This window comes from Parabacteroides sp. AF27-14, from assembly GCF_003635425.1.
Classification (GTDB): domain Bacteria; phylum Bacteroidota; class Bacteroidia; order Bacteroidales; family Tannerellaceae; genus Parabacteroides; species Parabacteroides distasonis.
Window position 1 is genome coordinate 1 of record NZ_QTLZ01000019.1, and the last position, 57,417, is coordinate 57,417.

At 45.5% G+C, this 57,417-nt stretch carries 43 protein-coding genes; 20 read left to right on the forward strand and 23 right to left on the reverse strand.

The genetic code is table 11. The features are described 5' to 3' along the window. The first annotated feature begins 152 nt into the window (after nt 1-152). The 5 genes from DWY79_RS16830 to DWY79_RS16850 all read left to right on the forward strand — a co-directional run bounded on the left by DWY79_RS16830 (nt 153) and on the right by DWY79_RS16850 (nt 5,380). A complete protein-coding gene (locus DWY79_RS16830) occupies nt 153-656 on the forward strand; it encodes a DUF4494 domain-containing protein (protein WP_005855722.1) in 504 nt (167 codons plus the stop codon). A 4-nt stretch (nt 657-660) separates the two neighbouring features. Next, on the forward strand, nt 661-1,329 hold the full coding sequence (locus DWY79_RS16835; protein ID WP_022193158.1) for a YggS family pyridoxal phosphate-dependent enzyme: 669 nt from the start codon (nt 661-663) through the stop codon (nt 1,327-1,329). Between the two features lie 29 nt (nt 1,330-1,358). Further along, nucleotides 1,359-2,336 (forward strand): dihydroorotate dehydrogenase-like protein, encoded by a 978-nt coding sequence (locus tag DWY79_RS16840; RefSeq protein ID WP_005855718.1) that lies wholly within the window; start codon nt 1,359-1,361, stop codon nt 2,334-2,336. 143 nt (nt 2,337-2,479) lie between these two features. Continuing rightward, complete coding sequence (locus DWY79_RS16845; RefSeq protein WP_005855716.1) at nt 2,480-2,845, forward strand: MarR family winged helix-turn-helix transcriptional regulator; 366 nt, start codon at nt 2,480-2,482, stop codon at nt 2,843-2,845. Nucleotides 2,846-2,911: 66 nt separating this feature from the next. Beyond that, complete coding sequence (locus DWY79_RS16850; RefSeq protein WP_122369862.1) at nt 2,912-5,380, forward strand: DsrE/DsrF/DrsH-like family protein; 2,469 nt, start codon at nt 2,912-2,914, stop codon at nt 5,378-5,380. A gap of 75 nt (nt 5,381-5,455) precedes the next feature. On the opposite strand, the gene serS is transcribed toward DWY79_RS16850, so the two are convergent. The 5 genes from serS to DWY79_RS16875 all read right to left on the reverse strand — a co-directional run bounded on the left by serS (nt 5,456) and on the right by DWY79_RS16875 (nt 11,265). After that, on the reverse strand, nt 5,456-6,730 hold the full coding sequence (serS, locus tag DWY79_RS16855; RefSeq protein ID WP_009276314.1) for a serine--tRNA ligase: 1,275 nt from the start codon (nt 6,728-6,730) through the stop codon (nt 5,456-5,458). 47 nt (nt 6,731-6,777) lie between these two features. Further along, complete coding sequence (locus DWY79_RS16860) at nt 6,778-7,317, reverse strand: NlpC/P60 family protein (protein ID WP_122369864.1); 540 nt, start codon at nt 7,315-7,317, stop codon at nt 6,778-6,780. Between the two features lie 129 nt (nt 7,318-7,446). Continuing rightward, a complete protein-coding gene (locus DWY79_RS16865; RefSeq protein WP_005865412.1) occupies nt 7,447-8,157 on the reverse strand; it encodes a LytTR family DNA-binding domain-containing protein in 711 nt (236 codons plus the stop codon). Beyond that, nucleotides 8,154-9,176 (reverse strand): sensor histidine kinase, encoded by a 1,023-nt coding sequence (locus tag DWY79_RS16870; RefSeq protein WP_122369866.1) that lies wholly within the window; start codon nt 9,174-9,176, stop codon nt 8,154-8,156. The genes DWY79_RS16865 and DWY79_RS16870 overlap by 4 nt, the downstream gene beginning before the upstream one ends. Nucleotides 9,177-9,273: 97 nt before the next feature. After that, on the reverse strand, nt 9,274-11,265 hold the full coding sequence (locus DWY79_RS16875; protein WP_122369868.1) for a glycoside hydrolase family 97 protein: 1,992 nt from the start codon (nt 11,263-11,265) through the stop codon (nt 9,274-9,276). 82 nt (nt 11,266-11,347) lie between these two features. Here DWY79_RS16875 and DWY79_RS16880 point away from each other — a divergent pair, with 82 nt between their 5' ends. Next, nucleotides 11,348-13,087, forward strand: a complete 1,740-nt coding sequence (locus DWY79_RS16880; protein WP_121961306.1) for an SGNH/GDSL hydrolase family protein — start codon at nt 11,348-11,350, stop codon at nt 13,085-13,087. 12 nt (nt 13,088-13,099) lie between these two features. Here the strand turns inward: DWY79_RS16880 and DWY79_RS16885 are convergent, their stop codons facing one another. Next, nucleotides 13,100-13,636, reverse strand: coding sequence for a CinA family protein (locus DWY79_RS16885; protein WP_005865405.1), 537 nt, complete (start codon nt 13,634-13,636; stop codon nt 13,100-13,102). 62 nt (nt 13,637-13,698) lie between these two features. Next, nucleotides 13,699-14,718: a tRNA (adenosine(37)-N6)-threonylcarbamoyltransferase complex transferase subunit TsaD gene (gene tsaD / locus DWY79_RS16890; RefSeq protein ID WP_005865403.1), complete on the reverse strand. Its 1,020-nt coding sequence runs from the start codon at nt 14,716-14,718 to the stop codon at nt 13,699-13,701. Between the two features lie 139 nt (nt 14,719-14,857). On the opposite strand from tsaD, the gene DWY79_RS16895 reads away from it, so the two are divergent. Further along, entirely contained in the window at nt 14,858-19,321 is a 4,464-nt protein-coding gene (locus DWY79_RS16895; protein WP_122369870.1) for a translocation/assembly module TamB domain-containing protein, read from the forward strand. Here DWY79_RS16895 and DWY79_RS16900 read toward each other — a convergent pair. From DWY79_RS16900 to mtgA, 3 genes are read right to left on the reverse strand one after another with little or no spacing between them, the layout of a single operon-like run. Then, nucleotides 19,278-20,210 carry a tRNA-dihydrouridine synthase family protein gene (locus DWY79_RS16900; protein WP_005865399.1) on the reverse strand — a complete coding sequence of 311 codons (933 nt, stop codon included), beginning with the start codon at nt 20,208-20,210 and terminating at the stop codon, nt 19,278-19,280. The two genes, DWY79_RS16895 and DWY79_RS16900, sit on opposite strands and share 44 nt — an antisense overlap. A gap of 1 nt (nt 20,211) precedes the next feature. After that, entirely contained in the window at nt 20,212-20,877 is a 666-nt protein-coding gene (gene lipB / locus DWY79_RS16905) for a lipoyl(octanoyl) transferase LipB (protein ID WP_121773443.1), read from the reverse strand. Then, a complete protein-coding gene (gene mtgA, locus DWY79_RS16910; protein WP_005865395.1) occupies nt 20,823-21,623 on the reverse strand; it encodes a monofunctional biosynthetic peptidoglycan transglycosylase in 801 nt (266 codons plus the stop codon). Before mtgA ends, lipB begins: the two co-directional genes overlap by 55 nt. Nucleotides 21,624-21,763: 140 nt before the next feature. Between mtgA and DWY79_RS16915 the strand changes: the two genes are divergently transcribed. After that, nucleotides 21,764-23,422: an AMP-binding protein gene (locus DWY79_RS16915; RefSeq protein ID WP_005855687.1), complete on the forward strand. Its 1,659-nt coding sequence runs from the start codon at nt 21,764-21,766 to the stop codon at nt 23,420-23,422. 50 nt (nt 23,423-23,472) lie between these two features. Here the strand turns inward: DWY79_RS16915 and DWY79_RS16920 are convergent, their stop codons facing one another. Then, nucleotides 23,473-23,982 (reverse strand): RNA polymerase sigma factor, encoded by a 510-nt coding sequence (locus DWY79_RS16920; protein ID WP_122369872.1) that lies wholly within the window; start codon nt 23,980-23,982, stop codon nt 23,473-23,475. A gap of 265 nt (nt 23,983-24,247) precedes the next feature. Here DWY79_RS16920 and DWY79_RS16925 point away from each other — a divergent pair, with 265 nt between their 5' ends. Further along, nucleotides 24,248-25,627 (forward strand): nodulation protein NfeD, encoded by a 1,380-nt coding sequence (locus DWY79_RS16925; RefSeq protein ID WP_122369874.1) that lies wholly within the window; start codon nt 24,248-24,250, stop codon nt 25,625-25,627. Nucleotides 25,628-25,633: 6 nt separating this feature from the next. Here the strand turns inward: DWY79_RS16925 and DWY79_RS16930 are convergent, their stop codons facing one another. Beyond that, a complete protein-coding gene (locus tag DWY79_RS16930) occupies nt 25,634-26,269 on the reverse strand; it encodes a helix-turn-helix domain-containing protein (RefSeq protein ID WP_005855682.1) in 636 nt (211 codons plus the stop codon). Nucleotides 26,270-26,339: 70 nt separating this feature from the next. On the opposite strand from DWY79_RS16930, the gene DWY79_RS16935 reads away from it, so the two are divergent. Both DWY79_RS16935 and kdsB read left to right on the forward strand, forming a co-directional pair. Next, nucleotides 26,340-28,610 (forward strand): cation:proton antiporter, encoded by a 2,271-nt coding sequence (locus DWY79_RS16935; RefSeq protein WP_044546197.1) that lies wholly within the window; start codon nt 26,340-26,342, stop codon nt 28,608-28,610. Nucleotides 28,611-28,627: 17 nt separating this feature from the next. Next, complete coding sequence (gene kdsB, locus DWY79_RS16940) at nt 28,628-29,380, forward strand: 3-deoxy-manno-octulosonate cytidylyltransferase (RefSeq protein ID WP_122369887.1); 753 nt, start codon at nt 28,628-28,630, stop codon at nt 29,378-29,380. A gap of 16 nt (nt 29,381-29,396) precedes the next feature. Here kdsB and DWY79_RS16945 read toward each other — a convergent pair whose 3' ends face one another. The 3 genes from DWY79_RS16945 to DWY79_RS16960 all read right to left on the reverse strand — a co-directional run bounded on the left by DWY79_RS16945 (nt 29,397) and on the right by DWY79_RS16960 (nt 34,889). Next, entirely contained in the window at nt 29,397-31,121 is a 1,725-nt protein-coding gene (locus tag DWY79_RS16945; RefSeq protein ID WP_036630262.1) for a DUF6057 family protein, read from the reverse strand. Between the two features lie 248 nt (nt 31,122-31,369). Then, a complete protein-coding gene (yidC, locus tag DWY79_RS16955) occupies nt 31,370-33,271 on the reverse strand; it encodes a membrane protein insertase YidC (protein ID WP_122369876.1) in 1,902 nt (633 codons plus the stop codon). A gap of 10 nt (nt 33,272-33,281) precedes the next feature. Further along, nucleotides 33,282-34,889, reverse strand: coding sequence for a CTP synthase (locus DWY79_RS16960; protein WP_005865380.1), 1,608 nt, complete (start codon nt 34,887-34,889; stop codon nt 33,282-33,284). A 417-nt stretch (nt 34,890-35,306) separates the two neighbouring features. Between DWY79_RS16960 and DWY79_RS16965 the strand changes: the two genes are divergently transcribed. The 9 genes from DWY79_RS16965 to galE all read left to right on the forward strand — a co-directional run bounded on the left by DWY79_RS16965 (nt 35,307) and on the right by galE (nt 43,506). Then, on the forward strand, nt 35,307-36,851 hold the full coding sequence (locus DWY79_RS16965; protein WP_011966039.1) for a DUF3078 domain-containing protein: 1,545 nt from the start codon (nt 35,307-35,309) through the stop codon (nt 36,849-36,851). A 101-nt stretch (nt 36,852-36,952) separates the two neighbouring features. Continuing rightward, nucleotides 36,953-37,369, forward strand: a complete 417-nt coding sequence (locus DWY79_RS16970; RefSeq protein ID WP_005855668.1) for a SoxR reducing system RseC family protein — start codon at nt 36,953-36,955, stop codon at nt 37,367-37,369. Nucleotides 37,370-37,378: 9 nt separating this feature from the next. Continuing rightward, a complete protein-coding gene (locus tag DWY79_RS16975) occupies nt 37,379-38,311 on the forward strand; it encodes a Fe-S cluster domain-containing protein (RefSeq protein WP_005855666.1) in 933 nt (310 codons plus the stop codon). Between the two features lie 11 nt (nt 38,312-38,322). After that, nucleotides 38,323-39,654 (forward strand): electron transport complex subunit RsxC, encoded by a 1,332-nt coding sequence (gene rsxC / locus DWY79_RS16980; protein ID WP_005855665.1) that lies wholly within the window; start codon nt 38,323-38,325, stop codon nt 39,652-39,654. 12 nt (nt 39,655-39,666) lie between these two features. Continuing rightward, nucleotides 39,667-40,635 carry an RnfABCDGE type electron transport complex subunit D gene (locus DWY79_RS16985; RefSeq protein ID WP_005855664.1) on the forward strand — a complete coding sequence of 323 codons (969 nt, stop codon included), beginning with the start codon at nt 39,667-39,669 and terminating at the stop codon, nt 40,633-40,635. 2 nt (nt 40,636-40,637) lie between these two features. Further along, the gene (locus DWY79_RS16990; RefSeq protein ID WP_008771710.1) at nt 40,638-41,252 is read left to right on the forward strand and encodes an RnfABCDGE type electron transport complex subunit G; all 615 of its coding nucleotides are present in this window, start codon (nt 40,638-40,640) and stop codon (nt 41,250-41,252) included. Between the two features lie 17 nt (nt 41,253-41,269). Further along, on the forward strand, nt 41,270-41,854 hold the full coding sequence (locus DWY79_RS16995) for an RnfABCDGE type electron transport complex subunit E (RefSeq protein WP_005865370.1): 585 nt from the start codon (nt 41,270-41,272) through the stop codon (nt 41,852-41,854). A 13-nt stretch (nt 41,855-41,867) separates the two neighbouring features. Further along, nucleotides 41,868-42,440, forward strand: a complete 573-nt coding sequence (gene rsxA / locus DWY79_RS17000) for an electron transport complex subunit RsxA (protein WP_005855659.1) — start codon at nt 41,868-41,870, stop codon at nt 42,438-42,440. A gap of 25 nt (nt 42,441-42,465) precedes the next feature. Continuing rightward, nucleotides 42,466-43,506 (forward strand): UDP-glucose 4-epimerase GalE, encoded by a 1,041-nt coding sequence (gene galE, locus DWY79_RS17005; RefSeq protein WP_005855657.1) that lies wholly within the window; start codon nt 42,466-42,468, stop codon nt 43,504-43,506. A 70-nt stretch (nt 43,507-43,576) separates the two neighbouring features. On the opposite strand, the gene DWY79_RS17010 is transcribed toward galE, so the two are convergent. From DWY79_RS17010 to DWY79_RS17045, 8 genes are all read right to left on the reverse strand, one after another. Beyond that, entirely contained in the window at nt 43,577-45,958 is a 2,382-nt protein-coding gene (locus tag DWY79_RS17010; RefSeq protein WP_122369878.1) for a hybrid sensor histidine kinase/response regulator, read from the reverse strand. 38 nt (nt 45,959-45,996) lie between these two features. Continuing rightward, nucleotides 45,997-46,629, reverse strand: coding sequence for an HAD family phosphatase (locus DWY79_RS17015; RefSeq protein ID WP_005865363.1), 633 nt, complete (start codon nt 46,627-46,629; stop codon nt 45,997-45,999). A 122-nt stretch (nt 46,630-46,751) separates the two neighbouring features. Next, the gene (locus tag DWY79_RS17020; protein ID WP_005855651.1) at nt 46,752-47,999 is read right to left on the reverse strand and encodes a DUF1015 domain-containing protein; all 1,248 of its coding nucleotides are present in this window, start codon (nt 47,997-47,999) and stop codon (nt 46,752-46,754) included. A gap of 71 nt (nt 48,000-48,070) precedes the next feature. After that, nucleotides 48,071-48,994, reverse strand: coding sequence for an NAD(P)-dependent oxidoreductase (locus DWY79_RS17025; protein WP_005855649.1), 924 nt, complete (start codon nt 48,992-48,994; stop codon nt 48,071-48,073). Between the two features lie 17 nt (nt 48,995-49,011). Then, on the reverse strand, nt 49,012-50,079 hold the full coding sequence (serC, locus tag DWY79_RS17030; RefSeq protein WP_005855647.1) for a 3-phosphoserine/phosphohydroxythreonine transaminase: 1,068 nt from the start codon (nt 50,077-50,079) through the stop codon (nt 49,012-49,014). A gap of 132 nt (nt 50,080-50,211) precedes the next feature. After that, complete coding sequence (locus DWY79_RS17035) at nt 50,212-51,483, reverse strand: replication-associated recombination protein A (protein WP_005855645.1); 1,272 nt, start codon at nt 51,481-51,483, stop codon at nt 50,212-50,214. A 481-nt stretch (nt 51,484-51,964) separates the two neighbouring features. Then, the gene (locus DWY79_RS17040) at nt 51,965-53,533 is read right to left on the reverse strand and encodes a SusD/RagB family nutrient-binding outer membrane lipoprotein (RefSeq protein WP_008771706.1); all 1,569 of its coding nucleotides are present in this window, start codon (nt 53,531-53,533) and stop codon (nt 51,965-51,967) included. A gap of 22 nt (nt 53,534-53,555) precedes the next feature. Continuing rightward, on the reverse strand, nt 53,556-56,753 hold the full coding sequence (locus DWY79_RS17045; protein WP_005855640.1) for a SusC/RagA family TonB-linked outer membrane protein: 3,198 nt from the start codon (nt 56,751-56,753) through the stop codon (nt 53,556-53,558). Between the last annotated feature and the right edge of the window lie 664 nt (nt 56,754-57,417).

Here is a 57,417-nt window from a genome sequence, read left to right on the forward strand (position 1 = left end):
TCTCTATTTTAAATTCCAACTGAAAACAAACACGCGAAATTAGACATCCTGACAAATTATATCTTTTGCGGCAAGTTGTTTTATTGACGAATAGCCACTATATTTGTACGTTGTTTTAAACAGAGTACAGACTAAATTAAAAAGTAAAGCATATGCACAATTGGTTTGAATGTAAGGTCTCTTACGAGAAAATGCTGGAAAATGGCATGCAGAAAAAAGTAACCGAGCCTTACTTGGTAGATGCCCTGTCTTTTACGGAAGCGGAAGCTCGCATCATCGAGGAGATCCGCCCCTTCATCACGGGTGAATTCACGGTAACAGACATCAAACGAGCTCGTTTATCCGAATTATTCTTCAACGAGAATGGTGATCGGTTCTATAAGATCAAGGTTTATTTTATCACGTTGGACGAGAAGAGCGGAGCGGAAAAGAAAACCGCCGCACAAATGCTTGCCCAAGCCACTACGCTGAAAGAGGCCATCGCCGTATTGGAAGATGGAATGAAGGGTACATTGGCGGATTATACCATCGCCTCGGTAACGGAAACCCAGTTGATGGATGTATTCCCATTCGACGCGAACAGTATTCCCGGCGAGAAGAAAAGTGGCGAGGAACTGATAGCGGAGCAAAAACAACAAGCTGAACAAAGAGGATAAAAACATGAGTATCGCTCAAAACATAGTACAACTGAAAACGTCGCTCCCGCAAGGGGTGACGTTGGTTGCCGTCTCTAAGTTTCACCCGGTGGAGGCTCTATGGGAGGCTTACAACGCCGGACAGCGGGTGTTTGGCGAAAGCAGGGCACAGGAACTGAGCGCCAAGCAAAAAGTACTACCTGAGGATATCGAATGGCATTTTATCGGCCCGTTACAAAGCAATAAGGTAAAAGATATCGCTCCTTTTATTCATTTGATCCATAGCATAGACTCCTTGAAGCTTTTGGCTGAGGTGAATAAACAAGCGAAAAAACACGACCGCACGATCCGGGTATTATTGGAGATCCATGTGGCGCAAGAGGAATCCAAGCACGGACTCAGTCCTGAGGAATGCAAGGAGTTGTTGCGTGACGAGTCCTTGGCCGAATTCCAGCATATTCGTATTTGCGGATTGATGGGCATGGCTACCAATACCGATGATACGGGGTTGATACGGGAAGAATTCCGCAAGATCCATGATTTATTTATCGAACTGAAAGAGACGCTCTGTAAAGATAATGTCGATTTCAAGGAGATATCCATGGGGATGAGCCACGATTACCCGATCGCTATCCAAGAAGGAAGCACCTTGATACGGGTGGGTACCAGTATCTTTGGCGAACGGGAATATTAAAGTAATTATTAAATCTAAATATAGGCAACATGATTGACATTAAAACCCAATACGCGGGGTTAACACTTCGCAATCCGATTATCGTAGGGAGCTCCGGACTCACCAATAAGGCGGAACGTAACAGGGATTTTGAGAAAGCAGGTGCTGGAGCTATCGTATTGAAATCTCTTTTCGAAGAGCAGATCGAGATGCAGAGCGAGGCTTTGATGCAAGACTCCGATTACCCCGAAGCGGCGGATTATATCCGTGGTTATGTAAAAGCGAATCAAGTAAATGATTATCTGGAACTGATCAAGAAGAGCAAGGAATTATGTACGATCCCCATTATCGCCAGCATCAATTGCTATAAGGCGGACGCTTGGATCGACTTTGCCCGCCAAATTGAGTTAGCGGGAGCGGACGCTTTGGAATTGAACGTGTTCTTCATGGAAACCGAACTGACCGAAGATTTCGAGAGTATCCGGGATACGTATGTCAGTATCATCCGCAAGGTAAAAGAGACCGTATCGATTCCGGTTATCATGAAGATCGGAAAGAATTACAGCAATATTCCTTCGCTGGTTAATTTGTTGAAAGTAAACGGTGCTGATGGTGTCGTGCTATTCAACCGTTTCTACCAGCCGGATATCGACATTAATAATATGCAGATCGTTTCGGGTAATGTATTTAGCAATCATTCCGATTTGAGTGACACGATTCGCTGGACGGCTATCGTATCCGGAAAGATCCCGGGAATCAGTATCGCTTCCTCTACCGGTGTGCATGATTGGGAAGATGTCGTTAAATGTCTATTGGCCGGCGCTTCCGCCGTACAGATGTGTAGCGCTGTCTATACACATGGAGCGGAAATCATCTCCCAAGTATTGACTTGCGTGGAAGAGTGGATGCATCAGGCACATTACCAATCCCTTTCCCAATTCCAAGGCAAATTGAATTACGCCAATATCCCGAACCCGGCGATGTATGAGCGTTCACAATTCATGAAATATTTCTCCAACAGAGATTAAAAGAAATACCTAGTAGTAGAGACGGGGCACGCCCTGTCTCTACTATAGGGTAATATACAATAGTCTTAATTATTTTCTACTAGAAAGTATTTTTATTGGAAAATAGTTATATCTTTGCATCATCAAACAAGTTATAAAGAAATATGGAACCAATTTGCGCCATAAAGGATATCTATAAGATACTGTACCAGTTCGAGAAAAATTTCTCGGAAGTACATGCTATCACCATCAACGAGGCCATGTTGCTTTGTTGCTTAAAGGATAATGAGGCAAAGTCGGCGGGAATGATTTGCGATTATATCGGTCTTTCAAACTCCCGGGTCTCAAAGGTGATCACCTCTGTCGAGAACAAGGGGTTTATCCGCAGGAACATCAATAAAGAGGATAAGCGGCAAATGTTTTTCTCGCTCACCCCAAAAGGGAAAGAGAAAATACAACAGATGATGCAGGCCGAGCTAAACATGGACAGCCTGTTCAATCAACTCAAAGAATACATACAAAAGGGATGAATCCCTTTTTTAACTAATTATTGTCTACTAACAAATATGTATAATACAAATTAAATAAAAATAGATATGAAGTATTTGATTATTGGAGGTGTAGCCGGTGGAGCTACCGTAGCAGCCCGGCTGCGTAGAATGGACGAGAAAGCGGAAATCATCCTTTTCGAACGTGGAAAATATGTTTCTTACGCAAACTGTGGATTACCTTATTATATAGGAGACACGATCAACGACCGGAATAAATTATTCGTACAAACCGTGAAAGGCTTCACGGATCGATTCCGCATCGATATCCGTACGGAGCAGGAAGCAACCCGACTCCTTCCCGAATCCAAGCAAGTGGAGGTAAAGAAACTCGGCACAGGAGAAACCTACACGGAGACTTACGATAAACTAGTGCTCTCTCCCGGTGCGGAGCCTTTGCGTCCACGCATCGAAGGAATCGAGAATAAAAAGATATTCACGTTACGTAACGTGCCGGATACGGACACGATCAAGAATTACGTGAACACGGAAAAGCCCCGTACCGCCGTTGTTGTAGGGGGTGGTTTCATCGGCTTGGAGATGGCGGAGAATTTGCATGAGCTGGGTATCCACGTCACCGTCGTGGAAATGGCTAACCAAGTGATGGCACCCCTCGACTATTCCATGGCCGCTATCGTACATCAGCAATTGATCGGCAAGCAGGTAGGCTTGATGCTGGAAGATGGCGTATCTCGTTTCGAGGAGATTTCCGGAGGCGTGACCGTTCATTTGAAAAGTGGGAAGCAGATCCCGGCGGATATGGTTTTATTGAGTATCGGTGTCCGTCCGGAAACCCGATTGGCCAAAGAAGCGGGACTTACGATCGGAGCACTCGGCGGTATCACTGTCAATGAATATATGCAGACCTCGAACCCGGATATTTATGCGTTGGGAGATGCCGTGGAAGTACGCCACCTCGTGACAGGCAAACCAGCCTTGATCCCATTGGCGGGTCCAGCGAATAAGCAAGGACGTATCGTAGCCGATAATATCGTATCCGGCAATAAGGAAACTTATGACGGGACGATGGGAACCTCTATCGCCAAGGTATTCGACTTGACGGTCGCCACGGCGGGAGCTAACGCTAAGCTGTTGAAACGGGAAGGAATCGCTTATCAATCCTCCTATACGCATGGAGCCTCGCATGCGGGATATTACCCGGGAGCCGTGCCTTTATCGATCAAGATATTGTTCGCACCGGAAGACGGACGACTGTTAGGGGCGCAAGTCGTAGGTTTCGGAGGCGTAGACAAACGGATCGAGATGTTAGCGCAAGTGATCCAGCGGAAAGGTACGGTCTATGACCTGACGGAGTTGGAACATGCGTATGCTCCTCCTTATTCAGCCGCTAAAGATCCTGTAAATATGGCCGGGTTCGTAGTGGAGAACCTGCTTACGGGAAAAGCGAAAGCGATCCAGTGGAGAGAGATCCAGAACTTATCGCCAGATACCGTACGTATCGATGTCCGTACCCGTGACGAGTACAGCTTAGGGACAATCCCCGGCTTCATCAATATCCCGGTTGATGAGTTAAGAGAACATTTGGCGGAACTGCCCAAGGATAAACTGATCGTAGTGACTTGCGCCGTTGGATTAAGGGGCTATTTGGCTTATCGCATCCTGACTCAAAATGGCTTCACGAATGTCCGAAACCTATCCGGTGGTTACAAGACTTGGAGTGTAGCGACAGCAAAGATCAAGAATGAGCCGGCCTGCGCACCTTGTTCGTCCGAAGCTGTTTCTGATAAGGCATCTGGTAAAAGTAGCTCTTGCAAATCGACTCCGGCAGCTACGGCGATTAAGGTAGACGCTTGCGGATTAATGTGTCCGGGACCGATCATGCAGTTGAAAAAGAACTATGAGAACTTGCGGGAAGATGAGTCATTGGAAATCACCGCAACAGATCAGGCTTTCGGAAAAGATGTCTCTTCATGGTGCAAGATAACCGGGGCAGAGTTAGTCTCTCTGGAAAATAAGGGAGGCACGATCGCCGCCACGGTACGAAAAAAAAAAGCTGAATGCAAAATAGCGACAGGTGGTAATAGTGCCGACAACAAGACATTGATCGTTTTCAGCGATGACCTCGATAAGGCGTTGGCCTCATTCGTCATAGCGAACGGGGCTGCCTCCACCGGAAAGAAGGTGACTATGTTCTTTACTTTCTGGGGACTTAACGTGATTAAGAAACGGGAAAAACCTGCCGTATCAAAAGATATCTTCGGCAAGATGTTTGGCTGGATGCTTCCGGCAAATAGCGAAAAGCTGAAACTATCTAAAATGAATATGGGTGGAGCCGGCAGTTGGATGATGCGCCTTATCATGAGGAAGAAACGGATCGACAGCTTGGAAAGCCTTATGGCACAAGCCGTAGAGAATGGTATCGAGATGATCGCCTGCACGATGAGTATGGACGTAATGGGCGTCAAAAAAGAAGAACTGATGGATAACGTTGTCCTAGGAGGCGTAGCCACCTATCTGGAACGTGCGGAAGACGCGAACGTAAACTTATTCATCTAATTCATTCAAAAAAAATATCCCAGCATATCCACAATAAGGACAATGCTGGGATATTTTATATAAATGATCTGATGCTTATTTAATCATATCAAACCCAGTGTAAGGGATCAACGCTTTCGGGATGCGGATACCTTCGGGGGTTTGGTTGTTTTCCAATAAGGCGGCTACGATGCGAGGCAAAGCCAAGGCACTACCATTCAAGGTATGGCAAAGTTGCGTTTTCTTATTCTCGTCACGATAGCGGCATTTCAAGCGGTTGGCTTGATACGTATCGAAGTTGGACACGGAGCTAACTTCCAACCAGCGTTGTTGTGCCTCGGAATACACCTCGAAGTCAAAGCAAAGGGCAGCCGTGAAACTCATATCACCCCCACAAAGACGAAGGATGCGATACGGCAACTCCAACTTCTGAAGTAATCCCTCCACATGATTCAACATCTCTTGGTGAGATTGCTTAGAGTGCTCCGGTTTATCGATCCGAACCAACTCCACCTTAGAAAATTCGTGCAAACGATTCAAACCGCGTACATCCTTGCCATAAGAACCTGCCTCACGACGGAAGCATTGTGTATAAGCGCAATTCTTGATCGGTAACTGCTTCTCATCCAGAATGACATCCCGGTAAATATTTGTCACGGGCACCTCCGCCGTCGGGATCAAATATAGGTCGTCTACCTCGCAATGATACATCTGTCCCTCCTTATCCGGAAGCTGCCCCGTACCATAACCGGAAGCCGAGTTCACCACCGTAGGCGGCATGATCTCCAAGTAACCGGCGTCACGGGCCTCATCCAAGAAGAAGTTGATCAACGCACGTTGCAAACGAGCGCCCTGTCCTTTATAGACCGGGAAACCTGCTCCCGTGATCTTAACACCCAGATCGAAATCAATCAAATCATATTTCTTCGCCAATTCCCAGTGCGGAAGAGCGTTCTTCGGAAGTTCCGTTTCCATACCTCCCATTTTCTCTACCACATTGTCCTCGGCGGAGGTACCCTCGGGCACCTCATCGTAAGGTACGTTCGGGATCGTATAAAGTAAGTTCTGCAGCTCCTCGGCAGCCTGATCCATCTCAACCTGCAAAGCCTTGCTCACCTCCTTGATCTCGGAAACATGTTTCTTAGCGGCCTCCGCCTCTTCCTTCTTGCCCTCTTTCATTAATTGTCCGATCGACTTCGAGGTTGCGTTTACCTCCGCTAGGTTCTTATCTAATTGATTTTGTGCGATACGTCTTTTATCATTCAATTCCAACACTTTATCGATGCTTTCTTTCGCACCCTTAAAATGTTTCTTTTCCAGTCCACGGATTACGGCATCCGTGTTTTCAGTGATTAATTTGATTGTCAACATATTCTATTTATGTTTAATAGTTTTTCTAAGACGCGAATTTAGTAATTTTATTTTACCCGACCACCCGTTAACCAAGTTCTTGTATAATAAGGTTCGCTAAGGCTACTTACCATCACGCCGCTAGAAGTACTGGTATGGATGAAGCGCCCATTTTTCAAGTAAATCCCCACGTGATTCGGAACGCCACGCTTCCCGCCACGGCCCGTCTTGAAAAATACCAGATCTCCTTCCTGCAATTTGGCACGACTCACTTTCTTGCAATTATACTTCAGCATATCCGCCGAGGAACGAGCCAGCTGCTTTCCGTATACCTCCCGATAAACGATCGATACGAAACCGGAGCAATCCACGCCCCGTTTCGTGCTCCCTCCCAATTTATGACGTACACCCAACCAACGGGCCCCCTCGTTGTACAAGAATATATTATCTTCCGGTGTGATACGTACCCCATATAAGCGAGCCAACTCCTTCGGTCCCTTGAAATCGGCGGGCAAAGCTACTTTTTGTTGTTTTTTGCTACCGCACGAGGTCAGACATATAAGCAGGAAAAAGATCCGGATAAACCCTAAAGGAATGCTATTCTTCATATCGTTTTCTCTTAATTAAGGCACGAATATACACATAAAGTTTAGAATGCCCATTATAAGGTTCCTACAATGGGCATTGTAAGGTCGTTAGAATGCCCATCGCAAGGAGCTTTGAATGGGCATCCAAGTTCAAGAAGGTTGAGCAGCTTTCAGATAAGCGTTGAACGCCTCTTTGTAGGCATCCGTCACGTGGATAATCTCCTTCCCGATATAAACGCAATTATTCCGGTCGACGGAGCGGATCTTATCCAACGCCACGATATAAGAACGATGGACCCGCATAAAGCGACCGGAAGGCAGCATCTCTTCCATGGCCTTCATCGTCACGTGGGTGATAAGCGGACGGGCCTCCCCTTCCAGATAGATCATCACGTAATCCTTCAAACCCGTCACGTATAATATCCGGGAGATTTCCACCTGCCGCAACTGGCTATCCACCCGCACGAAAAGGCTGCCTCTCTCCTCCTTCACGCTACTCATCTCAAACCATTGGCGGGCCTTCTCCGCAGCTCCGAGAAACTTATGGTATCGGATGGGCTTCAGCAGGAAATCGAGGGCATTCACCTCATAGCTATCAAAGGCATACTCCTTAAAGGCGGTCGTGAAGATCACCCTCGTACCGGGGGGCACCATGCGGGAGAGGTTCAGCCCGTCCAGATCCGGCATCTGAATATCCAAGAAAAGCACGTCCACCGAAGACTCACGCAACGTGGAGAGTGCCAGTACCGGATCATTGAAGGAAGCCGCTAGCCTCAGATAAGGCGTACGGCTTACGAAGTCCTCCAGCATCTTCACCGCCAAGGGCTCATCGTCTACGATCATGCAAGTCAGTGTTTTCATAAGCAGTCTCGAAGTGTTATTTGAACAAAGTAACTATTTTCCCGGAGCTCCTGATCATATCGGTAACGACCGGGATAAGCCAGATCCAGCCTACGCCTCAGGTTTTCCAACCCGATCCCCGATCCGCTACGGTTCACATCCGGTTTCGGATGGTCGCTATTCTCGCAGGTAAAAACAAGGTCATCTCCTTCCGCCTTGAAACGAATACGTACGAACGACGACTTACGGCTATTCACGCCATGCTTGAATGCGTTCTCTATTAAAGAGATGAACAAAAGCGGTACGATCCTCATCGGTTTAGGCGGAACTTGCAAATCCACTTCCACGGTAGCCAGTTCATTGCAGCGCAACCTCATCAGCTCGATGTAATTATTCATGAACTCGATCTCGCCTTCCACCGGTACCAGCTCATGGTTCGACTCATAGAGCGTATACCGCAGCAAATCGCTCAATTGCCCGATACTTTCTTGCGCCGTATCTTGGTCTATCTGGACCAAGCTGGATATATTATTCAAGGTATTAAAGAGAAAATGCGGATTCAACTGGTTCTTCAGCCAAGCCAGTTCCGCCTCGGCGTTTTTCTGCCGTTCCTCTTTCAAACGCATCTGCATATCGCCCCAGCGTACGATATAACGGAATCCCACGGCACATCCAACCACTAGCAAATGTAAGAAGAACGCTCCGAAAGCGACCATATACATTCCCGAACGCCATTCGTCCGGGAAATCCGCCTTAGGAGAAAATATCCATAGGTTAGCCCCCGTGATCAATAGCAAATTCATCAACCCAAAGAGCATCTTCCGATCCCGATAAAGCAAATAGGGAACCAATACATAGAAATTAGCGGTGAAAACAATAGCCAACGGAGTAATGAACCCCGTATTAATCTTCCACACCTCGAAAGCCGAACTCGGATTAAAGCGTATGAAAAAATCGATCGCAGGAGGAATCAGCCATAAGGTGATCCACAATAAAGCCTGTCCTCCCGCCAATATATAATCTTGCCTCGTGAGTTTCATAATACGTTTTTTATAAAAGTAAGCGAATCTAACGCCTGCGCCTATGAACGCAAGCGTTTATTCGACGAGTGGCAGGGTCGCTTTAGACGAAAAAGAATTATCGCTTCTGGATACGAGCCGCATAGCCTCCACCGGGAGCCATACGGATCTTTAATTTGCGATCTGTCGGGACTGGGATTACCTCTTTCTTATAATCACGGGCAGCACGATCGGCATTTATGCCATCCTTGAATAATTCCAAAGTATAATCACCTTCGCCCAAGAAAGACAGGTCTAAATCCAGCTCCCTCGGCGTCCAGTTGGTCAATGCCCCGATATACCAATCATTACCATGACGGCGGGCGATCGCTACATACTCGGAGACCTTTCCATCTAATGAGACCGTCTCATCCCAGATAGTGGGAATGTTAGAGATAAACTCCGTACATTCCTTTTCCCTCCTGTAATTAGACGGGGCATCGCACAACATATTGAAAGGAGACTCGAAGATCACGTAAGTAGCCAACTGGCGGCAACGGGTTCCTTGGCTCATCGGCTCCGAGTTTACCGGGCGATAATTACCTTTAACGGCGTTACGCATAGCGCCTTGCGTATAATCCATCGGGCCGGCGATCATACGGATGAATGGGATCGTGACATCGTACGTCACCATATCGTAAGACTCGGGAGACCATTTCAGTTGCTCCAAGCCATTCACACCCTCATAGTTCAATACGTTCGGATAGGTCCGTTGAAGACCTGTCGGCTTGAATACACCATGGAAATCCACAAGCATCTTATATTTCGCGCATACCTCGGAGGCCTCATAAACAAAGTTCACCATTTCCTGATCGTCACGATCCAAGAAATCCACCTTGAAGCCTTTCACGCCCATATCCGAATAATGCTTCACGACATTCTCCATATCACGGGCGAAAGCCCAATAACCCGCCCAAAGGATAATTCCGACATTCTTGAACTTACCGTAATCCACCAATTCTTGAAGATCGATCTCCGGTATTACTTGCATCATGTCCGCTTGCAGGTTCACGGCCCAGCCCTCATCCAAGATTACGTACTCGATGCCATGCTCGGCGGCGAAGTCGATATAATATTTATAGGTGGGATTATTGATTCCGGCACGGAAATCCACACCGTATAGATTCCAGTCGTTCCACCAATCCCAAGCCACCTTACCCGGCTTGATCCAAGAGATATCGTTTACCCGGGAGGGAGAAGCCAGGCGGTAGACCATATCGCAATCGGCCAACTCCTTATCATTCCGGGAGATTATAAACGCACGCCAAGGGAAAGAACGGGTTCCGGATGTTTTGGCGATATAGTTCTCACGCTCTTTCACCAACATCTGTAACTGATTATGGCCGCCTTGCTCCTTCACTTTCGGATAAGGCGCATGAACCGCTTTCAAGGAAGTTTTTCCCGTCTCGTTATTCAAGAACATCCCGGGAAAATCCTCTAGATCGGCTTCCGTGATACAGACCTTGCGACCGTCTCCCAGATCCACCAAAAGAGGCAGGATCTTCAGGCGTTTATCATTTAGGCTAGAGATCGTCTCGTTTACGTAGGGCTGCTCGAAGGAGTTGAAGAATTGCTCCTCGAACGTCGGCTTCGTACTATTCACGTAAGCGGTGAATGTCTTATAATCCGAGGGGAAGTTATAGACGGCCTCCTCGTCGGCGATAACGATCGGTTCCTTTCTTTTCGTCGTGAAACGGTAAGCGACTCCATCGTTATACACCCTAAAAACCAGCCCGTAGTTTCCCCGGAACGAGATTTGCATCTCATTATAGATATCCTTTACTACGTCCTTCTTATAGAACGGAGAGGGTATTTCCTTGTCTACCGAGGTCTTCGTCACTTTCAAGACTTTCGGGTTAGCACCAAGTACCTCACCTCCTTGTAAAGTCATAGATACGGTAGAATTCATCACCTCCGAATGATCCTGTACGATAGCGAAAGTGACTTTATCGGCTACCGTAACCTCCACCTTTATATCCCGGTTCGGAGACTGGACTTGGTAATTCTTCTGGGCGATCGACGGGATAGCGCCCATTAAAAAGAGAAAAGCAAATAGAATGTTTTTACTCATGGTTTATTGATTTAAGTTTGTTTATGAATACAAATATATATTATCTTTGTCATATTCATAACAAAAAACAAATAATACCGAAATGATGAGACTTCACAAAATCCTCTTAACGCTCGTATGTTTCACGGTTCTCTCCGCTCACGCACAATGGAAATGGCTCAACCCGCTCGAATGTGGATTCCCTGTCATACAAAACCAAGGATGGACCGAAGAGATCGGAGACCGTTACGTTCGGCTTCCCCAAAGAGCCGAAGGCAAGGTACGTAAACCCGTCTGGGATTTATCGCGCAACTCCGCCGGGTTGGCGATTCATTTTTTCAGCAACGCCCCTGAACTAAAAGTACGCTATCAAGTAAGTGGACCGCTGAATATGCCACATATGCCCACGACAGGCGTATCCGGTGTAGATCTATATAGTATCGATAGCGATGGCCAATGGAGATTTTATTTCGGCGGTTATCCTTCCGGAGATACGCTTCAATATCATTATACGAACATAGGCAAAGATATGTATCATGACAGGGGCTATGAGTTCCGCCTCTACCTGCCTCCTTATAATACGATAAAGTGGTTGGAAATCGGCGTGCCCGAAAACGATGAGCTTACGTTTATCCCCGTATCGCCCGAGAAACCGATTCTTTTATACGGAACCTCGATCGCCCAAGGCGCATGCGCCTCTCGCCCGGGCATGACTTGGGGCACGATCTTGCAGCGTTCTCTGGGATATCCGCTTATCAACCTAGGCTTCTCCGGTAACGGACGTTTAGAGAAAGAGGTATTGGATTTTATTTGTGAGATAGACGCACGCCTTTATATCCTTGACTGCCTGCCCAACCTCACGCCAAAGAGCAAAGATGAGATCACGCAACTCGTATCGGACGCAGTCAAGCAAATACGTGCCACCCACTCCTCTCCGATCTTATTAGTGGAGCATGCCGGATATAGCAACGCACTCGCTGACGATACGAAGTTACAAGATTATACACGCATGAACGAAGGAGCTAAAAAAGCATTCGAGGAATTGCAGGCACAAGGGATAAAAGATATCTACTACCTTACACGAGAAGAGTTGGGACCGCACCCGGACGCTTGGGTAGATTACGTCCATCCTTCCGACTGGGGCATGGAAACACAGGCGAACGCCGTAGAGCGGAAAGTACGGGAAATATTACGCATCCCCGAAGGTAATCTCTCCACTACACAGCCTGTCACCCAGCGCCGGGAACCCAATAATTACGAATGGCAAAAACGTCACCGGGATATTCTCTCGCTGAATCAAAGCAACCCGCCTCGACGGGTGATCCTAGGTAATTCCATCACGCATTTCTGGGGAGGAGAGCCCAAAGGACCGTCCGTGCGAGGTATGGAAACATGGGAGAAAATCATGCGTCCGGCTGGATTCCACAATCTCGGATATGGTTTCGACCGTATCGAGAACGTACTTTGGAGAGTCTATCATGGTGAATTGGATGGATACAAGGCTGAGGAAGTAGTATTGATGATCGGCACGAATAACATCGGAATCAACAATGACAACGAGATCGTGGAAGGCATTCGTTTCTTGCTTTCCGCCATCAAGCAACGGCAGCCGGAGGCCAAGATCAAGGTAATCGGCATCTTGCCCCGCCGCAACCAAGAAGAACGGGTAAGGAATCTCAATCTCCGCATCCGTCAAATGGTCGAGACCGGATGGTACACGTTCAAGAACCCGGGTACGAAGTTGCTTCAGGAAGACGGCAAGATAAACGAATCCTTATTCTCAGACGGATTACACCCGAACGAGGAAGGCTATAAACAAATCGTGGACGAGATCGCCCATTAAGCGATAGTCCCTTTACTCACGAATCAATCCGAGCAACATACGCAACGCCGCCTCTGCCGACAAGCGAATGTTCTCCATACGAGGATTCTCCCCGAAATGATAGCACTCGGAGAGAATCCTTTCCTCATAAGCGGCGGCGATCCAGACCGTTCCTACCGGTTTCGAGGGAGTCCCGCCTCCCGGCCCGGCGATCCCGGAGGTAGCGACGGCACAATCACATCCCAATACCCGCATAGTTCCACGGGCCATCTGCTCCACGACCGGCTGGCTTACGGCCCCGAAAGTGTTCAAGTCCGCCTCGGAGACACCGAGCACATGATGCTTCACCTCGTTGCAATAGGCTACCACGCCCCCGGTGAAGTATTCCGAGCTGCCCGCCATGGAGGTTATCATGCTGGCGATCTTTCCGCCTGTACAACTCTCTGCCGTACCCATCATCAGGTGTCCTGATTTGAGTGCGTCCGCTACTTCTAACTCTATTGGTAAATCATCTACTTCCATTGTTATAATGATACTAGGAGTTTCATTATGGGAAAACAATAGTTTCATTAGGAAGAAACTTTTGTTTTCCCTAGAAGAAACTTTTGTTTCTCTATAGTAAAACTATTTTCCTATAAGACAACCCTAGAAAAAGGAGCGGCATCCATCGGACAGAACTCCTTATCCATATACTTATAATATCCCGTGATAGCTACCATAGCGGCGTTATCCGTGGTGAACGAGAACTTCGGGATATGCACTTTCCAGCCATAACGTTTGGCGTGATCCAAGAATGCCTCACGCAAACCGGAATTGGCCGATACACCTCCGGCGACGGCTACTTCCTTTATATGCAAATCCTTCGCCGCCTTACGCAATTTACTCATCAAGATATCGATTACCGTAGCTTGCAAGGAAGCGCATAGGTCTCGCTTGTTCTTCTCGATAAAATCCGGATCATCTTTCAAATGATCACGCAAGGTATATAAAAAGGAGGTCTTCAGGCCACTGAAGCTATAGTCATATCCGGGGATATGCGGCTTACTGAACGTAAAGGCATTCGGATTGCCCTCGTTCGCCAAACGATTCACGACTGGGCCACCGGGATAACCCAGTCCCATCACCTTGGCGCATTTGTCGAAAGCCTCTCCCGCTGCGTCGTCGATCGTCTGGCCGATCACCTCCATATCATTATAAGCGTTCACCTTTATGATTTGCGAGTTACCGCCCGAAACCAACAAGCAAAGGAAAGGAAACGAGGGAGCATGGTCATCGTCCGGAGTCTCCTTGATAAAATGAGCCAACACGTGAGCCTGTAAGTGATTGACCTCGATCATCGGGATATCCAAGGAAGCGGCCAACCCCTTGGCGAACGAGGTCCCGACCAATAAAGAACCCATCAAACCCGGCCCACGAGTAAACGCCACGGCACTCAACTCGGACTTATCGATGCCGGCACGCTTGATGGCCTCGGCTACTACCGGAATAATATTCTGCTGATGGGCACGGGAAGCCAACTCGGGGACAACCCCGCCATAGGCCTCATGAACGGCTTGACTGGCTATTACGTTGGACAGCATCACGCCGTCACGGATCACCGAAGAGGAAGTGTCATCGCAAGAAGACTCGATTCCTAATATCGTTATACTCATATCTTCATTCTTTTTTCCGCGAATTAACGAAATCTATCGCGATATTGTTGTAGATTTGCGCTAAATAAATAGAAAAGATATCAGAGGACTTAAATACATAATCATTACCCTGCTTACATTATTCTGGATATTCTATGCGTTGCCGGGCATCTTACTGAGAATTCCTTATATTCAAAACAAAGTATCAGAAGTAGCCACAACCCAGTTATCCGGCCACCTCGGTGTGCCCGTAAAGATCGGTAACGTGGATATCGAATGGTTCAATCGTCTGGTACTGGAAGGGCTTTATCTGGAAGACCAAGACGGGAAAGTCATGTTCGAGGCGAATCATGTGGCGGCGGGATTCGAGATCATGCCGTTACTGGAAGGGAAGTTTGTCTTCACGACGGTACGCTTGTTCGGTTTCTCCTTCAATCTACGGAAACACACGCCCCAAAGCCCTTTGAACCTACAATTCGTGATCGACGCTTTCGCCAGTAAGGATTCGATAAAGAAAGAGAAGAATATCGATCTCCGTTTCAACTCCATCATGATCCGAAGAGGTAATTTCAGCTATAACGTGGATAGCGAGAAAGAGACCCCGGGAAAGTTCAACGCCAAGCATATCGATATCAAGAACCTGAGTGCCAAGATATCCCTCAAGGCTTTTAACAAGGACAGCGTGAACGCCCATATCAAGAAGATGAGTTTCGATGAGGCGTCCGGTTTCTCCTTGAATAAGTTATCGCTGAACGTGGTCGGGAACCGGGATAGCGCTTTCGTGCAGGACTTCGAGGTACGCTTGCCGCAGACAGACTTGAAGATCGGGCGTGCCCGGATCGATTTAAGCGAGATCGATAGCCTTCCCGCTCTCTTGAACAACGCTCCGATCGATTTGAATATAACACCTTCGCAAATCTGCCTGAAGGACTTATCCCCTTTCGTCCCGGCGTTCAAGAACTTCGCCGACACGATCGAGTTATCGGCCGAGGCAAACGGCTACATCAATAATTTCAACTTGAAGCGCCTCACCTTGAAATATAGCGATAAGATGCTGTTTATCGGCCAGATGGAATTAAAGAACATCACCCATCCCGAGGAAACGTATCTTTTAGGGAAGGTGAATAAGATGTATATCACGACAGACGGCATCTCCAGTTTGGCCAATAACTTCAATGAGCGTCCGAAGAGTCTCCCGGCCCCGGTCGTCAAATTGGGGACGATCAATTTCACGGGCGAGATATCAGGCTTTTTTGATAACCTAGTCGCTTTCGGAAAATTATCGTCTTCCATCGGCTCCATACAGACAGACTTGATATTTGGTAGCAACAAGGATAAGAATATAGCCGCTTACCTACGGGGACGCATCGCCTCCAGCAACTTGCAGCTCCATGAGTTATTTGGCGAGAATAATCCTTTCGGGGAGGCTCGCTTCGACATCAATATCGATACCCGTAGACCTGTTGGCGGAAATTTCTCCGGAAATATCCAAGCACAAGTCAAGGAGTTCGATTATAAAGCTTATAAATACAAGGATATAAATCTTTCCGGTAATTTCAAGAAGAGTAGTTTCGATGGGACTATCCATGTAAACGATCCCAATGGCGAGTTATACGCCCAAGGTATCTTCCAGCACCAAGGGCAAAACTCCTTGTTTAATTTCACCGCCCGCCTCGATCATTTCCGGCCGGACCGATTGAACCTGACGGACAAATATGAGGCGCCGAATATCTCCTTGGCTTTAAACGCGGATTTCACCGGAGATAATATCGATAATCTGGAAGGTAGCATCACGTTGGACAGTCTTTCTTTCGAGACCACTCCCAGCAGCTTCTTCCTTAAGAAATTCGAAGTAGTTGCCTCGGGGCATAGTCTCGACCGGCAATTAACCATAACGTCCGATATCTTGAATGGAGAGGTCACCGGGTCTTACTCATTCAACACGCTAATCCCCAGCCTTATGAATACGTTCAAGGGATATGTGCCAGCCTTGATCAACACGACCCAGAAAAAACAAATCGTGAAGGAGAATAACTTCGCCCTCCTATTAACGATCGAGAATACGGAAGCGCTTTCTACGACATTGAAACTACCGTTCACGATGGTGCAACCCGGACGGATCACGGGACATTATAATAATATTTATAATAAGTTCCGTATCGAGGCGTGGCTTCCGAAGTTCAATCTCGGGAAATCCATGTTCGAATCCGGTTACTTGGTCTGCGACAATCCGAACGATAAGGTAAACCTCCAATTAAAAACGATTAATTATAACGACAAGGGACTGCGTAACTACCTTGATATCAAAGCAGACGCTAAAGATAATCTGGTGAACACCCTGATTGGCTGGGCGAATAATAAAGAGCGGTTATTTAAGGCCGACATCTCCGCCTCTACCCTTTTTGTCGAAGAGGAAAGCGAGAAAGGGCCGGCCAAGTTACGTACGGAAGTCACGTTGAATAAAAGCCCCCTCATTATTAAAGACACGCTCTGGACCATCAATCCGGCGAATATAACGATTCGTGAGGGCAAGATCGGTATTGAGCATTTCCGGGTAGATCATGAGACCCAGTATTTATCGATGGAAGGGACGATCTCGAAAGATCCGGCAGATACTTTATTGGTAGACTTGAAGCAAATAGAGCTGAGTTATGTCTTCGACGTATTGAATATCCCAGTCTTGCAATTCGGGGGTGAGGCGACCGGTAAGTTCTATGTGAACGACTTATTCAATAGCCGCATGCTAAATACGGATCTGGAAGTAAAGAATTTCTCATTCAACCAAACCCCCTTGGGTCGCCTCAATCTCTTCAGCGAATGGGACGACGCACAGAAAGGTATCCTTATGCTGGGAAGCATCTACAAGAACGACAGCACTTGGACGGATGTGAACGGTTATGTATTTCCAGTCGGGCCCAATGCGGGGCTATCCTTGTATTTCGATGCCAATGATATCAATCTGGCCTTCTTGCAACCCTTTGTCGATACGGTCATAAAGAACTTGCAAGGCCGGGGATTCGGAAGTATACATTTGCACGGCCCCTTTAAGGAGCTGAATGTCGAGGGAGATGCCTATGTCATGGATGGAGGGGTAGGCGTTGATTTCTTGGATACGTATTATACCTTCTCCGATTCCGTCCACCTTGACTCTACGTCCGTCAATTTACGGAATATCACGGTCAAGGATCAATTCGGCAACTCCGGAAAAGTCAGCCTTAAGTTCAATCATCTGCATTTCCGGGATTATAGCTTCCTCGTAAACGTGCAGGGTAATAAGATGTTGATGTATAACGCCAACCAGAAAAAGAATCCGCTGATCTATGGAACGGTATTCGCCAGCGGAACGGCGCAAATCAAGGGCAACGGTAAGTTGATAGACTTTGATATTAACATGAAAAGCGAACCTAAGACCGCTATTTATCTGGACTTCATGAATAATAACTCGGCTACGGACTATGATTTTATCACGTTCGTCGATAAAAGCAAGTTGGCCGCTAACGTAGATTCCACGTCCACACACCCATTGAATATCGTACACGAGACAGACGAGGGAGCCGAGCTACGAATGAACTTCCTCCTTGATATCACACCCGATGCCGATATAGAGCTAATCATGGACCCGATAGCGGGAGACCGTATCAAAGGAAACGCCAGTGGAAGTTTACAAATACAATATGGAACAAGAAGTGATCTTCGTATGTATGGCGACGTGAATATCGTACAAGGAAACTATAATTTCAGCTTACAGCAAATCATCCATAAAGACTTTAAGATCAGAGACGGTAGCACGATCAATTTCCGTGGCGATCCCTTTAATGCCCATATGGATATCAATGCGATCTACAATCTGACCGCAAATATCGGAGACTTGGATCAGAGTCTCTTACTAGAAAGTTCTCGAACAAACATACCCGTCAATTGCGTCTTAAACCTTGAAGGCGCATTGCGCAGCCCGTCTATTTCCTTCGACTTAGAATTTCCGAACTCTAACGAGGAGTTAGAGCGTCAAGTCAAAGCGTTTATAGACACAGAGGATATGATGACTCGGCAAATTGTTTATTTGCTGGTGTTAAATAAATTCTACACACCAGAATATGCCCAAACGAGTTATAAGTCTAGCGAGTTAAACGCCGTGGCTTCATCCGCTATCTCAGCGCAATTATCCAATCTATTAGGTAGTTTCACGGATAAAGTACAAATAGGGACAAACATACGAGCGGGACAGGACGGTTTCAAGGAAGACACGGAATATGAGATGATATTATCCAGCCAGTTGCTAAACAACCGCTTATTGATCAATGGTAATTTCGGTATGAGAAATACGGTCACTACAGGCAAAAATAACACTTTTATCGGAGAGTTCGACCTAGAATATAAGTTGACCCCCTCCGGTGAGATCCGGCTAAAGGCTTATAACCATGCCAGAGATATGTATTTCGGCCTGAAGCAAGCATTAACCATACAAGGTGTAGGTATCATGTACCGGAAAGACTTCACGAACTTCTCTGAGATTTTCAGGAGAAGAAAGAGGCCTCTTTTACCCTTGATCCCCAAAGACTCTACGAATGTCCCTCCCGTAGTCAAAGACTCAACAAATCTTTCACTGCCGACTGATAAGAAGTAAGGGAAGTACTTTTCAATACTTTCTTGCGAAGCCTTTTATCGGCCTCCGGCAAAAGATAATCCCAGATTGTCTTCATTTTAGATAATACCTGATGCTCGCCACCTTCCAACCGGGCAGCATATTCATCCATCAACGACTCATGGAACATGACTAGTTTATCCCGCCTCTCATTCACGGTCAAGACCTGTCCGGACACAAACTCAGTGGCCAGCCAAGGAGAGGCCAATAACCCTCGTCCCAGCATGATCCCGGCAAGCCCCGGAAAACGCTCCTTTATTCCTCGGATATCTTCCAGCCCCACTAAATCTCCATTATAATATAAGGGAAATTCACATTCATCATAAAAACGAGAGAATCCATCCCAATCGATAGCTCCTTTATATTGCTGTATCCCTAACCGGGGATGCAAGGTTATATGCTTCAAAGGTAACTTATTTAATAAGGAAAGAAGCACGAATGACTCATCCGTACACTCCCACCCCAAACGCATTTTCACCGAAAAAGAAATATCCGGGAACTCCTCAATCGTACGTAATAAAGACTCGGCCTCTTCCTTGTACCGCAAAAGTCCCGAGCCTCTATGCGCACGGACCTGCATAGGGAAAGGGCATCCTAAATTAATATCCGCTTCCTTGTATCCATTCTCTTGGAATAAACGCACGATCGGCCGAAACTCGTCTGGTGTGGAAGCGATCAATTGCGGCACGACATGTACCTGCCTATTTCTATCGCAAGCGATATCCTTCAAGTCCTTATTCCGGAAACCACCTTTCTCTATCCTTACGAAAGGAGTATAATAGGTATCTACGCCCCCGAATACTCGGGTATGCGCCTCTCTATAAACCGAATCCGTATATCCTTGCAAAGGAGCGAAATGAATGACTGCCATATCAAGCGAAGATTTCCATGAAAATCGATCTCAATTGACTTTTTGCCAACTCAAAGTCTTGGGGTGCCCCCAACTCCATAGCCAAGGAGGTAACGCCTTTATCCGTAAAGCCACAAGGGTTGATCAATGAAAAGTAACTCAGATCCGTATTTATATTCAAAGCAAAGCCATGCATCGTAACGAACCGGCTGCTTTTCACACCAATCGCACAGATCTTACGGGCACGCCCCGGTACTTCAGGGTCTAGCCATACACCCGTCGCCCCTTCCAAACGTTCCCCTTTCAAGTCGTAAAGCGATAGGAAACGGATGATCGTCTCTTCCAGCATATGGATGTATTGTTTCAATCCCAGATTCCAATATTCCAGATCAAATACCGGATAACCGGTAATCTGTCCCGGCCCGTGATACGTTATATCCCCCCCTCTGTTTATATGGTAAAACGAGACCTCTCGTTCCCGTAAAGTTTCCTCGGGGATAAGCAAATTAGAGTCCTTGCCACTTTTACCGATCGTCAAGACCGGTAAATGCTCACAAAAGAATAATTGATTATCCTCTTTCTTTCCCGTTGCCTTCGCATCCAATAAGACCTCGAAAGCAGCTGTCTGATATTCTAACGCATCGGCATAAGCGATTCGTCCCAAGTCATGATAACGGAAGCTCTCCATTTCTTTCTTTTTTTAACCTTTCCGGTACCGGGATCAACTTGCCCGGCACCATATCCCATTTCTACTTTTATCAGTTTTCCCATTAAGGAAATTATTTTCGCTTGTCGTTTCAGCATATAAGGTGACGGTTTAGCGGAATTAAACTTCCGGGGATTTGGAAGTGTGGCCGCTATTAGGGCTGCCTCGCTTTTGGTCAATTGGTAGGCATGCTTACCGAAATGAGCCTCCGCTACCGCCTCCGCACCATAGATGCCCTCCCCCATCTCTATCGAGTTCAGATAGACTTCCATAATACGTTCCTTTCCCCATATCCATTCGATCAAGAAGGTAAAATAGACCTCGATACCTTTCCGTAAATAACTTTTCCCCGGCCAAAGAAATACATTCTTAGCGGTCTGCTGGGAAATCGTGCTGGCACCTCTTACCCTTTTACCTTTCTCGGCCTCGGCCCGTGCCTTCTGGATTTGTTCCACATCAAAGCCATTATGCTCCATGAACAGGTTATCCTCCGACGCTATGACCGCTTGAACCAAAGGCTGGGCGATCTTGGATATAGGAACCCACGTATGATCGAGTTTCATTTTCTTCCCATCCTGATGCTGCTCATACATACGAATAAACATCAATGGCGTATAATATACGGGTACAAATTTATATACCACTACCGCCAATATACTGGATACAAACAGGAAGATCAACAGATTCCTGCACCAGATCCATATCCGTTTTACCAGAGGTGCTACCATATTCTTCTATTTGGAGAGACAAAGGTAAAGAATATTTCAGTTTCCGGCAGACTGAAACTCATAATTTACAGAAAAGGCACTATCTTTGGCTTTTGACAACTTTCCACCCTGTCATATGGTTATTTGATAAATAAATTAGTATGGAGAATCGTTTTTTAGGACTCATAGAGAATAGCATCAAGGAGCATTGGGATCTCCCGGCGTTCTCCGATTATAATGGACATACCTTCCATTATAAAGATGTAGCTCGTCGAATCGAGAAATTTCATATTATCCTAGAGCATGCCGGCATTAAAAAGGGGGATAAGGTGGCTTTAGTTGGACGGAACTCCTCCAACTGGGCGATCTGTTTCTTCGGGATCTTGGCTTATGGAGCCGTAGCCGTGCCTATCCTACATGAATTCAAACCGGATAATATACATCATATCGTAAATCATTCCGAGGCAAAGGCAGTCCTTGCCGCTTCCAGCAACTGGGAGAATATGAATGAACGCATGATGCCCGACGTGAAACTGTTCATGATGCTGGATAACTTCTCGATCATTCACAGTAAAAGCAAAGAAGTCCGGGTAGTAAGAGACCGGATCAATGAATATTTCGGTAAAAAGTATCCTCGTTCATTCACGTCGAACGATGTTCGGTATCACGTGGAAAAGCCGGAAGAATTAGCGGTACTTAATTATACTTCCGGAACCACCAGTTTCTCGAAAGGGGTTATGATCCCCTATCGGAGCTTATGGAGTAATACGCAATTCGCTTACGACAATTTACCGTTCATCCATCCGGGAGATAATATCGTATGTATGCTTCCGATGGCCCATATGTACGGATTGGCATTCGAGGTATTGAATTCCGTGAATAAAGGCTGCCATGTACACTTCCTCACACGTACCCCCAGCCCGAAAATCATAGCGGAAGCTTTTACGACAATCAAGCCGGCGCTGATCCTAGCCGTACCTCTGATTATCGAGAAAATCATCAAAAACAAGGTATTCCCCGAACTGGAGAAGCCTTTGATTAAATTGCTCTTGAAAGTCCCCTATATAGACCAGAAAGTACTGGATACCATTTCCGCCAAGTTAACGGCGTCTTTCGGAGGGAACTTCGGGGAGATCGTTATCGGAGGAGCCGCTATCAATAAAGAAGTGGAGACGTTCCTTCATTCCATCCATTTCCGCTATACCGTAGGCTACGGGATGACCGAATGTGGCCCGCTAGTCTCCTATGCGCAATGGGATGAGTTTAAGCCCGGTTCCGTAGGACGTATCGTCGACCGTATGGAAGTCCGCATCGATTCAGAGGACCCGGAAAACAAGGTGGGAGAAATATTGGTGAAGGGTATGAACGTGATGCTCGGTTATTACAAGAATCCGGAGGCTACGAAAGCCGTTATGATGCCTGACGGATGGATGCGTACCGGCGATCTGGGAACCCTCGATAAAGATGGATTTTTATATATCCGCGGCCGTAGTAAAACCATGATTCTAGGCCCCAGCGGACAAAATATCTATCCGGAAGAGATCGAGGATCGCTTGAATAATATGCTATATGTAGCGGAATCGCTCATCATCTCCCAAGGAGGTAAACTAGTCGCCCTCATCTATCCCGATTGGGAGCAAGTAGATAAGGCAGGTATACAACATTCCGAAATCGAGAAGTTGATGCAGACCAACATTGACCAAGTAAACGAGGAGATGCCGAATTACAGTAAAATCACCTGTTTCAAGCTGTATCAAGAAGAATTCGAGAAAACACCCAAAAGAAGCATCAAGAGATATTTATACCAACCGGCCGAATAAAAAGAAAGCCGTCTTTTGTTAAAGACGGCTTCTTTTATATAAAGTAAATTTTATCCTTGACGAAAATCTTTTAAAACTTTTTGTAATTCTTGTCGAGCGAAAAATATACGGCTCTTAACCGTCCCCAGAGGAACATCCAGTTTATCAGCGATCTCATTGTATTTATAGCCACTCAAAAACATAGAGAATGGAACCTTCAACTCATTGTTCAAACCGTTGATCGCTTTCGTGATCTCTTGAATTTGATAAGCGCCATCCGGAGAGTCAAAACCTGAATCGTTCACGATATCCAAGTTATATAAGTCGACACCTTGATCTACGACAGTTTGCGTGCGAACGATCTTGTGATAATTGTTAATGAAAATGTTACGCATCACAGTCAAGACCCAGCCCTTAAAATTGATATTGTCTACAAATTTTTCTTGATTGTCTAAAACCTTCAGCGTTGTGTCCTGCATCAGATCTTGGGCATCATCCCTATTCGCTGTAAGCATAAGCGCAAAATTCATCATGTTTTCTTGCATGCTCAATAATTTTTTCTGAAATTGCAACGCATTCATATTGTTACTAGTTAAATAAAGTTTAATACTGTATAAGTATTATCCCTCAAACATTGAAGGATGCAACAAATATATAAATTAAAAATGGAGATATACAGTTCTTTGATAAATATTAATATTAAAAATCGTAACTTAATATTTTTGTTGTAAATCTTACTGAAAATGAGTATTATTTATAAGTTGCACAAGTTACAAAAATCAACATTTACAACAAGCCAGTTACAATTTTCAACCAAATATTAAAAACGAATATAATACAAACAAGATGAAACGTTTATTAACAATATTAACAGCTATAATATTAATACTTGCAATCTCTCTTCAATCGGAGGCTAAAGAGAAGTCCTTAATATATACGATTGATATAAAAAAAGAGATCGATAACACCACGTGGATTTATCTCCATAACGGATTATCAGAGGCCAAGCAATTGAACGCCGATGCCATCTTATTGCATATGAACACATACGGCGGATTACTGGAATCTGCAGATTCTATGCGAACGGCTATTTTATATAGTCCCATACCGGTATATGTATTTATCGATAATAACGCAGCTTCAGCAGGTGCTTTAATTTCCATAGCATGCAAGAAAATCTATATGCGGAAAGGGGCGAATATAGGAGCGGCAACGGTTGTCAATCAAACGGGTGCGGCTCTACCTGATAAATATCAATCTTATATGCGTTCCATGATCCGTTCGACGGCTGAGGCGCAAGGGAAAGATACGCTTATACAAAACGGCGACACGATCTATAAATGGAAAAGAGATCCTTTAATCGCCGAAGCGATGGTCGATGACAGAGTGATCGTCCCCAACCTCATCGATAGTGGTAAAGTATTGACACTTACCTCTCAAGAAGCACTCAAATGGGGTTATTGCGATGGCATCGCCGAGAGTCCGGGTCAAGTAATCACAGAATATATCGGATGTAAGGACTATGAGATTAAAAGTTATGAACCCTCATGGTTCGATAATGTAAAAGGTTTCTTTATGAGTCCGGTAATACAGGGCTTATTAATCATCATTATCATCGGTGGTATTTATTTCGAGATGCAAACCCCAGGGCTTGGTTTTCCATCCGCTGCCGCGATAATAGCGGCTATCCTTTACTTCGCTCCTCTCTATATGGACGGGTTGGCTGAAAACTGGGAAATCCTGTTATTCATTCTCGGCGTTATATTAATAATGCTGGAGATATTCGTGATCCCGGGCTTTGGCATAGCGGGGATAAGTGGAATTATTCTCGTGGTCGGCGGACTTACAATGAGCTTACTGAACAATACTGTTTTTGATTTTCAAAACGTATCTGGAATGGATACGGGCAGAGCCGCTTTAACGGTTCTATTAGGTCTGGGTATCGGATTCACGCTAGTGATATGGTTATCCAACAAAATAGGACATAAAGGACCGCTAAAGAAAATGGCATTAAACGCTGATTTGGAAAAAGCGGTATCCAGCCCCAATTTGACACAACTGATCGGAAAAGAGGGCACGGCCGCTACCGTTTTACGTCCTTCGGGTAAGGTATCTATCGAGGGAGAGTTGTATGACGGCGTATCGGAGTCTGGCTTCATCGAGAAAGGGACTCCTATCAAAGTCGTCAGATTCGAGAGCGCGCAAGTCTATGTAATCAACCTATAAACGAGTCTATGCGATCCGTTTATAGGCAATACATTTATCGATCACGACATATTCCATCGCTCCCATAGCCATCAAATCACTTAGGATGTTACGGGCCGCATAATAATTGATATGGGCGATACGGCAAAACTGCTTTATGCTGATATAAGGATGCTCGTCGAGCCAAGAAAACAGGATCTCGACGGGCTTACTTATTTTCAGCAATGTACCTTCTTTGGTTTTCTGCTTCTTCCATGCTTGCATGAGGACTTCATTCGCTAATATATTCTCGTCCGCAACCCGGATATAGGCCTTGTATTTATCGTCTTTATCCGGTGCCGTATGCGGTTTCTCATCGCTTGGGGCGATATAGACCTCCAATACGGTCTTCCCGTTGACATCCCAGCGCTTAGCTGTAAACGGCACCTCGGGATGCGTATACATTTTAGAAGCAGCCTCGATCATATAATATTCCTCCTCACTTCTCACACCGGAAATAGCGCCGTTATCCTTCACTCCAATCAGCAGACGCCCGCCATCTGTATTCGCGAACGCACTCAACGTCCGGGCGATCTTCTTGCTGTCGCTCACCTCAAACTTGAAATCAAGTTGTTGATGTTCCCCTTGCTCTATAAGCGCTTCAATCGGATGTTTCTTCTTCATTTTGGCTTCTGTTTTGAGACACAAAATTAAAATAAATACCTAACTTTGGCAATCGAAAAAACAATAAACGATGTCTCAGATACCTGCGCTAATATCAGATCTTGCGGTCATACTCATATCCGCCGGGTTGGTTACCCTGTTATTCAAAAAGTTAAAGCAACCGGTCGTATTGGGGTATATCGTAGCCGGAATACTCGCCGGACCTTCCATCGAGCAAATACCGACAGTTACAGATGTGGAAAGTATCCGTATCTGGGCTGATATAGGCGTTATCTTCCTGTTATTCGCTTTGGGGCTCGATTTCAGTTTCAAGAAGTTGATGAAGGTGGGAGGAACCGCCGTCATTGGAGCCATAACCGTTGTTATAGGTATGATGACAGCGGGATATATCACGGGCTTATCACTGGGTTGGGGACATATGAACAGTCTTTTCCTCGGAGGTATGTTATCGATGTCTTCCACGACGATTATCTTCAAGGCATTCGACGACATGGGATTGCGTAACCAACGATTCGCCGGTGTCGTATTCGGTATCTTGGTGGTAGAGGATCTATTCGCCGTATTATTAATGGTATTACTTTCTACCGTAGCGGTAAGTAAACACGTGGAAGGCATGGAGATGCTGGATAGCGTGGTCAAATTAGGCATTTTCCTTTTATTCTGTTTCGTCGTCGGGATCTATTTGATCCCCTCTTTTCTGAAAAAGGCAAAAAGCTTCCTAAATGAGGAGACTCTGTTGATCGTGAGCATCGGGTTATGCCTTGGTATGGTTATGATCGCCACAAAAGCCGGATTCTCATCGGCTCTCGGAGCTTTTGTCATGGGTTCGATTTTGGCCGAGACCATTGACGCTGAACGGATCGAGCATTTGGTAAAACCCGTAAAAGACTTATTTGGAGCGATTTTCTTTGTGTCTGTAGGCATGTTAATCGATCCTCAGATGCTCTGGGAGTATAAAATCCCGATTTTCATTATCACGCTCGTAGTCATGGCCGGACAGATTTGTTTCGCCAGCTTCGGAGTATTACTGTCCGGACAACCGATAAAAATAGCCATCCAGTCTGGTTTCTCGTTAGCGCAGATCGGAGAATTCGCCTTCATCATCGCAGGTTTGGGACTATCATTAAACGTGACGGATCAATATCTGTATCCGATCGTTGTCGCCGTATCCGTGATCACGACATTCTTCACACCTTATATGATCCGGCTAGCGGAACCTACCTACAAATGGGCGGAGCGGATCATACCGGAGAATTGGAAACAGTTCTTGGAGCGATATTCATCCGGTTCCAATACGATCCGTCAAAAAAGCGCATGGAATAAGTTACTAAAAGCTTTGGTCCGCATCGTCGGTACTTATACCGCCGTCTGCCTAGTACTTATCTTTTTATGGCTACAAATCGTGACTCCGTTCATCTGCAAACATTTGCCCGGCATCCAAGGAAATCTAATCTCCTTGATCTTAATCCTAGCTCTGATCTCCCCGATGTTGCGGGCGATCATGATGAAAAAGAATCATTCCGTGGAGTTCCAGCAATTATGGAACGATAATAAATATAACCGGGGTCCCCTAGTCTCACTCGTGATCCTCAGAATCCTGCTCTGTATCGGTCTCGTCATGCTTCCTGTCGCACGGTTATTGAATGCTGCGCTAGGAATTATGCTGGCGGTCGCTTCCGCTGTTATCGTATTAATGATATTCTCCAAACGGCTAAAGAGGCAGTCGATCTTGATGGAACGGCATTTTTTCAGTAACCTTGTAGCGAGGGAAGTGGAGCAAGAGCGAAAAGCCCCGATCAACCAGCGTTTCGCGAACCACTTATTAGAACGAGATCTCCATTTAGCGGATTTCGAGGTGAAGCAGAATTCCCCCAGTATGGGAAAAAGCCTGAAAGAATTAAACTTCAGGCAAAAGTGCAACGTAAATATCGTAACGATTATCCGGGGAGAGAAGCGAATCAATATACCGGGAGGAGACGAGCGGCTCTACCCGTTCGATAAACTGGTAGTAGTTGGCGCCGATGATGATCTGGAGCACTTTAGGAAATATCTGGAGGAACGCTACAAGAAATCATACGCCGAGCAATCGAACACAAGAAAGGAAGAGATGAACATGGAGCAAATCATTATCTCGGAAGGTTCCCGATTGATTGGCCGCTCCATCATAGAGTCCGGTATCCGTGATAAAGCCGCTTGTTTGGTAATCGGTATCGAACGTGGAAGTAGCTCGATCAAGAATCCGCCTCCCAGTACGGTTTTCGAGGAAGGAGATATCGTATGGATCGTAGGCGAACGGGATAAGTTGATCCAGTTAAGCGAAGGAAAAGTAGTAACCAGTTAACAAAACGATATAGAATGATGAAGTTTATAGGAATTATTCCGGCGAGATACGCCTCTACCCGTTTTCCGGGGAAGCCATTAGCGGATATGAACGGAAAGCCCATGATACAACGTGTATATGAGCAAGTAAAGGATGTCTTAGACTCCGTTTGCGTAGCTACCGACGATATCCGGATAGAGAATGCGGTTAAAGCCTTCGGTGGCCAAGTCGTCATGACCTCCGATCAACATCGTAGCGGTACGGATCGTTGCTACGAGGCTTATCAGAAAATAGGCGAAGGGTATGATGTGATTGTCAATATCCAAGGTGACGAGCCTTTTATCCATCCCAAGCAAATCCAGACGATCAAAACCTGCTTCGCCGACGCAAACACGCAAATAGCGACATTGGTAAAGCCTTTCCGTTCGGACGATGATTTCGAGAGTACCCTATTCAATCCCAATTCCCCGAAAGTCGTACTCAACAAAAACAACGAGGCTATGTATTTCAGTCGATCTATTATTCCTTATATCCGGGGCAAGAAATATACGGAATGGTTGCCGAGTCATACCTTTTACAAGCATATCGGGTTATATGCCTATCGTGCGCAAGTGCTGAAAGAAATCACCCAATTACCTCAATCCGCTTTAGAACTGGCGGAAAGCCTTGAGCAATTACGCTGGTTGGAAAACGGATATAAAATCAAGGTCGGCATCACAGAGCAAGAAACGATCGGTATAGATACACCGGAGGACATGGAGAAAGCCTTAGCCTTCCTCGCGAACCGCTGATCACTTACACTATTATTCAATGAATATAGTCAGAGTAGTACCAATAGGTGGAGGAATAACGTTCTCGTAATTCCTCCTTTGCTTTTCTACCCGATTTACAATGGATGTAATCTTGGTAATTCTCGATAACATCTTGAGGTATCTGATAACCGGCCACCTCCTCGTCCGAGCTTTTAGATAAGACTTGTACCAAAGCCTCCTCATACAAACGGGGTACAACCTCAAATTTTCCTTTATAATAAGTATCGAACGCATTCTTAAAACTATTCAAATTCTCGTTCAGTAAATAATAGCACAACAAATAATCCAATGCCTGTTTATTTTCCGGATATTCCGCCACCAAACTTGACAGTACGCCCGGATAATCGGATATGGACATTAGTATGTCGTGCTCTCGCTCCCAATCACTTTTCCTCGGCAAACGTTTCTCCATCGACAAGGTCTCCTCACCCTTCAACTGTTCCTCCTTCGACCTTGCCCATGAGTGATAAAATAACGTCGCGTCCAATAGGTTCAGGTATTTTCTAGCCTCCTCAATATCCCCTCGCCGCATATCAATCTCCACCAGCCGCTTGATCTGCCGTACACTTCTTTGTTTAGGGCTGAACAAGATTCCTTCGATCGCCCGGTGACGGGCCATATCCATATCTCCCAATTGATAATACACCTCATTACTGAAAAACACGGGAAGTATAGAAGACCTCAAATCGATCGGTAAGAACAAGGCGTCTGCCCCTCGTTGATAATGATCCATCAAATTCTGGGGCAACTCGTTCTTCTTGGAGAAAGCGATATTCCTATAATAACTTACCAAGATATCGGGAGAATCAAATCCGGCAGACAAATCCAAGACTCGCTCCCAATCACCCCTATAGATCGCTTGGTCTACTGCCAGAACCTTTTCCCGCTTCCGGTTCGTACCCGCTATAACAAATGAAAAGAATCCAAATACGACTAAAAAGGTTATAAGCAAGCTATGCCGGTTCAGACGTATCCTACGTATACTTTTAATCTCCAAAGCGAATATCTCTAGAATCAACGCTAAAGCGGGGAAATATACGCTCAAGCCATCCACATGGGAATATTTATAGGCCTCCTCAATGCTCAATCCATAAAAATGACGCATGAACAACGGATATAAATAACTCGATAACAAAAGAGAAAGCCAGAACCACCACCGTTTCCTATTCTTGGCTCCCTCATAGAATATCACCATCAAGGAGAAGACAAACAGCCGGCTACCGACCATGCTATAAATTATGGGAAGAAGTATAAAAGCCACCCAAACGGACGTTCTCTTATTCTTAATCCGGATGTATCCCAAGAAGAGCCATAGCACGAAAATCAACGTAAGCGTAGACGCTATACTATACGACAACCGGCAAATCAATCCCCACTCTAACGCTACCGGAAACAACGCATATATGGAGACCATATTACCATTCCCGAACTTGCGTAAAACCCGCATAGAGTAGTACCATAAGAGCAACAACACGCACGTCACGATTAACGGGCCTATCACAGTCAAATGGAAGAACTGTATCAAGAAATTCCCCACATAACAGCTCAACCAAGCCGGCTCATCCCAGAACGAGATAAAATAATCGGTGGTATACAAAAAAATCCTCATCTGCTCTTTGAAGAACAAATGGTTTGGGTAAATCCATTGAAAGAAAGCAAAGCATACTACGAAGAATATTCCCGCTATTACCCATTGAAGCGATCGTTCATTTTTTGTCATTGACAAAATCCCTTATTTATAACCTCCCTATTTCCTCAATATAGAAAAAATCAATTTCCTCATCAATCTTTTGAATACAAAACAATGCAAACAAACAAAAAGTTTTGAATAAATACAAATAAACAAATAGAATCATGATCAAGACGTCTTGTTTTTCAAGTAGAGGAGCCAAGATATACAAAAAAGTCCCTTTATCTACCAATAAGCAGATAAAGGGACCTTTTTCAAGGACAACAATTACTATTATCCTATCGTTTTTTCTTAGCCTCTTGTTGTTTACGCAACGTCTCCTGCTGTGCTCGTTGAGCCTCTTCCAGACGTTTCATGAAACTGGATTTCTTCATCGGTTTCCGTTTGTTTGCTTCCAACTTAGCTAACAATTTATCCTCATTGATCGTATAGCGGAAGATCAATGTCTGCACGATTGTGATCAACGTAGAGATGAAATAGTAATACGTCAAACCGGAAGCATACTGGTTGAAGAACACCAAGAACATCAACGGCATCATGTACATCATGGCCTTCATGCCCGGCATCTGTTGCTGCCCAGTATTCGTCATCTCCATATTATACTTGGTATAAAAAATATTCGTGATCGTCATCAACAAACAGAACAAACTGATGTGATTTCCGAAATACGGAGTGATGATCGGAATATATTTATTCCAACTAAAGATAGCGTCGTAAGTAGACAAGTCGTGCGCCCAAAGGAAACTCTGGTGACGTAACTCGATCGCCGACGGGAAGAACATGAATAAAGCGATTAAGATCGGCATCTGCAACAACATCGGCAAGCAACCACTCATCGGGCTCGCCCCCGCACGGCTATATAGCTCCATCGTCGCTTTCTGCCGTTCCATAGCCTTATCCTGTCCGGGATACTTAGCGTTGATCTCCTCCACTTGCGGACGCAATACACGCATCTTGGCGGACGACATATAAGACTTATACGTCAACGGGAAAAGGATGATCTTCACGATGATAGTCATCAAAAGAATTAAGATACCATAATTATGGATAAACTTACCCAAGAAGTCGAACAAGGGGATCACGAAATATTGGTTCACCCAGCGGAAGATACCCCAGCCTAGCGGAACCAACTTCTCCAGATCCAGTTGCTGCTCGGCAGAGACTCCCTTATCGAAGGACTTCAACAAGGCGAACTTATTCGGTCCGAAATAAAAGGACAGGTTCGTGGCCTCCTTACCTTGCAAGTCGAAAGGTACGGAAGCGGTCGTCTTGAATTGTTTCAACACATCCCCCTCCGGAATCGCTTTCGAGTCTAAGGTAGTAGCCTCAAAGCCCTCTTGCGAGATCAATACGGTAGAGAAGAACATATCCTTATAACCGATCCATTTCAAGCGGTTCGGGATCTGCTTGCTGTCACTCTTCGACTCGCTCAGGTGTTCCACGTCGTCCGCCATGAACTTGTAGTTCAAGGTCACGTAGCGATCCTCAAACTTACGTCCTTTTTCCTGTTGGCAGATATCCTGCTCCCACAATAAATCCAAGGCATTCGTGCTCGGTGCCAAGACACCGTTCAATCCCGTACCCAGAATCTGGTATTGCACCATATAATCATCCGGTTTCAAGGTATAGGTAAAATCCAGATGACTACCCTCGCCGGTGTTCAAACGCATGATCACGGAATTCGGGTCATTCCCTTTAACCGGGGTAAAATACAAATCGCTCGTATTCACGACACGGTTCGTAGCCGTGACCAACGTGAAATTAAAATTAGACTCTTTCTCGTCGAACAAAACGAGAGGCTCGTCATTATACGTATCATACTCCTTCAAGCGTGCGTAACAAATACGTCCGCCCTTATTGCTGATACGCAGCTCGACCACGTCATTTTGCAGGGTCGTGTAATCTTCCGTGCCCACCATAGCATCGCCGAATACACCGAAGCTCTGCTGCAAACGTTGCGCCCGTACCGAGTCCGGCAGGTTCTCCAACGAATCCTCCACTAAAGCACTCTTGTTCTCTTGTTTCTGCAATTCCAGTTGCTGAGCATACTCAATCTTCGCGATTGAATCTTGGTAACGGCGCTGTGCCTCCAACTGCTCAGGCGTTGGCCTGTTGAACCAGCTAAACGCGAATAATACGACACCGATCAGCAGAAAACCTATTAATGTGTTTTTATCCATTTATCACCAATTATTTTTTATTTTCGATAGCAGCTTTCACGAAGCTGAGGAAAAGAGGATTCGGATTCACCACGGTACTGTTGTACTCCGGATGATATTGAACGCCCACGAACCATTTCAAGGCGGGGATCTCTACCACCTCTACCAGATTTGTCTCCGGATTCTCACCCGTACACATCATACCGGCGGCCTCGTATTGCTTCTTATACTCGTTGTTGAACTCGAAACGATGGCGATGACGCTCTTGGATATGCTCCTTGCCGTATGCCTCCAATACCTTGGAGCCCTCTTTCAGCGTACAGTCGTAAGCGCCCAAACGCATGGAACCTCCCATATTGGTAACGTTCTTCTGCTCCTCCATCAAGTCGATCACCTTATGTGCCGTATTCGGCTCCATCTCCGTAGAGTTGGCATCCGCCAAACCTAATACGTCACGGGCAAACTCGATCACCATGCACTGCATACCCAAGCAGATGCCCAAGCAAGGGACATCATGCTCACGAGCGTATTTGATAGCGGCAAACTTGCCCTCGATACCTCTCTGCCCGAATCCGGGGGCGATCAAGATACCATCCATATCCTTCAATTGCTCGGCGGCGTTCTCGTTATTTAATTTCTCCGAATGGAACAAATGCAAATCCAGTTTATGATGATTGTAAATAGCGGCTTGCAACAAAGACTCGTCGATCGACTTATAAGCGTCTTGCAATTCCACGTATTTACCAACCAAACCGATCTTCACCGTATCCGTAGCCGTGCTCTTCAAGGCAAGGAATTCCTTCCAAGGCTTCAACTCCGGAGTCGGGCCGACTTCCATACCGACCTTACGCAAGACCACCTCGTCCATCTTCTGGCGTTGCAATACCAAAGGAACCTCGTAGATCGTCGGTACGTCGATCGACTGGATCACGGAATCCTCGGCCACGTTACAGAACAACGCCACCTTACGTAACAAGTTCGCGTTCAGCTCATGCTCCGTACGCAACACCAGCACGTCCGGCTGGATGCCTAATTCCTGCAATTGCTTCACGGAATGTTGCGTAGGCTTCGTCTTATACTCTTTCGCCGCGGCGATATAAGGCACGTAAGTAAGATGTACGCAAAGGCAGTTCTTGCCCAGCTCCCATTTCAACTGGCGAACGCTCTCTATGAAAGGCAGAGACTCGATATCACCCACCGTACCACCGATCTCGGTGATCACGAAGTCAAATTTATACTTGCTACCCAATAATTTCACGTTACGCTTGATCTCATCCGTGATATGAGGCACCACCTGCACCGTCTTACCCAGATAATCCCCCTTACGCTCCTTGTTGATCACGCTTTGATAGATACGTCCGGTAGTGATATTATTCGCACGGGTAGTCTGGACATTCAAGAAACGCTCGTAATGGCCCAAGTCCAAGTCAGCCTCATGTCCATCGACGGTCACGTAACATTCCCCATGTTCATAAGGGTTCAACGTACCCGGGTCGATGTTGATGTAAGGATCAAATTTTTGGATAGTAACCTTGTAACCTCTTGCTTGAAGGAGCTTACCTAAAGAAGCGGAAATAATACCCTTACCTAAGGAAGAGACCACGCCGCCTGTAACGAAAATGTACTTTGTATCTGCCACGATAGTAATATTTTAGTTATCTTTTTAATTGCACACCTGCATTTCGAAACCGCAAAGTTAGCGATTTTCATCGAGACATGCCAAATTTAATGTTTTTATTTCTCGCTGAATATCTCCAGAACTGACCCGGGCTTCGGCAGGACTCTTCCGATTCCCGACCCGAAGCACGGCACTAAAGACAGTACTTCTCATGGAATTACTTCGGTACTACGCAGGAAGTACTGAAGTACTTTGACCGAAGTATTCCAGTACTTCCTGCGGAGTACTGAGGCAAGTCCGTATAAGCCTCGTTAGACACACCTGCTTTGCCTCAGTGATCGTAACTTTTGCCCAGATAAATATCAAATCGTATGTTATATATCATTCTTTTTAGCTAATTTTGCGACCACTACAACTAATAGATGTAAATAAGGTATTATGATGATGAAGAGGCATGGTGTGTATGCGCTATTATTACTTTCACTAATTGGAGGCTCGGCATACAGTCAAGAGAACCAGCTAGTTACCGGAACGATAGTTCAACGTCCCGCACAGCAAGTCGTATCGGATGATACGATTCCCGCGATCAATCTTAGCGAAGAGGAATTAGACAACATCGTAGACATTCGTAAGCAATTCGAGAAGCAAAACAAGACTTACTCGGAGCCCTTGGCCCCAAGCACGAATTTACTGCGTTTCTTGAAGAAAGACGAGCTGGAAATCTCGGACGAGGCGATGTATTGGGCCCGTCTGGTACGAGACGCCTCCACGATTTTCGATAATACGATGACCTTCCGGGATACCGTGATCGTAAACCCTTTGTTCATGCCGATCGTTTTCCGGGGAGATTATTTACCCGAGAACTTGATATTCTACAACTTCGATTCGTTGAAGGAGAGGACTCCCTATGATAACCTATACCGGGCAGATTCCATTTTCAAAGATCTGGAACGAAACAAACAATTCGAGGAGATGGCTTACAAATATGTACAGAACAATTACCCGACTTATTTCCGCTACTCCGAGAGGGATCTGCCCAATGAGGTAATCAAACCTAAATTCATCAAGAAGAATATTTATGAGGACTTGCCGATCAAGGTGGAGGCTGATGCCAATTTTGAGGACGTAGACGCTCCCGCCCGCTTTATCCCGGAGCGGAGATACTGGATATCGGCCTTCGAGAGCGCCATCCAATTCTCCCAGAACTACGTTTCGGAGAACTGGTATAAAGGTGGAAGTAGCAACTTGAACCTGTTCACCAAGAACAATTTAAAATACGACTATAAGAAAGATAAGGTACAAGTAACGAACGAACTGGAATTCAAAGCCAGCGTATATACGGCACCGAAGGATACCTTAAGGAACTATAAGATCGGTGACGACGTATTCCGTATACACAGCAACGTCGGCTACCAAGCGTTCAACAAATGGTACTATACGTTCGACGCTGAGTTCAAGACCCAGTTCTTCACCAACTACCAAGAGAACGAGCGCATCAAACAGGCCGCATTCCTAGCCCCGTTCTCTATCAACTTCGGTCTCGGTATGAAATACGAGCTGGAAAAACAATTTACCGACAAGCATAAGAAGATTAAATTCAGCACCAACTTGGCGCCGATCTCCTATACATATATGTATACGACACAAGAGATCGATTATAGCCGTCACGGTTTCAAGAAAAACGAGGAAACCGGTGAGTTCAATAACAAGCTAAGCCAAATAGGTTCCACGATCCGCGCAGACCTCGCCTTCGATTTCAACCGTAACGTAAGCTGGCAATCCCGTCTTTATTTCTTTACCACTTACGGCGATCATACCATCGGGGAGTTCGAGAATACCTTGGTTCTGGCCATCAGCCGCTTTTTCTCCACACGTATCTATTTTCACCTTAGATACGACGATGGAGTGGAAAAAACAGAGGATAACAAGAGTTATTTCCAGCTTAATGAGTTGTTAAGTTTCGGTTTTAATTACAAATGGTAAGCTAGGATTTAAGATTTCGAATAATAAACTTTGTTAATCGTGACATAGTTTCTAAATTATACTTACTTTTGCCTTGATTTTGCAATGTCGAGATTACAAATATGAGCGAAAGTATAAATCATACAGGATTTGTAGAGAAGATCGATGGCGACACCGTCTTCGTCCGCATTACCCAACAATCCGCATGCTCGGGATGCCACGCACAGTCTATGTGCTCGGCATCCGAGAAAAAGGATAAGATCATTGAGGTACCCGATCGGTCGGGACGGTTTCACGTAAACGAGGTAGTGATAATATGCGGACAAAATTCCATGGGACTTCAGGCCGTATTGCTAGCATTTGTCATTCCTTTGGTGATAGTCGTGGGGGCCATCGTAATCGGGACGAATCTACAATGGGACGAGACCACGAGCGGGTTAACCGGTTTATCGCTTTTACTGCCTTATTACTGTATACTATACTTAATGCGTGACAAACTAAAAAGACGATTTATATTTACTTTGAAAAAACTTAATTGATAATATATCATGATTTTAATTGCCGTTATTTCATTAGGAGCAATCGGGGCGGTCGGAGCGGTTTTCCTCTACGCTGCTTCCAAGAAATTTGAAGTCTACGAAGATCCTCGCATCGCACAAGTACAGGAAGTCCTTCCCGGGGCGAACTGTGGAGGTTGCGGTTATCCGGGTTGCGCCGGATTCGCAGGCGCTTGCGTAAAAGCTGACTCATTAGACGGATTGCTCTGCCCCGTTGGTGGTGGCCCGGTCATGGCCAAGGTCGCTACAATACTGGGTAAAGAGGCGGGTACAGCCGAACCCATGGTAGCCGTTGTCCGTTGCAACGGAACTTGTCAGGCCCGCCCACGTACAAACTCTTATGATGGAACGAAAAGTTGCGCCATCGCCTCTACCCTTTACGGAGGCGAGACGAATTGTTCTTTCGGTTGCCTAGGTTATGGCGACTGCGTGAACGCCTGCGCTTTCGACGCCATCCACATCAACCCGGCTACGGGAATCGCCGAGGTAGACGAGGAAAAATGTACTTCCTGTGGTGCTTGTGTGAAGGCTTGCCCGAAGAATATCATCGAGCTAAGAAAGAAAGGACCTAAATCACGCCGGATTTACGTGTCTTGCGTAAATAAGGACAAGGGAGCCGCCGCTCGCAAGGCTTGTGCCAACGCTTGTATCGGCTGTGGCAAATGTGCCAAGGAATGTCCGTTCGAGGCAATCACCGTAACAAATAACGTAGCTTATATCGATTATACGAAGTGTCGTTTATGCCGCAAATGCGTGGCTGTATGTCCGACAGGAGCTATTCATGAGCTGAATTTCCCTCCTCGCAAGGAAGCCGCTCCCGCTCCGAAAGCGGAGACCGTGAAACCGGCGCCAAAGGCAGAGGCTACCGTGAAACCGGAAGCCACACCGAAAGCTACAAGTGAAGAAAAAACAAATCTAAATTAAAATCTAATAGTATGCTAAGGACATTTCGAATCGGAGGTATACATCCCCCCGAGAATAAACTGTCTGCCGGTAAGAAAATTACGGCTCTCGCTACGCCTAAACAGGTGATTATCCCCCTCAGCCAGCATATCGGTGCCCCAGCGCAGGCCGTGGTGAAGAAAGGGGATCTGGTAAAGGTGGGTACATTGCTAGCCAAGGCGGGTGGTTTCGTATCAGCGAACATCCACTCTTCCGTATCCGGCAAAGTGAACAAGATAGATAACGCTCTCGACGCTAGCGGATACAAACGTCCCGCTATCTATATAGATGTGGAAGGTGATGAATGGGAAGAGACGATCGACCGCAGCGAGACCTTAGTGAAGGAGTGCACGCTGTCTTCCAAGGAAATCGTGGATAAGATCGCCGCTTCCGGTATCGTCGGTCTGGGTGGAGCGACTTTCCCTACGCAGGTGAAATTGATGCCGCCTCCCGGAAACAAGGCAGAGATCGTAATCATCAACGCCGTGGAGTGTGAGCCTTATCTTACTTCCGACCATTCGTTGATGCTGGAGAAAGGCGAGCAAATCCTAGTCGGTGTCACGATCCTAATGAAAGCGGTCAACGTGAACAAGGCCGTGATCGGTATCGAGAATAACAAGCCGGACGCTATCGCCCATCTGCAAAAGTTGGCGGTAAATTATAAAGGTATAGAGATCATGCCGCTTAAGGTACAATATCCGCAAGGAGGCGAGAAACAATTGATCGACGCCGTTATTCGCCGTCAGGTAAAAAGTGGTGCGCTTCCTATCTCGGCGGGTGCCGTGGTACAGAACGTAGGAACTGCTTATGCCGTTTACGAGGCGGTACAAAAGAATAAACCGTTGTTCGAGCGTGTGGTGACGATCACGGGTAAGGCGGTAGCTAATCCTTCCAATTTCTTGGTTCGTATGGGAACACCGATCAGTTGCTTGATCGAGGCCGCAGGTGGCCTGCCCGAGAATACGGGTAAGATTATCGGTGGCGGACCGATGATGGGTAAAGCGTTGATCAGCGCCGAGGTGCCGGTTTGCAAAGGAAGCTCCGGTGTTTTATTACTGACAACGGAGGAATCTGTCCGCAAGCCGATCCGGGATTGCATCCGTTGCGCCAAATGCGTAGGTGTCTGCCCGATGGGATTGAACCCTACCCTATTGATGAACGCCACGGAATTCCAGAATTGGGAATTGGCGGAGAAGAACTATATCACCGACTGTATCGAGTGCGGGTCGTGTAGTTATACCTGTCCGGCCAACCGTCCGTTGCTGGATCAGATCCGGTTGGGTAAAGGAAAAGTTATGGGTATTATCCGGTCTAGAAAGTCATAAAACAAGAGCAACATGGAAAATAATTTATACGTATCGCCCTCGCCCCACATCCATGGAGGCGACAGCATAAGCAAAAATATGTATGGTGTACTGATTGCCCTTATCCCGGCTTTCTTGGTATCCCTTTATTTCTTCGGTCTGGGAGCGTTGATCGTTACGGTCGTATCGGTTCTGGCCTGTATGATATTCGAGTATTTGATCCAGCGATTCCTGATGAAAAAGGAACCGACCCTTTGCGATGGCTCCGCTATCCTGACGGGCGTATTGCTGGCCTTCAACCTACCTTCCAACCTTCCGGTCTGGATCATTATCATCGGAGCGTTGGCGGCGATCGGCATCGGCAAGATGTCTTTCGGTGGATTAGGTAATAATATTTTCAATCCGGCGTTGGTCGGACGTGTATTCTTATTGATCTCCTTCCCGGCGCAGATGACGACTTGGCCGGTGGTAGATGCCTTGAACGTTTTCCCGATGACTTATACGGACGCCCAGACCGGCGCGACGGTACTGTCGTTGATGAACGAGGGCGTGACCGAGCTTCCGTCTTACGGGAATATGCTTGTAGGGGCTATGGGAGGTAGTCTCGGTGAAGTGAGCGCCGTGGCCTTGATCCTCGGTCTTTTATTCATGCTATGGAAAAAGATCATCACTTGGCAGATCCCGGTATCCATCTTGGCTACCGTATTCGTATTCACGGGCATCATGCACTTGGTGAATCCGGTACAATACGCCAGCCCGTTCGTTCATTTATTATCCGGTGGTTTGTTATTAGGCTCCATCTTTATGGCGACCGACTACGTAACCTCGCCGATGAGCAAGAACGGAATGCTTGTCTACGGCGTGGGAATCGGAATCCTTACCACGGTGATCCGTTTGTTCGGGTCTTACCCGGAAGGTATGTCGTTCGCTATCCTGATCATGAACGCATTTACTCCGCTAATCAACAGCTATATCAAACCTAAACATTTCGGAGGAAAGTAAGCATGGCAAAATTAAAATCAACATTACCCAATATGCTCCTTTCACTAACAGGCATTTGCTTGGTAGCAGGGGCGATCCTAGCCGGAGTGAACCAGTTTACCGCCGGCCCTATAGCGGTAGCCAAAGCGACCGCCTTGGAGGAAGCGATTAAAGCCGTTGCTCCCGAGTTCGACAACAAACCGACTGAGGACGTCTATATGGCCGTCTCCTCCGATGGTGATTCCCTCAAGATTTATCCTGCCAAGAAAGGCGGACAAGTCGTTGGCGGAGCTGTAGAGAGTAATACGAAAAAAGGCTTTAGCGGTGAGATACGGGTTATCGTAGGTTTCGATATGGATGGCAAGATCTTGAACTATTCCGTATTGCAACACGCCGAGACTCCGGGCTTGGGAGCCAAGATGCAAGAATGGTTCCGTGCGGACAAGAACAAGCAAAGTGTCTTGGGACGTACGATTCCGGACGGAGGCTTAAAAGTAACAAAAGATGGTGGCGATGTGGACGCTATCACGGCAGCGACAATCTCCAGCCGTGCGTTCCTCGATGCCGTGAACCGTGCGTATAGCGCATTCGCTGGCGTAGACGGACTAACGGGTGCCACTTCAACTGATAACAAATAAAAAGGGAGGACAGAACAATGAGTAATCTAAAAATATTGATGAATGGTATCATCACGGAGAACCCGACATTTGTATTACTGTTAGGTATGTGTCCTACCTTGGGAACGACCTCTTCGGCCATCAACGGCATGAGTATGGGATTGGCTACGATGTTCGTATTGATTTGCTCGAATATCGTGATCTCCGCCTTGAAAAACGTAATCCCCGACTTGGTGCGTATCCCGGGATATATCGTTGTGATCGCGACGTTCGTGACCGTAGTGCAGATGTGCATGGAAGCATTCGTTCCGGCTTTATACGCTAGCTTAGGATTATTTATCCCGTTGATCGTGGTAAACTGTATCGTACTAGGACGTGCCGAGGCTTTCGCTGCGAAGAACGGCGTAATCCCATCCGCTTTCGACGGAATCGGTATCGGACTGGGCTTCACGATGGCTCTTACACTGCTGGGCGCTTGCCGTGAGTTCTTGGGAACCGGTAAGTTATTCAACGTAACCTTGATGCCCGAGGAATACGGTTCGCTGATCTTCGTATTGGCTCCGGGAGCGTTTATCGCCTTAGGTTATCTGGTAGCAATAGTAAACAAACTGCGTAAAGCATAATAAAACGGATCATATGGAATATATATTGATATTTATCGCCGCCGTATTCGTTAATAACGTTGTACTGGCACAGTTCTTAGGAATTTGTCCGTTCTTGGGGGTATCTAAGAAAGTGGAGACTGCCGCAGGCATGGGAGCCGCCGTTACGTTCGTTCTTACGATCGCTACGATTGTTACCTTCCTCGTGCAAAAATATATATTGGACGCTTTCGGACTAGGGTTCATGCAAACGATCAGTTTTATCCTGATTATCGCCGCCTTGGTACAGATGGTGGAAATCATATTGAAGAAGGTCTCTCCCGCCCTTTATCAAGCGTTGGGCGTATTCCTTCCGTTGATCACCACGAACTGCTGTATCCTGGGTGTAGCTATCCTTGTAATCCAAAAAGAGTATAATTTATTGGAATCTGTGGTATATGCTATCTCGACCGCTATTGGATTTGCGCTAGCTTTGATTATCTTCGCGGGTATTCGGGAGCAACTAGCCATGACGCATGTTCCGGAAGGCATGAAAGGCACTCCTATCGCCTTGATAACGGCCGGTTTGCTAGCTATGGCTTTTATGGGATTCTCGGGTATCGTATAACAAACTTATCTAAATGAACACTAGAATGAAAAAGAAGATTTTAGTAGCGGGCGGAACCGGTTATATCGGCTCACACACCACAGTAGAATTGCAGAACGCCGGATATGAGGTAGTCATTATCGACGATTTGTCAAACTCGAATATCGAGGTGCTCGATGGTATCGAGAAAATCACGGGCATCCGTCCGGAGTTTATCCAATTGGATCTAAAGGATAAGGAAGGTACTCGCAAGGCATTGGAAGCTCATCCGGGCATCAAAGGCATTATCTTGTTCGCCGCTAGCAAGGCGGTAGGAGAATCCGTACAGCAGCCTTTGAAGTATTATCGCAATAATATTGTCACTTTGGTGAACTTGTTGGAGATGATGCCTGAATTCAATATCGAAGGTATCGTATTCTCTTCCTCTTGTACGGTATACGGACAACCGGACCCGGAGAACTTGCCGGTAACCGAGAATGCCCCGATCAAACCCGCTATGTCTCCTTATGGAAACACGAAGCAGATCAACGAGGAGATTATCCGGGATACGATCCACGCAGGAGCGCCTTTCAAGAGTATCATCTTGCGCTACTTCAACCCGATAGGTGCTCACCCAAGCGCAGAGATCGGCGAGTTGCCGAATGGTGTTCCCCAGAACTTGATCCCGTACTTGACACAGACGGCTATGGGTATCCGCAAAGAATTAAGCGTATTCGGCGATGATTATGATACAGCAGACGGTTCTTGCATCCGTGACTATATCAATGTCGTAGACTTGGCGAAAGCACATGTAATCGCTATGGACCGTATGCTTGAGAATAAGTCTGATGAGCATATCGAGATATTCAACCTAGGTACCGGCAATGGTGTTTCTGTCCTTGAACTGATCAATACCTTCGAGCAGACAACAGGCGTTAAGGTTCCGCACAAGATCGTGGGCCGTCGTGAAGGTGATATCGAGAAGGTATGGGCCAATCCGGAGCACGCGAATAAGGTATTAGGCTGGACCGCCAAGGAGACTTTAGCCGACACCCTGCAATCCGCATGGAACTGGCAGAAACGTTTGAGAGAACGTGGCATCCAGTAAATAACACAAAAAAAGAGGCCGTATCTGATAGCGCTTAGCTAAGGATACGGCCTTTTTTATATCCTTATATCTACAAGTACTTCTCTAAGATCTCAAGAACCTTCCCGAAATCGATCGGCTTAGCGATATGCTCATTCATTCCGGATTCTTTACACAACTTGATGTCTTCCGCAAATGCGTTCGCAGACATGGCTATTATCGGCATGGACTTGATATCCGGACGTTCTAATGCCCGAATATGGCGAGTAGAGTCGTACCCGTTCATGACCGGCATCTGGATATCCATAAATACCAAGTCATAATATCCCGGACTAGAGTTTTTTACCATATTCACCGCGACAAGGCCATTTTCCGCCTCCTCTACCACCGCACCGGTCTCTTCTAGTAACACAGTCGCTATTTCCCTATTCAAGCTATTATCTTCCACCAGCAAGATCCGCTTACCCTCAAAGTTACCGAAAGGATATTGAGGCTTCTCCGTCTCTTCCTCTTTTTTCTCTTGCTTGATAGCGAAACTTTTCATCAAATAAAATAACTTGGATTTCATCAACGGCTTACTTATGAATCCATCGACACCGGCTCGTTGGGCTATTTCCTCAAAATGCGGACAATCATAAGCGGAAAGAATAATGATCGGAATATCCCGGCCAACGACTTTTCGGATACGGGTAGCGGTCTCGATCCCATCCATTCCCGGCATTTTCAGATCAAGGATAACGGCAAAATAGTCATCATTAAGATGATGTGCCCTCTCTACTTTCCCGATAGCCTCCTCACCAGAAATGGCATACTCGCCTTTCATACCGATCTCGTTAATCCTCATACATGCGTTCTCGCAACACACGATATCATCGTCTACCACGAGAACCGGTAAATCCCTTAAATGATCATCCTCAAAACACCCTTGATCCTGCAATTTCAACTGCATCGTAAATGTAAAAACGGAACCTTTGCCATATTCACTCTCCACCTGAATCTCACCATTCATCATATGAGCGATATTACGGCTTATTGCCATGCCTAAGCCGGTTCCTTGTATATTCCGCAGGGTTGCGTCTTCCGCACGTTCAAATGGCTCGAAAACCTTGTGTAAGAAATCCGGCTTTATCCCGATACCATTGTCTATAACCGTAACCTCAAATAAACCATAATTACCATTTTTAATTGGCTTTTCCCGTATCTCAAGTGTTATTTTCCCATAGTCCGGCGTATACTTTATGGCGTTCGACAGCAAATTCAACAATACTTGCTGAATCCGTTGCACATCGCCAATCAGCTTTTCATGTTTGACTTGAAACAAGTGAACCCGGAAATCCTGAAACTTCTGACTGACCGAAGTCTGAACCATAGTAATTACGCTTTGCAATAACTCGCCCATATCGAACTCCTCGTCTGTCAGCAAAATATGTCCGCTCTCTACCTTAGACATATCCAAGACCTCATTGATCAAGTTCAATAACAATTTGGAAGAAACCATAATCTTCTTCAAGCAATCTACTATACGCTCCCGATCGTCGATATGCATACTGGCGATAGTGGTCATACCGATAATGGCATTCATCGGAGTACGTATATCATGGCTCATACGGGATAAGAAATCCGATTTAGCCTGATTTGCCGATTTAGCCACTTGTAGGGCATCTTGAAGTAATTGCCTTTGCCGCTCTTCCTCACGAACCTCCATAATATCGGTCCGGGTCAAAAGAAGTATATTCCTCTCCTTATCGAAAAAGCTAAAACGCATCTTCTTATCCCTAAAAACGCCATTCTCCATCACCTGACAGAACAAGACATACTCACGGGAATTTCGTAAGACAGATAAGACATGATCTAGGGAAAGATTTCGGGTTAACTCATCTCGCTGATCCTCCGGCACATATTTGTGGTGGAACTCGGCTACCTCTTTTTCATAGTCATTACTCGCTATCGGGGGGACCGGCGTCCCACTTTCACGATTGGAAGTATACATGACATAGCTATTCGTGTTTGCCTCTATATAAACGACATAATCATACTCAGTCTGAACGGCAGCCTCTACGATCTGTGCCTTGCGACAATGATTCACATAGCGGCTGAAAAGAATGACACGATCCGGAATTCCACTCTCATCTTTCAAGATACGAATAAAAGCCTCATGCCACTCAAAACCAAACAAATCATTACAGAAACGCATGTCGAACTTCTTATTCGCTACGCCGCTAGCCGCCATTTGCCGCAATGAATTCAAGGATAAGATCTCCTCCCATTTCCCTAAATCCGCAGGATATACATATTCTTGAATGTAAGTCTGGCAAAGTTCTGTATAATCCAAACATTCTCCTTCCCTTTCGGGAGTCATCGAATCTTTGATTATCTCAACCTTTTCATTACCTAATGTGACGATCCAAAGCGTATCGACTAGCTCGTTTACACCACAGAGTAGTTCTTCCAAATTTAAAGTAGTATTTGTCATTTTCAATGATATAGATTTAATTAAGAGGAATAGAGATCCTATGATTTTGAGAGTATTTCATCAAGCCTCCCTCTCCAATCCTCTCCATTCAAAGGCTGATAGGTATGGAACCCTAGTTCCTGCCCCACTACGATATTATTCTTACCATCATCTACAAATAATGTTTCCTCTGGTCTGATTCCTGAATCCAAGACCATGCGATCAAAAATTTCACGATCCGGCTTCGTGACACCGATCTCATAAGAGAGATACAATTTATCGAAATAATCATTTAATGGACGGCCCGCCGGCGTAAACTCTTTTGTCTGTGCCCATTCAAGCTGTATGATCGGATTTGTATTGCTCAATAAATAGACTTGATATTTCTCACGGAGTTTTAATATGTAGTCCAATTTATATTGGGGAACGCCGCCAATGAAGCCAAACCAAGCCCAACAAATATCCTCATAAGAAAGGTCTTTACCCGTATACTTCCGTAAATAGCGACAAAACTCCTCTACTCCGATCTTTCCGGTCTCCAGATCTTGAAAAACCCCTTTTTGTTCGTAAGGATCTATCAATCCATCGGCATCTTTGACCCCAATCTCTATTAAACGGCGAACAGGTTCATCCCGGTCCAAATCTATGATAACGCCCCCCAGATCGAATACTATATTTTTTATTTTACCCATTGCGATACTATTTAAGTCCCAAAGATACAATTTATTCCGTATATCTAGGTTACAAGGATAAAAAAGGGTATAATCTTCAACGATTATACCCCAATCCAAAGCTATATTTATGTATATAAGACTTAATCCAATTTATGGATCACCAAACCGGAGCGAAGCTTCGGTTCGAACCACGTCGTCTTCGGCGGCATGATATTACCCGTATCGGCGATATCCATCAATTGCTTCATCGTAACGGGATACAAAGCCAAGGCAACCTTCATCTCACCGCTATCCACACGGCGTTTCAATTCACCCAGGCCACGGATACCTCCCACGAAATCGATTCGCTTGTCCGAACGTAAATCCTTAATGCCTAAAATCTCATCCAGAATCAAGTTCGAAGAGATCGTGACATCCAATACGCCTATCGGGTCATTATCATCGTACGTACCGGGCTTAGCGGTCAAAGAATACCATTTCCCTCCTAAATACAGGGAGAAATTGTGCAAGGCACCCGGTTTGTAAATAGCAGAGCCCTTCTCCTCTACCACGAAGTTTTTCGTTAATCTCTCAACGAATTGTTCCTCGGTCAAGCCGTTCAAGTCTTTTACCACACGGTTGTAATCGATAATGGTCAATTGGTTGGCCGGGAAGCAAACAGCCATGAAATAGTTATACTCCTCGTCTCCCTTATGATCCGGGTTTTGCTTGGCCTTCTCCGCTCCTACCAAAGCAGCGGCGGCGGAACGATGATGTCCGTCGGCAATATACAACGCAGGCATCTCCCCGAATAACTCCGTGATGCGGGCGATGTCCTTATCCTCATCGATAATCCAGAACGTATGGCCGAAACCGTCTAATTTCGCCACGAAATTATATTCAGGCTCACGAGCCGTATATTTCATTACGATAGCGTCTAACTCTGAGTTGTCGGGATAAGCGAAGAATACCGGCTCGATATTAGCGTTGTTGACACGTACGTGCTTCATGCGATCCTCCTCCTTGTCACGGCGGGTCAGCTCATGTTTCTTGATCGTGCCATTCATATAATCGGGAACATAAGCCCCGACTACCAACCCATATTGAGTCTTGCCATTCATGGTTTGGGCATAAACATAATAGCATTCTTTCTGATCCTGAACCAACCAACCTTTTTCCTGAAAATTATTGAAATTGGCGGCGGCCTTCAGGTAAACAGCCGGATCATGCTCATCCGTCCCTTCTGGGAAATCGATTTCCGGTTTAATGATATGGTAAAGGGATTTCTCGTTTCCTTCCGCTTCCGCACGAGCTTCTTGCGAGTTCAATACGTCATAGGGGCGGGAAGCCACCTCCTCTATAAATTCTTTTGGTGGACGAACTCCCTTGAAAGGTTTTATTTTTGCCATGGTAATTAAATCTAATTGGTTTATGTATCAATGTAGAGACGGGGCGTACCCGTCTCTACAACCGGATATTCTCATTTATTAACCCGATACTTTTCATTGCCATTCACCAAGAAATCAACGATCTGCTTGGCGGCGGCGATACCAGCGTTGATATTAGCCTCGGCGGTCTGGGCACCCATCTTTTTCGGGGTGCTGAAATAACGACCGGCATATTTTTCGGCCAATTCCGCATGGATAGCGGGCATAATATCTGTCAAGTACTTGAAATCCGGACGCTCTTCCAACATCTTAGCGAGGCCAGCCTCATCCATCACCTCCTTACGAGCCGTATTCACTACGATAGCTCCCTTCGGCATGGAATTCATCAACTCGAAATTGATAGAACCCTTCGTCTCGGCCGTAGCCGGGATATGCAAGGAAACGATCTGGCAAGCCTTGAACAAGTCCGCCGTAGAAGCTACAGCCTTCACACCATCGGCCTCAATCACGGAAGCCGGACAGAACGCGTCATAAGCGTAAACCTCCATACCGAAGCCTTTAGCGATACGAGCCACGTTACGGCCCACGTTTCCATAAGCCAAGATACCCAATTTCTTTCCTTTCAACTCTGTTCCGGAAGTTCCGTTATAGAAATTACGAACCCCGTACACCAACATACCGAATACCAATTCGGCGACAGCGTTAGAGTTTTGTCCCGGCGTATTCATCACGCATACCTTATGGGCAGTAGCCGCATCCAAGTCCACGTTATCATACCCCGCACCGGCACGAACCACGATCTTCAGGTTCTTAGCGGCATCCAATACCTCAGCGTCCACCTTATCGCTACGGATAATCACGGCATCGGCATCCTTAACCGCATCCAGCAATTGCGCCTTCTCTGTATATTTCTCCAAAAGAGCCAGTTCCATACCAGCGCCTTCCACTACCTCCCGGATACCTTTCACAGCGACAGCGGCGAAAGGTTTCTCTGTAGCAACTAATATCTTTGCCATGTCTGAATCCTCCTTGATTAATGTTGTTTCTCGAACTCTTTCATGCAAGCTACCAAAGCCTCCACGCTGCTCTTCGGCATCGCGTTATAAAGAGAGGCACGGAAACCACCTACAGAACGGTGTCCCTTGATACCTACCATACCAGCGGCAGTAGCATATTTACTGAACTCGTCCTCCAACTCCTTATACTCATCATTCATCACGAAACAAACATTCATGATCGAACGATCTTCCTCCGCTACCGTACCACGGAACAACTTATTACGATCGATCTCATCGTATAAGATCGCCGCATTCTCAAGATCCTTCTTCTCCATAGCGGCGATACCACCTTGTTCCTTATACCATTTCAAGGTCTGTAAAGCCGCGTAAATAGGCAATACAGGAGGTGTATTGAACATGGAATCCTTTTTAATATGGGTAGCGTAGTTCAACATGGTCGGGATCGGACGGTCTACATGTCCTAAAGCGTCCACACGAACGATAGCCAAAGTCACGCCGGCAGGAGCCAAGTTCTTTTGAGCACCCGCATAGATAATATCATATTTGGAAATATCGATCGGACGAGAGAAAATATCGGAAGACATATCGCAAACCAAACGTTGCTTCACATCTGGATCCTTACGCATCTCTGTTCCGTAAATCGTATTATTAGAAGTAAAATGGAAATAATCCGAGTCATCAGCGATCGCATAACCCTTCGGGATGTAAGTATAGTTCTTGTCTTTGGAAGAAGCGACAACATCTACCTCCCCAAACAACTTAGCTTCCTTGATAGCGTTCGAAGCCCATGTGCCGGTATCCAAATAAGAGGCTTTCTTATTCAACAGATTGTAAGGAACCATACAGAACTGCATGCTGGCGCCACCGCCCATGAATACAACCTCATAGCCTGCCGGAACATCCAGTAATTCCTTGATCAACGCACGTGCCTCGTCGTTTACGGCTACAAACTCCTTACTTCTATGAGAGATCTCAAGAAGTGATAACCCCATACCCGCAAAATTTTCTACCGCAGCGGCTGTATTCTTAATTGTATACTCGCTCAAGATAGAAGGACCTGCATAAAAATTGTGCTTCTTCATACCAATGTCTTTTTAGAATGTTATTATAAATAAAGTAACTATTTTTTCAAAAACAGGCGGCTAATGTAACTATTTTTTCTCATTTGCCGACACTTTTCGAGCATTTTTTAATTTACAATCAGAATATGTCAATTAAAAACGATCTCCCCAAAGGCGCCTCATTTGCTCAATTAGTTTGTGCTCGGCCGGATTTTCCTGTCCTTTCCACAAACGTTCGCCCAAAATTTCCTTCGGAAGATACTCCTGCTTTACAAAATGATTTTCGTAGTCGTGCGCATATTTATATTCCTTGCCATACTCCAATTCAGCCATTAATTTGGTAGGCGCGTTGCGTAGATGAAGCGGTACGGGTAAATTCCCAGTCCGGTTAACAAGTGCCAAAGCGTCGTTGATCGCCATATAGGCCGAATTACTTTTCGGGCTGCAAGCCAGATAAACGGTCGTCTCGGCCAGAATGATCCGGCCCTCCGGCCAGCCGATCTTCTTCAAGGCATCGAAACATGCGTTCGCCAGCAAAAGCGCATTCGGATTCGCCAATCCGATATCCTCAGAAGCGGAGATCACCAACCGCCGTGCGATAAACTCAGGGTCTTCTCCCCCGGCCACCATACGGGCGAGCCAGTAAATGGCACCATCGGGATCGCTACCCCGGATCGACTTGATAAAAGCGGAGATTATATCGTAATGCATCTCCCCTCCCTTATCATACGCCGCAGGGTTCTCCTGCAACCTCTCCACTACCTTCTCATCCAGAATCTCAATATTGTCACTCTCCTCGGCAGACACCACCAGTTCCAGAATATTCAGCAACTTCCGGGCATCTCCTCCCGAGTAACGTAACATGGCATCCGTTTCCGTCAGCCTTATGTTTTTATCCTTCAGAACGACATCCTCGGCGATCGCCTTATGCAATAGCGTAAGCAAGTCATTCTTGTCCAGCGATTTCAACACGTACACCTGACAACGGGATAACAAAGGACGGATTACCTCGAACGAGGGATTCTCCGTGGTTGCCCCAATCAGCGTCACCACGCCCGTCTCCACGGCGTTCAGCAATGAGTCTTGCTGCGACTTACTGAACCGGTGTATCTCATCAATAAACAATATCGGCGATACCGTATTGAAGAAGCGGTTGCTCTTGGCCTTCTCTATCACCTCCCGCACGTCCTTCACTCCCGAACTGATCGCGCTTAACGTATAAAAAGGCGCATCCAACTTATTCGCTATGATCTGCGCTAAGGTAGTCTTCCCGACTCCCGGCGGCCCCCACAATATAAAAGAGGGAACCCGTCCCGCATCAATCATCTTCCTCAACACGGCTCCCTGGCCTACCAGGTGCTTCTGTCCAATATAATCATCCAACGTCTTCGGACGTAATCTCTCTGCTAATGGTTGACTCATCATGGAAGCAAAAGTCGGATATTTTATTTACTTTTCAAAGGATAAGTCAAGAAATTTATCGTATAAAAAGAATGTTAAACAACAGGAAATAGTGACATAATGAAAGAACAATCACTACAAATACACTTTTACCCATATAATATACTAACATTATGACAATGAAAATTTAACATTCCCTTAATTCCCTATCCTTTCTATCCCATACTTTTAGCGATATCTTCTTAACACATTATACCTTCTTTCTTGAAGCATTAAATATCTATCAACTGGTGCATGATCGTCCAACAGTTGGTGCATGATCATGCAACGTCTGTTAGATGATCATGCACCAATTGTTAGATGATCTATATTTCCATATAAAACCAATAAGCCTTCCAAGGAAATGGGATAAGGGAAGCTATCAAAACATGTAAGATATATAACAAAAAAAGATGCCCCTCCATAATCGGAGAGGCACCCTATACCTTATATTATATATGTTAGATTAGCGAGTTCCGCCAGCCCACCATACAGGCTCTGAATATACGTATTGACCGTCGCCATAAGCGGCTTTTACTTCCGGATTTGATACCACGTCACTATTACCATAAGGCATACGAAGAGGGAATTTTTTCGTATTCGCCAATGTCACGAAATTCTCTCCTAATCCTTTCATTCTACGGATATCATTAAAAGTCTCGGTAGCCTCTCCCGATGCCCCCCACAAAGCCAGATATTTCTGGATCATGGTCTCTTTCAAAGGATTTACAGCAAACAACGGTTTAACTTGGTTATCGAAATATGTATTGGCCGTCTCCTCTGTCATTTTTTCTGAATTCACGACCATTTTGCTACCCATATAAGTGATAGCAGAAGAGACACTTCTCTCAGCATTTGCGATTCCGGCAGCTACCGCCTCTTTCAACGCTTTCTCGGCGTCAGACGTACGGTTTAAGCGACATAACGCCTCAGCTTGCAAGAATTTCAACTCATGATAACTCATCAACATCGTAGGAGCCGTGTTTGAATATACAAAGGCGGAAACACCATATTTCTGCATATTCTGCTCAGGAGTACCATTCGGGGCCGGAACTAAGTTCTTATCAGCAGAGCCTGTAACCTGTACGCGTTTCTTGTCAGCCGTAGTAGGAGAAAGCATCACTCTTTCCAATCGAGGATCTTTACGCTCAATCAACTTGTCCGTCAAGCTCTGGCTATTGGCAAAACCAGCGCGAGAATCGAAGTAACCAAAGAATGGGTTGATATTATTCGCATCATAGACAGCGTATGCAGCCTCGTCATCCGCAGAAGTAAAAGATTTTGATACATAGTCCAAAACCTTATTCAAGTCAGCTTGCTTATCCGTGGAACGATTGATCAGACGCATCGTATAACGAGCCTTCAAACCATAAGCGAATTTAATCCATTTCTCGGCATCTCCATTATACAAATAATCATACGTACCAACCGGTGAACGATCAGACTGATTCAAATCCTCGATCGCCTTGTCCAAGGAGGCCATTATAGAGACATAAATCTCCTCTTGCTTATCTATTTTAGGATTCATATTCACCGGTGAGCCATTCTCATCCAATAAAGAAGCTTCACTATAAGGTGTATCTCCAAATATATCCGCCAATAGAGCGCCATTGTAAGCTTCCATGACCTCAGCGATACCTCTCGTCACTAAATTTCCCTCATCACGCTTACCTTCTTGACATTGACCGATAATAACACGAGCGTTCTTCAAGCTTGTATAAACATTTCCCCACGTATTCTCAAACGTAGAAGAGGCAGAAGGCTCATTCAAACGAATTTCCGCGTTATATAACTGGTTTTCGATACCCACTTCATATTCCACGTAGGAAGATGAATAGGTATTGAAGTCTCCGCTAACGTTGGAAAATGCAGTAGAAGTAATCAAGTCGGCCAAGATAAATTTGCCATCCACGCTATTTGTATGGCTCGTATCTTGGTTAATCCGATCCATTACATCCTCGGAACATCCAGCCAATGCCAAGGATACGGCCGACATAACAGCCAACCCTTTAAATGATTTTATTATTGTATTCATATATATCTGTCTTCTTTATAAATTAGAAATTTACGTTGACACCAAAACCGTAGCTAGATGTACCCGGTAAGGAGAAACGCTCGAAAGCGCCAGCCATATTGTTATTTCCTTGAGTAGCCTCTGGATCGAAGCCTTTTATCTCAGACCATACAATGATATTACGGGCGAAAACATTCACGTTTACATTCAAGTTATCTTTCTTATATACAGGATATGACAATGAAAGTTCACGCAATTTCAAGAACGAGTTGTCATAAACATAGGCTTCGTCAATGCCCCTCACGCTTTTGAAATACTCCTCTGCATCTGATCCTTTCACTCCACCCGTATAGGGAACATAGATAGGTTTACCATCCGCATCTACGCCCTTCTGTTCAACAGCAGCATAGTCAAAATGATATTTATCACTCTTACGAACCTCTCCAGATAACTTACTTGTACCATAGAAGTTCGTCTCACCAGCCGTACCACTATACATTTGTCCACCTTGCTTCCAGTCAAATACAGCAGCCAAACGGAATTTATACAACTCGATATTCGTATTGAAACCCAAACGGAAATCAGGAGAAACCTTACCGATTACTTGGGTCTCACCAGCCTCTGGTATACCTTTTTCGTTTACTACAATTCGTCCTTCGCCATCACGTTTGTAACCAACACCATAGATTACCGGGAATTTATCGCCGATACCTGCACGTACTTGAGGAGTCACGAAACCACCCAACATAATGCTCTCTACGCCCGGAGCCAACTCGTCTACATAATTGTCGATCTTTGAGAAGTTAAAAGCGAAGTCCAGCTTGAAATTCTTCGTATCAACCGGAGAGATACCTAATGTAATCTCATGTACGTTTGAGTGCATCTTTCCACCATTCATCATCATACTGGAAGCACCTGTGGAGCCAGCCAAAGGCACCTCGAAGATTTGGTCTTTCACGTTCTGACGAGAATACGTATAATTCAATGAAACTAAACCATTCAAGAAAGTCAAGTCAGCACCAAGCTCATAAGACTTCGTGTTCTGAGGCTTCAAGTTCGGATCATAAACCACGAAATAAGGAATATACGCCATATTTCCATTAATCGGATACATAATAGGTGTTCCCTGGAAGAAACCACCACCATAACTTGGCGTATAATAATAAGACGGCACATATTCTCCTGCCATACCTACCTCTGCGTAAGAGCCACGGATCTTACCAAATGTCAAGATATCATTCTTCAAGGCTTCCACTTCCGTGAATACCCATCCAAGGGATACGGAAGGATAAAAGAACGAACGGTTATCTCTCGGCATAGAAGACACGATATCGTTACGTCCCGTAACATTCAAATAAAGCATATTCTTCCAAGCCAAAGATAAGCTAGCGAAGTTACCTACCGTACGTTTTCTCTTATACTCATGAGAGCTGTTGAATACAGAAGCGTTGTTCAAATGGTTCCAGCCCGGGAAGTTGAAGCTATATCCCACGGCTTGAGTATTACTGATTCGCTTATCTACAAGCTCATTACCCAACAAAGCATCGAATACGAAGTCCTCATTGATATTCCAGTTATACGTAAACGTCAACAATGAGTTCATCTCATTTACCGTAAAACCGTATTCGCTAGCATAACCATTCGCATAACCAGTTGTACCGTAGCCGTAAATATCAGAGTAATTGGTCGTATAAGCGTCATCACCAATTTGGTATTTCACATCCAATTTATGATTGTCCGTACCAAATTTAGTAGAATACTTCAAGAACGCATTCCCGAAGAAACGTTGAGATCTCTCCGTAAAGCTATTATTGTCGCACGCCCAGTTTCCATCATCGATCCAGTTCTCACGGAACGTATTCTGAGTATAAGGATCACCTTCGATATGGGAAGGTATGCCCGCCATAGTATAACTGATAGGAGCCGTATAAACCGTAGCGGTAACACCGTCATTAGCGGTTCCTTGCTTCTTGATCTTTGATGTCACGAAGTTTCCGTTAAAACCAGTCGTCCAGTTATCATGCAATTGCGCCTCACCCGACAGCTTCACGTTATAACGATCCATTCCCGTAGAACGAACGATACCATCAGAAGTCGTATTACCCAAAGAAAATGAATAGTTTCCTTTATCGAAAGATTGAGCTACATTTACAGAGTTACTCCAAGTAACGCCAGTCTGGAAGAAATCTTTCGCATTATTATAAGCTTGGGGAGTAGCCCATGGATCCAATCCTGCCGCAGCACGCTGAGGCACATAGTATTGTCCATTATGCAATCCACCTTCCGTATATTCATTTTGTACATTACCGCCATATACAGGATCATTCGCCAAGTCAGAGATAGACGGTCCCCAGCTAAATCCCGAATATGGGTTATAAGCACCTTCATTACCTTGTCCATATTCAGTTTGTAACTCAGGTAATGTAGAAACCTTATCAAACGCAAGATTCGTGTTGAATGAGATCTGAGGTTTTCCTTTACGAGCACCTTTTCCGCTCTTTGTAGTAATAACGATCACACCATTAGAAGCACGCATACCATACAACGCAGAAGCGGCTTGTCCTTTCAAGATGTTGATACTCTCGATATCGTTCGGATCTAAGTCTACGGCACGGTTCGCATAGTCAGCTCCACTAACACTACCATTATTCATCGTATCCGTATTAACATCCGCCGTAGAAGCGATCGGCATACCATCGATCACATACAAAGGAGAGTTATCCCCTGTAAATGAACGGGCTCCACGGATCATGATCTTGGAAGATGCGCCTGGCATACCCGATGAGGAAGCGATATCGATACCGGATACTTTACCTTGCAAAGCCCCAGACAAACTAGTGTTAGCACCTTGTGTTAACTCATCCGATTTTACATCTTGCACGGCATAACCTAAAGCTTTCTTTTCCTTTGAGATACCCATAGCCGTAACCACGACCTCATCCAAGTTTTGGGTATCAGACATCAATGTTACATTTACATTGGGAGACACAACTACCTCCTTGGATTTCATACCGATGTATGAAATAACTAATTGCTTACCATCACTAGGAACATCCAAAGTAAAATTACCGTCAAAATCCGTAACTGTTCCCACAGTCGTTCCTTTTACGATAATGGACGCACCGATCACCGGCTCACCATCTTCTCCGACTACCTTACCGGTAACCTTCGAGGTCTGTGCCGAAACTACTCCTACGCTCATCGCAAGAAATAGTAGCACAGAAGTCAACTTTTTCTTCATAGACACATTCTTTTTATTTAAACTAAACTAGAAATTCAATTAAGCTTTCGTGGACTATAGTTCATACAGAACTACCAATTTTCAATATTTTATTTAGTGTAGTCATATGAAAAAAAAATTATCATATAAGTTTAGATCTATTAAAATTCTGTAATAAATATATTGGATTTGAGAGATATTGTTTATCAGCCATATTGGGAGGATAAGAAAAGCCAGCCGTTTTTCACAAATATCTACATAAAATAAAGTTGTAAATATTTTTAGTGATAAGCTATATGCTATAAAATATCCAGAATAAGTTGATATCAAGTCCAATATCATGCCTATAAAGAGTAAGCTCACTATTTGTTACGATAAAATTAAGATAAAAATAATTTTTTTATTTGTCAAAAAGAAACTATCGGCAGTGATAACTCATTGATTTGTGATACGATCATGTTACCTGAGTCGATTTAGACAGTGGTTATATTGCAAATTGACAGATTTAACAATTAAGAAAACAAAGGAAATATATCACAATAATAATAATTTGTTGTTTTTTTCAGGTATAATTTATAGTTTTGCAACCGTTTTTCATTTAATAGGTATGTCGTAAAACATAAAATGGAGTAGTTCTGTATGAACTTAGTTAATCAACCATTAAAATGCAGAGAAAACATTTTTA

Excerpts from the sequence above, each read along its gene's own strand:
- DWY79_RS16985 (WP_005855664.1), top strand. The coding sequence starts at position 39,667 with ATGGAAAATAATTTATACGTATCGCCCTCGCCCCACATCCATGGAGGC.
- DWY79_RS16885 (WP_005865405.1), bottom strand. The coding sequence starts at position 13,636 with ATGAAACTATTGTTTTCCCATAATGAAACTCCTAGTATCATTATAACA.
- DWY79_RS16970 (WP_005855668.1), top strand. The coding sequence starts at position 36,953 with ATGAGCGAAAGTATAAATCATACAGGATTTGTAGAGAAGATCGATGGC.
- serS (WP_009276314.1), bottom strand. The coding sequence starts at position 6,730 with ATGTTGACAATCAAATTAATCACTGAAAACACGGATGCCGTAATCCGT.
- tsaD (WP_005865403.1), bottom strand. The coding sequence starts at position 14,718 with ATGAGTATAACGATATTAGGAATCGAGTCTTCTTGCGATGACACTTCC.
- yidC (WP_122369876.1), bottom strand. The coding sequence starts at position 33,271 with ATGGATAAAAACACATTAATAGGTTTTCTGCTGATCGGTGTCGTATTA.
- DWY79_RS17010 (WP_122369878.1), bottom strand. The coding sequence starts at position 45,958 with ATGACAAATACTACTTTAAATTTGGAAGAACTACTCTGTGGTGTAAAC.
- DWY79_RS17025 (WP_005855649.1), bottom strand. The coding sequence starts at position 48,994 with ATGGCAAAGATATTAGTTGCTACAGAGAAACCTTTCGCCGCTGTCGCT.
- DWY79_RS17035 (WP_005855645.1), bottom strand. The coding sequence starts at position 51,483 with ATGATGAGTCAACCATTAGCAGAGAGATTACGTCCGAAGACGTTGGAT.
- DWY79_RS16845 (WP_005855716.1), top strand. The coding sequence starts at position 2,480 with ATGGAACCAATTTGCGCCATAAAGGATATCTATAAGATACTGTACCAG.
- DWY79_RS16835 (WP_022193158.1), top strand. The coding sequence starts at position 661 with ATGAGTATCGCTCAAAACATAGTACAACTGAAAACGTCGCTCCCGCAA.
- DWY79_RS16840 (WP_005855718.1), top strand. The coding sequence starts at position 1,359 with ATGATTGACATTAAAACCCAATACGCGGGGTTAACACTTCGCAATCCG.
- rsxA (WP_005855659.1), top strand. The coding sequence starts at position 41,868 with ATGGAATATATATTGATATTTATCGCCGCCGTATTCGTTAATAACGTT.
- serC (WP_005855647.1), bottom strand. The coding sequence starts at position 50,079 with ATGAAGAAGCACAATTTTTATGCAGGTCCTTCTATCTTGAGCGAGTAT.
- DWY79_RS17015 (WP_005865363.1), bottom strand. The coding sequence starts at position 46,629 with ATGGGTAAAATAAAAAATATAGTATTCGATCTGGGGGGCGTTATCATA.
- DWY79_RS16830 (WP_005855722.1), top strand. The coding sequence starts at position 153 with ATGCACAATTGGTTTGAATGTAAGGTCTCTTACGAGAAAATGCTGGAA.
- DWY79_RS16860 (WP_122369864.1), bottom strand. The coding sequence starts at position 7,317 with ATGAAGAATAGCATTCCTTTAGGGTTTATCCGGATCTTTTTCCTGCTT.
- DWY79_RS16920 (WP_122369872.1), bottom strand. The coding sequence starts at position 23,982 with ATGAATGCGTTGCAATTTCAGAAAAAATTATTGAGCATGCAAGAAAAC.
- DWY79_RS17040 (WP_008771706.1), bottom strand. The coding sequence starts at position 53,533 with ATGAATACAATAATAAAATCATTTAAAGGGTTGGCTGTTATGTCGGCC.
- DWY79_RS16935 (WP_044546197.1), top strand. The coding sequence starts at position 26,340 with ATGTCTCAGATACCTGCGCTAATATCAGATCTTGCGGTCATACTCATA.
- DWY79_RS16995 (WP_005865370.1), top strand. The coding sequence starts at position 41,270 with ATGAGTAATCTAAAAATATTGATGAATGGTATCATCACGGAGAACCCG.
- DWY79_RS16850 (WP_122369862.1), top strand. The coding sequence starts at position 2,912 with ATGAAGTATTTGATTATTGGAGGTGTAGCCGGTGGAGCTACCGTAGCA.
- DWY79_RS16945 (WP_036630262.1), bottom strand. The coding sequence starts at position 31,121 with ATGACAAAAAATGAACGATCGCTTCAATGGGTAATAGCGGGAATATTC.
- DWY79_RS17020 (WP_005855651.1), bottom strand. The coding sequence starts at position 47,999 with ATGGCAAAAATAAAACCTTTCAAGGGAGTTCGTCCACCAAAAGAATTT.
- DWY79_RS17045 (WP_005855640.1), bottom strand. The coding sequence starts at position 56,753 with ATGAAGAAAAAGTTGACTTCTGTGCTACTATTTCTTGCGATGAGCGTA.
- DWY79_RS16875 (WP_122369868.1), bottom strand. The coding sequence starts at position 11,265 with ATGAGTAAAAACATTCTATTTGCTTTTCTCTTTTTAATGGGCGCTATC.
- DWY79_RS16925 (WP_122369874.1), top strand. The coding sequence starts at position 24,248 with ATGAAACGTTTATTAACAATATTAACAGCTATAATATTAATACTTGCA.
- DWY79_RS16965 (WP_011966039.1), top strand. The coding sequence starts at position 35,307 with ATGATGATGAAGAGGCATGGTGTGTATGCGCTATTATTACTTTCACTA.
- rsxC (WP_005855665.1), top strand. The coding sequence starts at position 38,323 with ATGCTAAGGACATTTCGAATCGGAGGTATACATCCCCCCGAGAATAAA.
- DWY79_RS16880 (WP_121961306.1), top strand. The coding sequence starts at position 11,348 with ATGATGAGACTTCACAAAATCCTCTTAACGCTCGTATGTTTCACGGTT.
- DWY79_RS16930 (WP_005855682.1), bottom strand. The coding sequence starts at position 26,269 with ATGAAGAAGAAACATCCGATTGAAGCGCTTATAGAGCAAGGGGAACAT.
- DWY79_RS16900 (WP_005865399.1), bottom strand. The coding sequence starts at position 20,210 with ATGGCAGTCATTCATTTCGCTCCTTTGCAAGGATATACGGATTCGGTT.
- lipB (WP_121773443.1), bottom strand. The coding sequence starts at position 20,877 with ATGGAGAGCTTCCGTTATCATGACTTGGGACGAATCGCTTATGCCGAT.
- DWY79_RS16865 (WP_005865412.1), bottom strand. The coding sequence starts at position 8,157 with ATGAAAACACTGACTTGCATGATCGTAGACGATGAGCCCTTGGCGGTG.
- DWY79_RS16975 (WP_005855666.1), top strand. The coding sequence starts at position 37,379 with ATGATTTTAATTGCCGTTATTTCATTAGGAGCAATCGGGGCGGTCGGA.
- DWY79_RS16870 (WP_122369866.1), bottom strand. The coding sequence starts at position 9,176 with ATGAAACTCACGAGGCAAGATTATATATTGGCGGGAGGACAGGCTTTA.
- mtgA (WP_005865395.1), bottom strand. The coding sequence starts at position 21,623 with ATGGTAGCACCTCTGGTAAAACGGATATGGATCTGGTGCAGGAATCTG.
- DWY79_RS16990 (WP_008771710.1), top strand. The coding sequence starts at position 40,638 with ATGGCAAAATTAAAATCAACATTACCCAATATGCTCCTTTCACTAACA.
- DWY79_RS16915 (WP_005855687.1), top strand. The coding sequence starts at position 21,764 with ATGGAGAATCGTTTTTTAGGACTCATAGAGAATAGCATCAAGGAGCAT.
- kdsB (WP_122369887.1), top strand. The coding sequence starts at position 28,628 with ATGAAGTTTATAGGAATTATTCCGGCGAGATACGCCTCTACCCGTTTT.
- galE (WP_005855657.1), top strand. The coding sequence starts at position 42,466 with ATGAAAAAGAAGATTTTAGTAGCGGGCGGAACCGGTTATATCGGCTCA.